This is a genomic window from Marinobacter excellens LAMA 842 (assembly GCF_001574445.1).
GTDB classification, from domain to species: domain Bacteria; phylum Pseudomonadota; class Gammaproteobacteria; order Pseudomonadales; family Oleiphilaceae; genus Marinobacter; species Marinobacter shengliensis.
Window position 1 is genome coordinate 1 of sequence record NZ_LOCO01000003.1, and the last position, 57,671, is coordinate 57,671.

Consider the following 57,671-nt stretch of genomic DNA (forward strand, 5'->3'; position numbering starts at 1 on the left):
AAATTGCCACGACTATTGAAATCGTTTTTTGGCCATCCGGATTTGGCTTATATCTCCGGGTAATGTTCGCTTACTTTATTTCGAATTAGTAGGTACAAACATGTCGACTTTATTGCCAGGCCATTTGTATCAAGCCTTTCAGGTAGTTCGGGTATCGGCCGTCATGTAAACGACTTGAGCTTGTGTCAGACTAAAGTTTCATGTCAGCCGTGCCGGGGAGAGTTCACCGTGAAACACCTTTTTCTCATCCGCCATGCCAAATCCAGCTGGGATAACGACAACCTCAGCGACAAGGACCGCCCGCTTAACCCACGAGGCGAGCAGCAGCTGGCACCGCTGGGGCGGGCACTGCTGCGTTACGGGGCCATGGCAGGAGAGATTCACGCAAGCCCTGCCCTGCGCGCCCAACAAACGTTGAAAGGCATCCTGCCTTCCTCGATTTCTGAAGCGCAGATTTACACCAACCCGGAACTCTATACCTTTGATTACCGGCGTCTATTACAGTGGCTGCAGAACTGCGACGATCAGTCGCAAACCCTGGCCATTGTCGGGCACAACCCGGCGCTGATGGAGCTGGCAGCCACCCTGGTGCCGCACGCACCGTTTGAACTCCCCACGGCCAGCTTTATCCACATACGGTTGCCAATCAAACACTGGCGCAAACTCGGCAACCGGGAGGGGCGGCTTGAAACCTTTCTGACCCCGGTGGATTTCAGTTTCGAGGCGTTCAATCGCAAGAATCAGAAACGGCATAAGAGCGCCGGCAAAGCGACGATCAAAGACACTCCGTCAGTGCTTTTGGGGCAGGCCGAGAGTCTTAACCAGTTACACAGGGGTGTGATGCTCGGCCTGGATGATGAATTTCTCCACCAGTATCGCATTGCCCTTCGTCGTAGCCGCGCCGTGGCCGAATCCCTGGCCGAGGTGACCGGAAACAAATCACTGAAGAGCCACATTTCCCACCTGAAACGACACGCCCAGGCCACGAGTAACCTGCGGGACCTGCACGTATTCAGCCAGGATCTGCCGCAGCTATGCAGTAACCAGCCAGAACTCCTGCGGGCACTGGAGCAATGGGTCTGCGCGCGGGTGGATAAGGAACAGAAAAAGCTGGCGAAACGGCTTGCAAGCAAGCGCTACCGGCAGAGTCTGCACAGCTGGGAAAACGAGCTGCAGTCACGGCAGTTCCGCAAACTCATCGACAAGCTCAGCACCGGGGATATTCAAAACAGCGTTGAACACAGGCTGCGAATGTTCAATCGGAAAACCGCAGAACTGCTGCACGACGCGCCAGACGAGGACATCCACAATCTGCGCAAGCTCCTGAAGCGCATCCGCTACCTGATGGAACTGGACATCGACAGCTGGAAATCCGCCCTCAAAACCCTTCGAAAGCGCCAGGATCTCTATGGCCGGTTCCAGGATCTGCATGTCCAGATTGAGCTGGTCAGCCGGTTTGCTTCAAACCACCCGGACGATCCAAACGGCGCGCTTCAGGCCCTGCTGGACTACCTGGCCGTCGAAAAGGACGACACCCGCAGACTGATTCTGTCCATCGGCGGGCTGAAGGCCGGTTGATGTCGAGCTGATGTCAAAGCACCCTTCTCAAATTCTGACCATACGAGCTTCCAAAAGCAGGTTCGGCCCCAATTTGGCCACTCTCACGCTATCCGGATTCAAACCGAGATCTTCCAGGGTATCCTGGATATCGCCCATGGCATCTTCCGAGGGTGCCGCCAGCAGCAACTCCTGCACCGACTCCAGAATCATCTTCACCGGCACGGTCATGAAATACACCGAGATCACCAGCATCATCACCGGGTCTGCGTAAACTGCCAGCTCTGACCACTGAGTTCTCTCCAGCATCCAGGCGGCGGCAAAACCGATCATCACGGCGGCACTCAGGGCGCTGTCCATCAGCCACTGTCGCTGCTCGGCCCTGACCAGGCCGGAGTCATTCTGAAAGCTGGACCAGCGCAGGTAAACCCACACCGCCAGGCAGCCCACTACGTTCACAGCACCAAACACCATGGCCATATCGGCAGCCACCGCACGCCCCCCCTGCAGCAGCGAGACCACCGCCGACGCCAGCGAAAACACACACACCAGGGCAATAACCAGGCCTTTCACCGCAATCACCAGCGGCTCCACCGCACCCAAACCAAACGGATAATCTTCGGTTGCCGGCCGACGCACCAGGCGAGCGGCATAGAGAGAAAGAAGGGACAGCGCCAGGCTGATCAGTGAATAGGCGCCATCGAAAAGAATGACCAGGGAATCAACCCAAAGCCCCCAGCCGATACCGACGACAGCAAACAAGCCCGCACCGGCCGCAGATAATGTCAGCGCCATATTTTCCCGCGCCAGAGAAGTAAACATTTTGACCTCCTGAGAATTGCCGGCCATATTATTGGCATCATCACGAAGGCGTGAGTCGCTGAGCGACGGAAAATCCGGCGCAACGAGATAAGCATGAAAACTTCCCAGATTAAAACCTTTCTATCCGTGGTCCGGAACGGCAGCGTTGCCGCGGCCGCCCGCGAGCTGAACCGCAGCCGGACGACGGTCAGCACCGTGCTGGCCTCACTAGAGGACGAGCTGGGGGTTGAATTGTTTGAACGCAGCGGCAACCAGCTGCATTTGACCTCCATCGGCCAGTCCATTCTCACCGATTGCCGGCGCTTCGATCAGGTCGCCGGCCAGATACAGGCCCGCTGCCAGCACCACCTGAGCGGTGCCGAATCGGTACTGCGCATCGCCCGGGACGATGCTATTCCCGAGGACGTGTGGCGAGACATCCTGCGCCGCCTGAAACAGCGGTTTCCGCAAACCAGCCTGTCGATTTATCTTGCCCCTCCTCGAGAACTGCCCTCTCTGGTCCGCAACCAGTCGGTGGATGTCGCCTACGGCCTGATGCCGGAATTGATGAATGAGGGCTACCAATGGTTCCGCGAGCTGGCGGACGTGCGCATGCTGACCGTCGCTGCGCCCGAGCATCCACTTAGCCAACTGAAACGGGTAACCCAGGATGATCTGATCAGCCAAACCGAAATCACCATTGCCTACATGCAGGATTCAGTGTTGGTGGCAGACTCACCGGAAACCGCCAACTACCTGGCGTTTACCCAGTACGAACTGATACGGGATGCAGTGATGGACGGCGCCGGCTGGGCGGACCTGCCGTTACCGTTAATTGCTGAGGCACTGCGGAAAGAACAACTGAAAACCATCCACCACCGCAGCGCGCGCTGGTGGAAGGTGTTCAGTGCCCTGGAGTCAGAACAAGCCCAGGGCGGCGCCGTGGTAGGCTGGCTGGCCAACGAACTGGAAGCCTATCTGGAGACGATGGCCTGAAGGCCTGATAGGTCAGAGTCTACTCCACCGACATGCCTGATTGGTATTGGTCACCTCTTCATGCAACAGGCTTTGTACTTTCTCCCGCTGCAACACGGGCAAGGCTCGTTGCGGCCGGGCTTGAGGCTACCCTCGCTCGTTTCTCCGGCCACGTAGTACCAGCAACCGTCTACCCGCGCAAAGTCTGAAACCTCCTCCAGATAGCCCCAACCGGTTCCAGCCCAGTAGACCGCACGGAAATGAACGCGCCCACGGGAGCCCTGCTCACTGGCATCCAGAATCTGTAACGATGCCCAGTCCGGAGAGTGTTCCAGCTCCAGCTCCCCGGGCCGGGTATCCGGATGCCAGGTGGCCAGCAGGTAGTCCGGATTGCGCAGCACGAACGCCGCATAGCGTGAGCGCATCAGCGCCTCAGGGGTGGGCGCCGGCTGCCCGAAATGCCAGGGTTGGCAGCATTCACGGTAGGCCTTGCCGCTGCAGCAGGGACAAGGGTCTGATGATGCAGTGACAGTCATGGTGGAAGGCTCTGAAAAGTTCGTTTGGGCGGCAGTCTATCAAGACAAGCCCGCGCTGTCCCCGTGGCTGTCAATCTGCCCACAGGCGCGCCCGAAACCCGCTGCGCCGCCACAGCAAAGCCAGCCAGAGCGCGTGCAGGTTGATCAGCAGCGCCAGCACCCACTCAAAGGCATCGTCTTTCTGGCTGTACCAGTCCGGTACCACCGCCGTCAGAATCACCGAGAGAATGCCTACTGCCAGCGTCAGCTGACAAAGACGTAACAAGCGCAGGCCGGAGGTGTACCACCTCGGATGATTCATCAGGCAGGCGCTGACCAGCAACTGGCACAGATAGGTGAATGAAAAATACAGAACAACGCCAATACGGCGAGTCAGGTTAAAACCGTCTCCCGCATGGCCCAGCGCCAGGGTATAAAAGGCGAGGGCAGCACAGGCAATCAAACCGAGCCATGGAATCCAGGCAACGCGCCGAGCCTGAACACCAAGCTGGCGCAACCAGAGACCGTTCAGCCACCAGAACAAAATCCCCAGCAGTGCTGCCGGCAGCATGGTCCCCTTAAAAATGAAATAAGCGGTACCGTGGCGACCGGTTCGGCTGATGCTGGTGCAGCTGTCCCAATACGGCACACACCACGACACATACCCTTCTATTACCGACACGGCAAAGGTCAGGTGGATCGTCAGCAAGGGAATCAGTGCCGCTGCAAACGCCAACCACCATAGTGGCAAAGATCGATGCCCCATACCGTTGCTCCTGAAACGTTTTATCTCTGACGAACACCATCCGAGGTCGTCAGGTAATCGTAGGTACAAGCCGAAGAATAGGACAGATTCCGGGTGCAGGCGACGGCCAAAAACGCCATACTCGGCAACACATTGGCTAAAAATCAAACGAAGACAAAAGTACCAATGAGATCCGGGATACCATCCATCAACCTACCCGCCCAACCGGAAAAACCGGTTCCGGACACCAGTACGTCCGCCGAGGGCCTGCAGGCCGTGCTCGACAATCTCGATGCCCTGGTTTATGTGTCTGACTTCGAGACCCACGAATTACTTTACATGAACGCCTACGGCCGCCGCATCTGGGGCAGCATAGACGGCCGCAAATGCTGGCAGGCGCTGCAAGACAGCGACGGCCCTTGCTCTTTCTGCACGAATGACCTGCTTGTCGCCGATGACGGCACCGCCAACGCACCTCATGTCTGGGAGTTCCAGAACCAGCTCGACCAACGCTGGTACCAGTGCCGGGACCAGGCTATTCAGTGGACCGATGGTCGGCTGGCGAGGCTGGAGATTGCAACCGACATAACTGAACGAAAGAACATGGAGCTGGCGTTACACGAAGCCCATGAGCGGGCTCGTGCCGCTGCTTTCGAGGATGAACTGACCAGGCTCAGGAATCGCCGGGCGTTCTTTGAGTTTGGCAATCAGCTACTCAGCCGCGCCCTGCGACAACAGTCCCCGATGGCACTGATCATGATGGACCTCGACCATTTCAAGCAAGTCAACGACACCCATGGTCACGAGGCGGGCGATGAGGTGCTTCGCAAGGTATCTTCAACGCTTGGGGAGAACATCCGCGACTATGACATCCTTGCCAGGATGGGCGGCGAAGAATTCGCACTCCTGCTCCCGGAAACCACGGAGCAGGAAGCTCTGGATACCGCTCACCGACTTCTGAGTGCGCTGACCAGCCTCACAGTAGGTTATCGGGGCTGCGCAATCCAGATCAGCGCCAGTTTCGGGATCACCAGTCTGGGGCGGCAAGACCAGCGCCTGGAAGACCTGCTACACAGAGCAGACCGGGCACTCTATCGCTCGAAAGAGCTTGGACGTTGTCAGGTCAACCTCGATGCACCGCTATAAGCCCTGATTGCCAACGTACCGGGCCCTATATTCCTCGATAAGCGCTGGCAATCTTCTGTTCACCGTCAGGTGCGAGAGCCGTTCCATAAAAGCTTCCCTGAAGGATTCTGAATTGCACGGTGAGCCTTTCGGAAACACAAAGAACAGCCCCTCCCTCGAAATCGGTGGGTCCAGTGCAATAAAATCGCCGGCAAGCCCGAGCTTCTGGAGTTTCACCTGCCCCTGAAGTTGCTCGTACAACACATAGTCAACTCGGCCCGCCCTCGCCATGAGGAATGACTGCTCTATCGTGCGCACCCCCTCGATCATCAGGTTTGCTTTTGCGTATTGATCGAAACGCTGACCAAAACTGTTGTTGATCAGGGTGCTGCCCCGCTTCATCAACAAGTCCGGCCAATGGCGATACTCAAAAGACCGGTCTTTTAGCACCCAGACGCTGGTGGATAAGTGAGTCATCGCAGGCAACACATAATCCATATAACCAATGCGCTCCGATGTCATAAAGGCGCCGGCCACGAGATCAAGATCACCCAGCTTTGCAAGATGCTGCACCCTGGCCCAGGAACCCTTGTCCCGAACCTCAACTTTAACTCCGAGCGGCTCTGTCAGCTCCCGCAAAAATGCTGGTATAGCGCCAACCAGCTCCCCGGGCGACCGGTCTGAACGCCAAAGCAGAGGTGGGTACTGAGGGTTACCACTGGCCAAGAGTGTGGTGCATACGAACCTTTCAGGCTCTCCGGCCGCGACCCCGTGATGGCTTACCGACACCATCATCAAGCAGGCAAGCACGAGCCTTGTCATGGCCCCACCAATCGTCACTTTGATTGACACACAGTCTCCTGATGCGAGAAAGCAGCCGCTGCAAACTGGTTGATAAAATGAACTAATTTGAGTGTATCACCGATCCTGCCGACCGGCAGGCTGAAAACTTGATATCTCTCAAACCCCGGTCAACTTCCTCAAACCCGTTTCGCCAATTCATGTCAGCCCTTCACAATTCATATGTTATAACATAACATTGTCAGCCCGGATTCGGCTTCTCTCGCCAGACCAAGAGGTTCCAGCGATGACACAACACCCTCATAACCTCGAACACTCCTTAAGTGTCCACGGGAAAAACGTACAGTGCCTTGCGGAAATACTCCGTGACAACGTTAACCTGGCCGTCTGGCAGAGACCCCGGAACAACCACTGGGCCGCATTCGTAAATGAATTCTGTAACCGCGCGGGGAACCTTGAGCGTTTCGTCAGCCTCGAACGTGGGCAAAGTGCGGCCACTGCATTGCCCGGGTGGGCTCTTGATATCGAAGGTTCCAACCACTGGATTGCCGATGTCGACGAGCTGGCAGAGATGTATCAGTGCCTGTTTGAGCCTGAAGCGATAGGTCTTCGCATACATGTTCTGGCTGACACTATGTGCCCCAGATTTCATGTGGATCGGGTACCGGTGCGGCTGCTTTGCACTTACCGCGGGCCGGGAACCGAGTGGCTACCAGACCCCCTCGTTACCCGCCCTGCTGGTGAAGGCCCTCTGCCAGAGCAAAGTGTTCCCTCAGATCGAATTCAAACCATACCCACTGCCGCCGTCGCCCTTCTGAAGGGCGAGGCATGGGAGGGCAATGAGGGCCGGGGACTGGTGCATCGTTCACCGCAGCCGAATGGAACGCCCCGCCTGGTCGTTGGGCTGGACTGGCTTTCTTCTTGACCATAAACGTAATGTTATAACATTTATATAGTGAGGATCATCTATGCAGTTTAACCGTCTTCAAGCCAGCATACTCTCCACATTGCTGGTGCCATTTGCGTCGGCCCAGGCCAATGAAATGAACCCAGACATCAGCGTGGTTCTGGATGGTTATTACAAACAGAACGCCACCGCGCTGTCCCACCGGGACGAAGGCTTTGGGCTCGGGCACACCGAGCTGTCTTTGTCTGCCCCAATTGATGATCTGTTCGCAGGCCGCCTGACCGCCGTCCTGGAAGAACATCACGGCGAAACCGAAGTGGCACTGGAAGAAGCCTACCTGCAGACCACCGGCATGCCCTGGAACCTGAGCATTCGGGGCGGCCGCTTCCTGTCCCAAGTTGGCTACCTGAACAGTCGCCACATGCATGAAGACAACTTTGTCGAGCGCCCCGCAGCCTATCGGGCTCTTCTGGGAAGCCACTACTTCGACGACGGCCTGCGGGTCAACCTGCTGATGCCCACACCGTTTTTCTGGCAGATCGGGGCGGAAGCTTTCAACGGCAATCGCCTGACGGAAGGTGACGAAGACATTGGTGTGTACACCGTCAACACTCGTTTCGGTGGCGACATCGGCGTGTCACAAAGCTGGCAGGCCGGGCTGTCCTATCTGAACAACCGCCAGGTTCATGGTGACCATGACGGCGATCATGACCATGATCATGACCACGGTGATCACGACCACAGCCATGCCGCCCCCTACACCGGCGAGAACCTCTATATCGCCGACCTGGTCTGGAAATGGTCGCCTGATGGCAACACCCGCCAGCAACAGCTGACGCTCAGCGGCGAATACCTGTACGCGGACGAACTGAACGAACATGCCCGCTCCTCAGATTACCACCAGGGCTGGTATACCTCCGCTGTCTACCGCTTTACCCCCCAGTGGTCTGTCGGTGCCCGCTATGGCCGGGTGGATCTCAAGGAAGCCCACGGTGACCACTTCCACGATCAGCAACTGAAAGAAACCGACGTGATGTTGGCCTGGTCCCGGTCCCACTTCTCGACTCTGCGTCTGCAGTACACGCACCAGAGTGCTCACGGTTTCGATGACGCGGACAACACCGTCACCCTGCAGTACGTGATGACCTTCGGAGCTCATGGTGCCCATGATTTCTAAGCCCAACCGCCTGGCATGGGTGTTTGGCTGGCTGCTGGCGTTTGCCAGCGTGCCGGCCAGCGCCAGTCTGAATGTGTTCGCCTGCGAACCAGAGTGGGCCAGCCTGGTCTCGGCGTTGCTGCCGGATGCAACCATCACCACGGCGACCACCGCCTGGCAAGACCCGCACTACATTGAGGCCAGACCCAGCCTGATTGCCGCCATGCGTAAAGCCGACCTGGCCGTGTGCACGGGTGCGTCGCTGGAAGCCGGCTGGCTGCCTTCGCTGATCTCAAGGGCGGCCAATCGCAAGATCCAGCCCGGCAGCGAGGGGCTGTTCTTTGCCGCCGACCATGCTCCTCTGCATCAGAGTCATGAGCACGTTGACCGCAGCATGGGGGACGTCCATCCAGAGGGCGACCCGCACCTGCATCTGTCTCCGGACGCCATCCCCCTGGTTGCCGATGCCCTCGCCGAACGACTGGCTGCCCTGGTCCCCGATCAGCAAGCGCAGATTCAAATGAGGTACATTCGGTGGCGGGGAGAGTGGAACCAGCAACGCCAGTCCTGGCGTTCTGCCGCCCGGCAACTGGCCGGGACCGGTGTGGTTACCCAGCACTCCACCTTCGATTATCTGCTGCGTTGGCTGGGCATCGAGGTCATTGCCGACCTGGAGCCAAAACCCGGCTTACCACCCGGCAGCGCGCACCTGCGGAACGTACTGGCCACCCCGGACCTGGCTCGTGCCAGCGTGATTATCGTCGCCTCCTATCAGGATGATCGTCCGGCCCGGTGGTTATCCTCACAATCCGGCGTACCGGCGATAGTGCTACCTGGCACCGTCACCGGCCAACCGGGTGAAGAGACTCTGGAGCAGGTTATCAACCTGATCGTCGACACACTGTTGAATCATCAGGAGCCAACGAATGTGGAATGAGTGGGGCTGGATGTGGCCGGCACTCACCGCCAGCGCGCTGACTGCAATCGCCCTGGTGCCTCTGGGCAACCGGGTACTTGAGCGGGGTATGGTATTTGCGGATCTGGCGATCGCCCAGTGGGCGGCGCTCGGCATTTTGCTGGTCGGCACTTTGTTCCCCGCCGGTGGCCCTGCCCTGAGCCTTTCCGGGAGCCTGACCCTGGCCCTGCTGGCCGTTGCCATGGTCAGCCTGGTGTTGCGGTATCTGACCCGGCATCGTGAAGCCATGATTGGCCTGCTCTACGCACTGGGCGCGTGCCTGGCCACCTTGCTGGTAAGCCAGGACCCCCACGGCGCACAGCGGCTTGCCCATACCCTGAACGGAGATCTGCTCTGGACCACACCCACGGTGCTGGCCCCGATGGTGCTGCTGGCACTGGCCGTGCTTGTCTGGCAATACGTCCTGCCGCAGAGTTACAGGGGCTGGCTGTTCCTGCCAATGTTCGCTATCGCCATCACACTGACGGTCGACCTGGCCGGCATCTATGTGGTGTTCACCTCATTGATTGCCGCCCCACTGCTACTGATACACCTGCGTGGCACCAGCATTGTCTTCGCCATACTGACGTGCCTGGCGGGCCACAGTCTGGGGCTTCTGATCTCGGCCTGGCAGGATCTGCCAGCCGGGCCAACCGTGGTTATCGCTGCCATGGCCACCTGTGCCAGTGCGGCGGTGCTGGCGCGCAAACCCATCAACCGGGACGCTTGGTAACCGCCATCGTCAGCCTGGAAATGCAGGTCAGCTTGCCTTGCTCGTTCTCCAGGCGGATTTCCCAGACTTGAGTGGTGCTGCCAATGTGCTGGGCGCGGGCGGTGCCGTATACCCAACCTCCGGTCACAGGCCGGATGTGGTTGGCGTTAATGTCCAGACCAACCGCCACCGTGCCCTTGTCCTTCAGGCAGCAATTGGCGGCCATGCTGCCCAGCGTTTCTGCCAGCAACACGGAAGATCCACCGTGCAGGATGCCGAACGGTTGCACGGTGCGCTGGTCCACCGGCATGCGGCCTTTCACGTAGTCGTCACCAATTTCGAGGTATTCAATACCCATGTGGCTGACGGCGGTGTTTTTACTTGCCTCAGCCATGTGTTCCAGGTTCGGGTTTACTGTCCAGATCGCCATATGCGGAATTCTCCAGATTGAACTTTGGTCTGTTATAACTGTCAGCAATGAGTCTATACAGGTAGGATGCTCATAACCATGCCTTTATAGAGCATTTTGGTAACCTAACCAATCAGACTAAAAGAGAGGGACCTGAGATGAAAAAAACCGGTGTGATTGCCGCCGCCATACTTGCCACATCGTTTGCCATGCCCGCAGCGGCTCAACTGAGTGTGGAAGACCAGATCGAAGCACGCCAGGCTGGCTACCAGTTCATGGCCTGGAACATGGGTAAGATCAAAGCCCAGGCGGTTGATGGCGATGTGGAATTCAATGCAGACCAGATGAAAGCGGCAGCCAATGCCATTGCCGCCATTGCCAACTCCGGCATGGGCGCTCTCTACAGCCCGGATTCCGCCATGGACAAGGCAGAGAATACTCGCCTGAAGCCTGAGTTTTTCCAGCAAACGGACAAAGTCCGGGAAGTCGGCACCAACTTTGTTCGTGAAGCCAACAAACTGCAGGAAGTGGCTGCCACTGGTGACCGTGGTGCATTGGCACGCCAGTTCAGTGCTGTCGGGCAAACCTGCAAGGCCTGCCACGACAACTTCCGCGCCGACTAATCAGCGCAGTTAACCTACCAGCCCAGATCCTGGGGTGCAGGTGCGGGTGCCGGCGGTGGTGATACAAGCTCACCGCTGGCCGCCCACACCACCGCCAGTGCAAGCACCAGAGACACCACGAATGCCATCGCACCCCCGCCTTTAGCATCTTCGGCGCGCCCTTGTGAGACCACTTTCCTGCCGGTGATCATCGGTTTCACCAGATTGTCTTTCTTGACGTGGGTGTAGAACATCACCGCTGCCACATGCAGGGCCACCAGGCCGTACAGATACCATTCGGTTTGCCGGTGCCAGCCACTCAAGGTGCCGCTTAGATCTGACGACACCAGCGGGTACAGAGGGCCGTATAAGGCAATTTCGTCATTGGCGAACAACCCAGTCACGGCCTGAAAACCGAACAGGCCGATCAGGGCCAGAACCGATAAAGCACCCAGCGGGTTGTGGCCCACGCCCTGCCACCGGCCTTTGAGATAGGCCATGATAGCGCCGGGGCCGCGTACAAAACGGGTAAACCTGGCGTAACTGGAACCCAGAAAGCCCCAGGCGATACGAAACGCCAGCAAGCCCACAACCAGCAAGCCAAATCGCTCATGCCACGCCATCCAGCTGCCACCGAGCTTGGTGGTCACGATGGCGCCAATCACCGCCAACACCAACAACCAGTGAAACAGCCTGACCGGTAGATCCCATAATCGAATAGTGGTCATCTTCATTCCCTTGCGTCACTCACGGATTGGCGACATAGACCATCATAAGCTTACTAAGTTCCTTGCAACCATCAGTAGACCCTGACCAACTCCTGCTTCTGCCACCCCAGCCGCCCGGTTTCGACAACCTGACGCCGAATGCCCGGTACTGGCCGCACCATGAACAGGTCGCCATTACGGCCAACCATGGCCCTGGGCACGCCTGCGCCTTTCGCAAGGTCGGCATGTACGTCCATGTGTTCAGCCTCGCCATGAACTGGAATGGCAATGCGGGGCTGAACCCAGCGATACATCGCCTTGAGTTCATCCTGTGCCGGGTGGCCTGAGGCATGAATGGGTGCACCGGCGTCTTCGGCGGTAATGACAATCACCCCCAGTTTGCGCAGCTGGCTGATCAGCGCCTCGATGGCTTCTTCATTGCCGGGTATTGCACGGGCACTGAAAATCACCGTGTCACCGGCTTCCAGCTCAAAATCCGGGTGGCTGCCCTGGGCAAGGCGCCGCAACGCGGTTCGAGGTTCTCCCTGGCTACCGGTGGCCACACCCAGCACCTCATGGCGCGGCAGGTAACCCAGGTGTGCGGGGCTGATCAGTTTGTCTGAGCCCGGCCAAAGCCCCGTAGCCTTGGCCGCACCACTCATGTTTACCAACGAGCGGCCCAGCAATCCCATGTAGCGGCCTGTTTCCCGGGCAATACTGGCCAGCGTGTGCAGGCGCGCAATATTGCTGCCAAAGCAGGTGACAATCACCCGCCCCTCGGCCACCGCAATCAGGTCCCGCAGGCCTTCGTGCAGCGCCGCCTCGGACACCGAGTGGCCCTGCACGGTGGCGTTGGTGGAATCACAGACCATGGCGGCCACACCTTCTTCCGCCAGATCGGTAAACGTGGATGTGGTGTAACCGTGACCAACCAACGGATTATCATCCAGCTTCCAGTCACCGCTGTGGAAAATGTTGCCAATCCGGGTGCGGATCATCAGGGCATTGGGGTCGGGAATCGAGTGGGTGAGTGCCAGCCACTGCACATTAAACGGGCCGATCTGCCGGCGCTCTCCGGTGTCCACCTCGATGATCGGTACCCGATGCAACAGATCAAACTCCGCCAGCTTTCGGCGCAGGATTTCAGCGGTAAATCGGCTGGTGTAGACGGGGCACTGCAGCAGTGGCCAGAGATAGGGCACGGCGCCGATGTGATCTTCGTGGGCATGGGTAATGATCAACCCCGCCAGTTTGTCCCGCCGGTCGGCGATAAACGCCGGGTCTGCCATCTGCACCGGTGGCTCACCACGATGGTGCACGGTGCCATCGGCCGCGATACGGCCCCGCTTGGGGAAGGTCACCCCACAGTCCACCATCAACCACTGGCCATCGTGACCATAGAGATTGAGGTTCATACCAATTTCACCCGTGCCACCGAGGGGCAAAAACCATAAATCGTTGTGGTCAGGGGTCATTGAGCGGGCTGTTCCAGGTACTTCAACACAAAATTCTCCTTAATGCCCTCACGCTCAATCAGCTTCAGGGCAGCACGAATGTCGTCGGCGTACTTCAGGGCCGGCGATTTATCCGACACCGCAATCCAGGAACGTTCGCCCGGCACAAAAAACGGAGATACCTGCGCCGGGAGTTGCAATCGCCGGATGGTGTACAGGCCCACAAGTTCCGGAGCGATCACCACATCCACCCGGCCTTTTTCCATCATCAGCATCAGGTTCTCGTAGTGCGGTGCCGATTTTTTGATCAGATCCCTGTCGCGATCAAACCGGCTGAAGTAGGTGGCGCCATCCAGGACGCCAACCGTTCGTCCGTATAGATCGCTGTAGCGGGTGATCCTGTGCTCGGCGTCCAGATAGAAGAAAAGACGCCGCTCCGGCGGGAAAGCGGGGGCAACGAAGGTCATGTAGTCCTCGCGACCGTCGGTTCTCAGCGGCCCCAGCATCACGTCCACTTCCCCTTTTTGCAGCATCAGCAGAACACGCCGGAACGGCGCTTCCCGGTACTGCACCTGCCAGCCAAGGCGATCGGCAATTTCCTCGAAAATCTCGAGATAAAGGCCACCTTTATGACCGGCTTCCAGTATTCGGTAGGGCGGAGAATGGTTCACCCCGACGGTCACCGTGAGTGGTTCGACGGTTTCCGTGCCCTGTTGCGCCTGTGCTGACAAGGAGAACGCCAGCAGTAAAGATGCCAGCCACAGCGGTGTGTTTCTCACGTCCATTTCGGCCTCAATCCATGGTCAAATGAGTGTAAAACGATGACAGTATAGTAGGCCGCAGCATCCATAACCTACCTGTAACCGTAATCCCTGTTGAAATATCGCCATCCCGTCACAAGGTCTCGGGGTAAGGCACATCAAACTCGTTTCTGAACTCCGACACAAGGATCGACCACTATGAAGATACTGATGGTACTGACTTCCCATGACCAAATGGGCGATACCGGCCACAAGACAGGCTTCTGGCTGGAAGAGTTCACGTCACCGTTTTACGTCTTCAAGGACGCAGGCGCCGACATTACCCTCGCGTCCCCTAAAGGCGGTCAGCCGCCGGTAGACCCCAACAGTGAAGCCGAAGACGCCCTCACTGAATCCACCCGCCGCTTCATGGACGACACTCACGCCCGTGAAATGCTCGCCAGCACGAAAAAACTGGCGGATGTGGACATGAACCAGTTCGATGCCATTTTCTACCCCGGTGGCCACGGCCCGCTGTGGGATCTGGCAGAGGATCAAAAGTCCATCGCCCTGATCAAGACGGCCTACGAGCAGGACAAGGTGATTGGCGCTGTTTGCCACGCCCCGGCGGTTTTCAAGAACGTGTTCGTCAAGCCGGATCAGAACATCGTAGGCGGCCGGGAAGTCACCGGTTTCAGTAATACCGAAGAAGACGCCGTTCAGCTCACCAACATCGTGCCGTTTCTGCTGGAAGACATGCTCAAGCAGAACAACGCACGTTACAGCCGCGGCGATGACTGGGCACCGCACATTGTGGTAGACGGCAATTTGATCACCGGGCAGAACCCGGCGTCTTCCGAGGGCACCGCCAAGGCCGTAGTCCAGGCCTTACGGGCCAGCTGACTGGCTAAGTCTATGACTGTAAAAAAGGGGAGGCCGGCGGCCTCCCCTTTGACATTCTGACCTGAGTACCCCCCTGATCAGAAGTGAATCACCGTACGAATGCTCTTGCCTTCGTGCATCAGATCAAACGCCTTGTTGATGTCTTCCAGCGGCATTTCATGGGTGATGAACACATCCAGCGGAATCTCACCGGTTTTGGCTTTTTCGACATAAGACGGCAGCTCGGTACGGCCTTTTACGCCACCAAACGCTGAGCCTTTCCAGACCCGACCGGTCACCAGCTGGAACGGGCGGGTGCTGATTTCTTCGCCGGCACCGGCCACGCCTATGATGATGGATTCACCCCAGCCCTTGTGGCAGCATTCCAGGGCTGCACGCATCACCTTGACGTTACCGATGCATTCAAAGGAATAGTCCACGCCGCCGTCGGTCATCTCGACAATGACTTCCTGAATCGGCTTGTCGTAGTCGTTGGGGTTGACCACGTCGGTGGCACCCAACTGCCTGGCGATATCAAACTTGCCCGGGTTGATGTCGATGGCGATGATTCGGCTGGCCTTGGCCATGGTGGCGCCGATGATCGCTGCCAGGCCAATACCCCCCAGGCCGAAGATGGCCACAGTGGCACCCTCTTCCACCTTTGCGGTGTTCATCACCGCACCGATACCGGTGGTGACGCCACAACCCAGCAGGCACACCTTTTCCAACGGTGCTTCTTTGGGAATCTTGGCCAGGGAAATTTCCGGTAGCACGGTGTATTCGGAGAAGGTAGAGCAGCCCATGTAGTGGTACAGCGGCTGGCCCTTGTACGAGAAACGGGAAGTACCATCCGGCATCACGCCTTTGCCCTGGGTCGCCCGCACCGCACCGCACAGGTTGGTCTTGCCAGAGGTACAGAACTTACACTCGCCACACTCAGCGGTGTACAGAGGGATGACATGGTCACCTACCTTCAGGTCTTTCACGCCCGGGCCAACCGCTTCCACAATGCCCCCACCTTCATGGCCCAGAATCGTCGGGAACAGGCCCTCCGGGTCGGCACCAGACAGAGTGTAGGCATCGGTATGGCACACACCGGTGGCGACAATCTTCACCAGCACTTCGCCCTCTTGAGGCGGCGCCACATCCACTTCCACAATTTCCAGTGGCTTGTTAGCCTCAAACGCTACAGCCGCGCGGGATTTAATCACTTTCAATCTCCTGGTATCCGGTTGAGTCGAATTGCCTGCCAGCATTAACCTTGGACTTTAGCACGTCAGTGCCCTCAGGGCCTGAAACAGATGCCAATCCTCCGGGCAATTACTGACGTATGAACAGGGGAATATCCTGAGGGTGTAATACTTTGAAAACGCTTTACTGGTTTACCCGCGACCTGCGAATGCACGACAACGCTGCACTATTGGCGGCAGCCCGCTCTGACATGTTGCTGTGCGTGTACGTGGTGGATCCCCGGTGGTTTGCCAACGGGCCATTCCAGTGCCGGGCGATGGGTGAGCATCGATGGCGGTTTCTGTGGCAAAGCCTGACCGACCTGGAGCGCAGCCTGCGGGCCCTGGGGCAGCGCCTGCACATTGCCTTCGGAGAACCGGAGCAGGCACTCCCCGGGCTGGTTCACCAGCATTCCGTTGATCGCGTTATTCGCTCACGCCAGCCCGGCACCATCGAAGCGCAACAGTGGCAGACGCTTCAACAGAAGCTGCCAAACACTCTGTTTCAGGAGTTCGAAACACTGAGCCTGTATACGGAAGGCTCGCTGCCTATGCCTGTCAGCGAGCTGCCCGGAACCTTTTCCCAGTTCCGCAAGCAGATCGAGAAGCAGGGCGACCGGGGCCCCGATCTTCTGCGTATTCGCACGCTGACCGCCCTGCCACCGCCGCCCGGGTTCCCGGAAGACAACCGGGGCGAATGCCCGCCCATCCCGGAGCCCTCACCGGCGCTGACGTTTACGGGCGGAGAGACTGCAGGGCTCGCGCGCCTGCAAGAGTATTGTTTTGGCAACCACGGCATTGCCACCTACAAGGAAACCCGCAACGCCCTGGATGACTGGGAATCGTCCTCCAAGTTTTCCCCCTGGCTGGCCAATGGCAGCCTGTCGGCGCGGGAGGTGGCTGCCACCATCGAAGATTACGAACGCCAGCACACCCGTAACGATTCCACCTACTGGCTCTGGTTCGAACTGCTCTGGCGCGAATACTTCTACTGGTACGCGCTCAAACACGGCAGCCACCTGTTCCGCCGGGATGGTGTGCAACGCAAGCATCGGCAGGTGACCTTCTATGGCCATCGTTTTAAGGCCTGGTGTGAAGGAAACACCCAGTATCCCATCGTCAACGCCGCCATGAACCAACTGCGCGAAACCGGCTACATGAGCAACCGGGCCAGGCAATTGGTCGCCAGTTGCTTCGTGCATGAACTGGAGCTGGACTGGCGCTACGGCGCAGCCTGGTTTGAGCAGCAGTTGGTGGATTACGATGTCGCCAGCAACTACGGCAACTGGCAGTACCTGGCCGGCGTGGGCGCAGACCCGCGAGGCTTGCGGCAATTCAATCTGGACAAGCAGGCGCAACAATACGATCCTGATGGAGCCTTCGTTGAGCGATGGCAGGGCAGGTCTTCACAACCGGTGGGCCTGCATACCGTGGACGCAGCAGACTGGCCCATTCTATGAGCACATCAGCGGACAGCCCGGCCAAGGTTCTGGCACGAATCATCGACACCAGCCAACCCCAAACCCTGCTTTCTTGCGGAAGCACCGCCAACGACGTTGCAGCAGTCTGGAAGCAGCAGGCAGGGTGCCAGTTACTGACTCTGGACACCAAAGACCCAAACGCCCACCTGCCACCGGCCCAGACACCGGATCTGGCCCTGATCACCGACACCCTTGAGCACCTTCCCTATGAAGAAGGCGCCCTGTTACTGGGCCAGCTGAGGAACTACGGCGCCCACCAGATTGCCGTCGTTATGCCCCAGTCCTCCGATTGGGGCTTTACCGATTTCATCGCTTTGGGTTTCCAGCGCCACGCAGAGCTGGAAACCGAGAACGGCGCACTCACGCTTTACACCTACAATCTGGATACTTACAACCATAAACGGGCCTGGAACAATCCCGATAACTGGGCCAATCCGCACATGTGGGGAAAATCGTGGTGGTAAAGAAAACAACCTCAAAAACACTGACACCCAGCTCCATCCGTATCGGCACCCGCTATCGGGCCAGCCGTTTGAAAGGCCCTTATGACGCCCTGGTGATCGGCTCTGGTATTGGCGGCCTGACCACCGCCGCCTGCCTGTCCAAGGCCGGCTACAAGGTGCTGGTTCTGGAACAGCATTACACCGCTGGCGGCTACACCCACAGCTATGCCCGCAACGGCTATGAATGGGACGTGGGTGTGCACTACATTGGTGACATGGGCGCCCGCCATACTCTTGGCCGCCGGCTGTTCGATTACATCACCGATGGCAAGCTCGAATGGGCGCCCATGGACGAGAACTACGACCGTTTCTTCCTGGGCGACAAGGTCGTCAACCTTCGGGCCGGCAAGGCGGGCCTGCGGCATTCCCTGTTGGCCTCGTTCCCGAACGAAAGCGAAGCCATCGATCGCTACCTGGCCCTGCTCGGAAAAGTTGCCGACGGCATGCAGTGGTACACCCTGTCCAAACTGTCCCCGGCCCTGGCCGGCCCGCTGGTTTCCCGGGGCCTGAAAACCGTCCTCCCGGACTGCTTTAACCGGACCACCTACGAGGTATTAAGCGACCTGACCGACAACCAGGAGCTGATTGGCGCCATCACCGGCCAGTGGGGCGATTGCGGCGTGACGCCCAAACATTCCAGCTTTATGGTGCACGCGCTGATTGCCAAGCATTACCTGTATGGTGGCTTCTACCCGGTGGGCGGCGCCTCGGAAATTGCCAAAACCATCATCCCGGTGATTCAGGCCGGCGGTGGCGATGTGCTCACCTACGCCGACGTGAAGGAAATCCTGATCGAGAAGGGCAAGGCCGTTGGCGTGCGTATGGCCGACGGCCACGACATCCGCGCCCCACTGGTGATCAGCAATGCGGGGGTGATCAATACCTTCGAACGGCTGTTACCGGCATCCGAGGCGGAGCGGATTGGCTATGCCCGCAACCGGGAGCACATCAAACCTTCCATGCCACACATTGGCCTCTATATTGGCCTGAAGGGTACCCCCGACGAGCTGGGCCTGCCCCGCACCAATTTCTGGATCTACCCCAGTGCTGATCACGATGGCAATGTGGAGGCGTTTCTGGAAGCCCCGGAAAGCACCCCATTCCCGGTTGTCTACATCTCCTTCCCTGCGGCCAAAGACCCGGATTACCAGAATCGCTGGCCGGGCACGTCCACCATCGAGATTGTGGCGCCCACCACCTGGGAGATGTTCGAGCCCTGGCAGGGCTCCACCTGGGGCAAACGAGGTGATGATTACGAGACAGTGAAAGCCCGGATCACCGACCAGTTGCTGGAGGTGATGTATGAGAAGCTGCCCCAGCTCCGGGGCAAGGTGGACTATGTGGAAACCTCCACACCGCTGTCGACTGCCTGGTTCTGCCGTTACGAGCAAGGCGAACTCTATGGCCTGGACCACACACCGGAACGCTTTGAACAACGCTGGCTGCGGCCGAAAACCGACATCCCCGGCCTGTACCTGACCGGGCAGGACATACTCACCTGCGGTGTGGTGGGCGCGATGATTGGCGGGCTGGTGACCACCCTGGCGATCCGAGGTCTGAAAGGCGCAGGCCTGGCCAAACGGATCTTTGTGGGCTGAGGTGCTGCGATGAGCTCCACACTGACACCTGAAGACGTGTCTCGGGTTATCGAAATGGCCTGGGAAGACCGCACACCCTTTGAGGCCATCGAAGCCTGCTTTGGGCTGCCGGAGAAAGAAGTCATCAGGCTAATGCGTCGGGAGCTGAAAGCAGGCAGCTTCCGGCTTTGGCGCAAGCGTGTCAGCGGGCGTAACACAAAGCATGCCCGGTTGAGGCCGGAGGGTGTTTTGCGGGCTTACTGCCCGACCCAGTACAAACACAGATGACGACATGGACGACTTTCGTTACCGTTACAGTCATCGGATAACCATTGAGCACAGCTATGGCATTGTTCTCTGAAAGAGCAGCAGCAACGCAACTGAAACAGGAAGCAGATAAGGTCGCCAAGGAAGACCTGAAGCCGCTGCTGGAACGGCAGAAAGCCATTGAGGAAAAGGTTCGGGGCAGTGGCCGGCTGCAACGGTTCGCCACCGACGTGCGGCTGATGTTTTCCCTGATACGGGATTACTGGCGGGGCGATTACCGGGCCATTCCCTGGAAAAGCATTGCCGCCATCGCCGGCGCGCTGTTGTATGTGCTGAACCCCATCGATCTGATTCCGGACATCATTTTCGGCATCGGCTTTCTGGACGACGCCGGCGTAGTGGCACTGTGCCTGAAACTGGTGGAATCAGACCTGCATCGCTACGCCGCCTGGAAAGAACACCGGGAATCCGACGATGTCACCACGGTGACAATTGATTAAGGAATAATCAAAGGGTATTCTCTCGCCCCCTGACTTCAACCCCCAGCAGTTAACGGAGTAACCGTGGATTTTGCCACCCTGATCGGCCTGGTCGGCGCCATCATGCTTATCGCATCGGCGGTGATACTGGGCGTGTCTCCCGAGGTATTTTTAAACCCGGCGTCACTACTGATTGTAGTGGGCGGCAGCCTGCTGGTGGTTCTAGCCAAATTCAGCTTTTTCCAGTTTCTTGATGCCTTCAAGGTGGCTGCCCGGGCGTTCAAGTTCAAGCTACCGGAAACCCAGGCCAGCATAGACGAGCTGGTTGAAGTCGCCCAGATTGCCCGCAAACAGGGTGTTCTGGGGCTTGAGGGCCGGGACGTCAGCTCGCCGTTTCTGGCCCAGGGCATTCAGATGCTGGTGGATGGCCAGGACGCCAACACCATCAAGCAACTGCTTAACAAAGAGCGGTTGATGACCCTGGACCACAACCGTTCCGGGGCCAAGGTGTTCAACGCCCTGGCTGATGTGGCGCCGGCCATGGGTATGATCGGTACCTTGATCGGCCTGGTGCAGATGCTGTCGAACATGGAAGACCCGAAATCCATCGGCCCGGCCATGGCGGTGGCGCTCCTCACCACGCTTTACGGCGCCATGATCGCCACCATGATTGCCACGCCCATCGCCGACAAACTGTCGCTGCGAATGACCGAAGAAGCCCGTATGCAGTCCCTCTACATTGATGCGCTGGTGGCCATACAGGAAGGCACCAACCCCCGAATCATTGAACAGATGCTGTCTTCTTACCTGCCCCCGAAAGAACGCGCAAAGAACGGTGAAGCGGAGACGGCAAGCGACTGACCATGGACGAGTTACCGGAAGAGGAAAAGCGCGCGATACCGGCCTGGGTGGTCACCTTTGCCGACCTGATGTCGTTGCTGATGTGCTTCTTCGTGTTACTGCTGTCGTTCTCCGAAATCGACGCCCAGAAGTTCAAGCAGATTGCCGGTGAACTGTCCAAAGCCTTCGGTGTTCAGCGCGAAATTCCGGCCCTCGAAATCCCCATGGGCACCAGCCCGATCTTCGACAAGTTCTCACCGGCACCGCCGGAGCCGACCGTGGTCAATGAAATACGCCAGACCACCACCGATCAGCAGCCGCAACTGCAGACACTTAACGACCCCACCGAGCAGGCGGTGCAGGACGCCATTCAGGAACAGATGGATGCCAACCTGGCAGAGATCCTGGAAGTGCTGGAGCCGGCGATTATGGACGGGCGCATTAATGTCTCGGAAGACCAGCGCCGAATTGTAATCCGGGTCGAAGAGAAGGGCTCGTTCCCGTCCGGGTCTGCTCAGCTGACCTGGGAATTCGAGGGCTTGCTGCTTGACATGGCAGAGGTACTGGCCGACATGCCCGGCGATCTGGCGGTGGAAGGCCACACCGACAACATCCCGATCCGCACGGAAAGATTCTTCAGCAACTGGGACCTGTCAGCGGCCCGGGCAGCCGCCGTGGCGAATGTGCTGCTGGCGCGGGATCAGGTGTCGCCCGAGCGCCTGCGAGTAACCGGCCTGGCCGATACCCGCCCCCGGGTCGCAAACACCACCGCAGACAACCGGGCCAAGAACCGGCGCGTGGAAATCATCATTGATCTGTCCGGCCCCCTGGAAGAACAGGAAATCCGGCTGCGGGAGCTGATTGAAGCCGAGCAGCAAAGCCAGGAAGCAATTATTGATCTGCGGTCTGAGCAGGCTTCACCATCCGGCGACCTGGTCTGGTAAAGCGCTACGGCTCGGAGTAGCCCGTAAGCTCCATATACCCTGCCCCTGTGTGACTGCCAGTCACCGTTACCGGGCTTTCCCAGTAGGGATACAAACCATCGTTGGTGTAGTTACCTGGTGGAGCCGACAGCGTCAGATCAATATCATGGTCCGGCACCGCCAAGCGCCACCGGGTGGGCACAGGCTCCGCGCCGGTGCCCGGTTCCAACTGCAACTGGCCCGGAGCCAGGGCAATCGGCTCACCACCCGCCGGTATCCAGGTGCCAGAGCGGAAATGATCTTGCTGCTCCCGAAGCTGGAATGCCATCAGTTTGTCGCCGGAGTCCAGGTGCAGGGCAAACCAGTCCCAGCCCTGCTGGCCCGCTTTCAGAAACTGGCTACTCCACTCCCGGTCGAACCAGGCCTTGCCCCTTACCGGCAGCGTTTCACGCCCTAACCTCACCTGTCCGGTCACCTCGATGTCCACCAGGCTGAAATACATGGACCCTTCACCGCTGGCCGACTTGGCACTAAACCCGTCAACCCCGTGGGCCACCGGCGCCCCCCGCACGGTCAGTTCAAGGTCAAACGCCCAGTAGTTCTCCGTATCGGGCTGCCCATGACTGACCTGTACCTGCCACTGGTTCGGGGACTCGCCCGTGCTCAGTTGCCAGTGGTCGAGCCAGACCTGGAAGGGCTCCGCGGTGGCACCCGCCTGGCCCAGATCACCCCGGGCCAGGCGTTCACCGAACCAATGCTGCTCCCGGTAGCTGACGGCGGCATGGGCCATCCAGGCCGCCTGCAATGGCCAGGCCGAGGGCTCCGGTGACGGGGATTCATAATCCCGGGGCTCGATGGCCTGGCGGAACTGGGTCCATTGCAAGCCCAGCGGTTCGCCAGCGTCCGTTTCCAAATTCGCGGTGAGGTACCACCATTCGATGCGATGGGCCGTATGAGGGCCGAAGTCCCGGGGGAATACCAGTTCCGTGCCCGGTCCCGGCTGCTCGAATCCGCCGTCGGTGCCGGCCGTTCCGCCCAGGCCGGCAAAACCCGCGTCTGTGCCCGGCTCGCTGCAGCCTGCAAGCAGCCCGTAGACAAGCATCATGGTCAGCCAACGAAGCCTCATCGCTCTTCTCCCGTCACGCTACCGGCCACCGATGGGCGAACCGCAGGGCGCCCCAACTGCCGGCGCATCAGCAAGGCAATACAGCCGCCGATGAGCAACGCCAGGGCCAGCAATTCCAACCAGAAAACCGGATAGACAGCCATCGGCAGTGACCAGCCGAAGGCCAGGGGGTTGATGCGCTGCACCAGCACCCAGGTCAGGCCAACACCCAGCGGTAAAGCCAGCGCCGCTGCACTCAGGGTCACTGCCAGCGCCAACAGCAGGAGTTTCCGGAAGATTTCTGCTTTAGTCATACCCCAGACTTCCAGCAGCCGGAAGTACCACAGGCGGGTGGACAGAAATACCCAGCCCATCAGTAACAGGGCAACCGCCGCCAGGGCCAGGGTCAGCACCGTCATGGCACGGGTCAGCATAAAGGTCTGCTCGAACACCCGGTTGGCCAGGTCCTGAATGGCACGATTGTCCCGGATGGTCAATGCCGGCTCGGCCCAGAGTGCCCGCAACGCGTCAGTGATGGTTTCAATAGGGACACTGGCCGGGGAGATCGAGAAGCTCTCGAAGGTCACCTCAAAGTCCGCCGGTAGAATTTGCCCTGCAATCAGCACTTCCCCCGCAGGCCGGCCGTAATCCGGGTAGATACCCAGCACCGGCAAGTTAAGGGCCTGCTCCGCCAGCACCAGCTCCAGCTCTTCGCCCACGGACAAGTCCAGGCGGTAGGCGAGCTGCTCGTTAACCATCACACCGGCACCAGACGCCAGTGTCTGCCAGGGCTGTGATGTCTGCTCAAGCAGGCCCCAGCCGGTCATCAATGGGCCAACCGGTGCCACGGCAAAGATATCCACATCCTGCCAGGCTTGCCCATGCCGGAAGCGGCCCAAGCCACGCTGGACATGGTGCCAAAGCCCTTCGTATGCGCTTGGGAGATGCTCCGTCAGCCAGTTGGCAGCCAGTGCGCTGTCCGCGCCCTCGGGCACCTGCACGTAGACATCCGCCGACAATCGCTGGCTCAGCCAGCGATCAAAGGTATCTTCAAAGGTAATCACCAAAGCCTGCACGGCCAACACCATGGCCAGGGAGAACTGTAACGCCACCAGGGGCAACGCCAGGCGCCGGCACAACACGCCAAACTCGGCCCACCACCAGCGCCAACCCGGTTGCGCGCTGGCACGCACACCTGCACCAGAGATCAAGGACAGACCCCGGGGCATTAACCACCCGATACCGGCTAACACCAGTGCCAGTGCCACAAACAGCAGCCACAAGGCATTAGCCAGCCACACACCAGCCAGGCCAACCGACACCAACAATGTGGCCGCTGCGGGCCGCAGGCGGCTGCCCGGCGTGACGCGGGCAACCATCGGCATCAGCCAATCCACCATGGCCACGGCGAGCAGCAGCACGGTCATCACCAATGCGGGCACCCGCCAGTGATTGCCGCCGGTCGCTAACTGACGGCTATCAAACAGTCCTTCCATGACATTGGTGAAGCCACCTTCCAGTACCGATGCCAGCGCCTGGCCCAGCCAGATACCGGGAATCAGGGTGAGAGCGGCAAGACACAGAAGCTCCAATAGCAGATGCCCGCGCACCCGCCGGCCAGACACCCCAAAGCGGGCCAGGAGCGCGAAACTGTCCCGGCGCTGGGACAACGACAACAGATAGACACTGCGCAGGAGCAACCCGGTAATCAGCAACACCAGCACACTCAAGGCATCCAGGTTCAGCAGGAAACTGTCGCCCAGCTGACCGGTATCCGGTGACAAAGCGAAAGGGGCCACGCGATAGGCCGAGGGCAAAGGACCCTCGCCCGCGGCCAGGATCAGGAACAGCTGCTGTTCGGCGGCCGTTAGAGAAGCTGCGTCGGCGATATCCAGAAACGGCTGGCCGACCAGTGGCTGGCCATCGAAGCTGGCGACATCAGCCTGGCCCTGAAAACACAGGGCTGCCAAAGGGTCGACGCCAATCACCCGGCGGGACTGCCCCTCCGGCAAGACTTCCAGCCAAGGCATCACGCACAGGCCCTGGCGGCGAAGCAAGACAAAATCCTCCACCGTGAGCGCTGCGCCATCAACTCGCTGCACTTGTTCACGCACCTCCACCAGCCGTTCACTCTGGCCGAGGCTGTCGCGGGCCTGGCTGGTGAGGTGGTGAATACCGGTCCACAAGGCGGTGGCCAGCAGCATCAGAAGGGCCAGCGCGGCGCCCTGCCAGGGGTGCCGGCGATAGTGGCTGAATAGGGCGGTAAACACCGTCATGGGCGCTCAGCCCCCGGACCGATGGCCAAGGTCCAGCGTCTGCTGGCAGCGGGCAGCCAGCTCCGGGTCGTGGGTAGCGAGAATCAGGCTGCAACCGGTATCGCCCTGGAGCCTGAACAGCTCATCAGCCACCTCGTTGGCCGTGTTGCGATCCAGGCTGCCGGTGGGTTCGTCTGCCAGAATCAGATCCGGCGCCATGGCGAAGACCATGGCCAGCGCGGCCCGCTGGCGCTGGCCGCCAGACACCTGGTCCGGAAACCGGTGGCCGAGCTCCCCGATATCAAGCACCTCCAGCCAATGTTGGCAACGGGTTTCCGGCTGGCCGGCCAGCGAAGCGCGAAAGCGCACGTTATCCAGCAGCGACAAGGTGGGCATCAGGTTGGCTTCCTGAAACACCACACCGATTCGCTCGCGGCGCAGGCGTGGCCAGTCTGCGGTCCGGCCGCACTCGCCAAACAATGTCACGGTGCCGGCATCCACTTGCTCTAGCCCACACAGAATATTCAGCAAGGTGGACTTGCCAGAGCCGGAACGCCCCATCAGGGCCAACGAACTGCCGGCAGGCAGATCAAAGCCCAGGTCAGACAACACGGCAACGGCCGAATCGCCCTGGCCGAAGGTTTTACGTAAACCGCTGACGTTTACTGCACTGTGCACCTTAACGTTCTCCCCGTTGGCCAATTCGCCCCCCAACGTTCAACCCTGCAGGGGTTCCGGCGTTTCGCCATGGCGCTGCGCACGCCATTCCCGGAACTGCTCCAGCCACGACAACAGTGCCGGTATCACCAGCAACACCAGGAAAGTGGACAGGCCCAGGCCAAAGGCGATGGACGTCGCCATGGGAATCAGGAACTGCGCCTGCAGGGAGGTTTCAAACAACAGCGGCAGCAAGCCACCAATGGTGGTGAGGGAGGTCAACAGTACCGCTCGAACCCGCTGCACGGCCGCCTCATTGAGGGCATCGGTAATACCCAGTCCTTTCTGGCGCTGCTGGTTATAGAACGACACCAGAATAATCGCGTTGTTGACCACAATACCGGACAAGCCAAACAGCCCGAACAACGACAGAATGGTGAGCTGCAACCCCATCAGCCAATGCCCCAACAAGGCACCCACCAGGGCAAAGGGAATGATCGCCATTACGATCAGCGGCAGACTCCAGGAGGCAAACACCCAGGCCAGCACCACGTACATCAGCGCCAACCCGATCATTAACCCGGTTTTCATGTCATCCATGGTCTCCCGCTGATCGGCAGACCGCCCCTCAAAGCTGTAACGCACACCGTACCGACTGGCGATATCCGGCAGGGCGCCGGCCTGCAGGCTTTCCAGTACCTGATCGGTGGTGGCCACCCGGGTATTCAGGGCCGAGGTCACCTCCACCGCCAGTTTGCCGTCGGCATGGCGCAGGGCCTGGAAACCCTGGCGGTGGTCCAGGTTCATTACCTGGGTCAACGGCACGAATCGGCCATCCGGAATACGCACCGTCATTTGCTCGAGGGTGGAATACCGCTCCCGTTGATCGCGGGGTAGCTGCACCCGCACTTCGATCTCGTCACGGCCGTCCTGATAGATCTGGGCAATCCGGCCATCAAAGGCTGCCCGCAGCTGACGCCCGAGATCCACGGTGGTCAGGCCCAGGGCTTCACCATAGGGGCTAACCTGATAGATCAACTGCTCCCGGCCCCAGGGCATGTCGTCTTCCACATCCAGCACGCCCGGCAGGGTACTGAGAGCCTGGGCCACTTCGTCGGCCGCGCGTTTGAGGTTATCGGCGCTGTCGCCGGTCAGGCGAATGTTCACATCCCGCCCCGGCGGTCCGGACTGGCGCTCACTGATGTTGAGCGAATCCAGCCCTGCGGGTAACGGAAGGCGCTTGCGCCATTGCTCAATGAACTCCGGGTTGCGGACGTCGCGCCGATCCGACGGCACCAGTTCCACCAGCATCGAGCCCAACTCATCGTCGTTGCGGGAACTGCCCTCGGCTCCCTGGGTGGCACCGTAGGTGGTGACCGCATGAAGAATCAGGTTGCCACCCAGCGCCTGCTCTGTTTCATTCAGCGTGCGCTGCATCTCGCGCATGAAATCCGCCACCTCGCGTTTATCGGTACCGGCGACAAAACTGGCGTTGGCATAGAACACCGAGGGCTCCGGTGTCGGGAAAAAATTGAAGCCCAGACGACCGCCAGCCAGCAGACCGACGGTGAGGATTGCCAGGGCCAGAGCGCTGGCCACCGTCACGCCGCGATGCTTCAGGCTGTAGCGAGAAAATCGCCGGAACGGGCCATCGCGAAAAGCATCAAACCGCCGCTCAAAGCCATTGCGAAGCCGAGTGACCGGGTTTGGCTGACGCTTTGCAGGCGCCGGCTGGCCCGCCTTTTCAGTTTTACGCTTGAAGGCGTGGCGCAAGTGCGCCGGCAGCACAATGAAGCACTCCACCAGCGAGGCAATCAGGACACAGATCATCACCAAGGGGATGTCGCCCAGGATGTTGCCAATCACGCCCCCCACCACCAGCAACGGCATAAACGCCGCTACCGTGGTCAGAGACGATGCCAGCACCGGCCAAACCATGCGCTTGGCGGCACCCTCGGAGGCATAAATGGATTCCTCGCCCATCCGCGCATGGGCATCGGCATCCTCACCCACCACGATGGCGTCATCCACAATCACCCCCAGCGCCATGATCAGGGCAAACAGGGAAATCATGTTGATGGAGCCACCAATCAGCCAGAGCACCGCCAGCGCGGCCAGAAAGGCGGTGGGAATTCCGATCGCCACCCACATGGCCACGCGCCCCGGCAGGAACAGGTACAGCAACCCCACCACCAGCACCAGACCACCCAGGCCGTTGTTGACCAACAGGGAGATACGATCCTGCAACAGCTGCCAGGTTTCGTCATACACTTCCATTTTGATGGAATCCGGCAGCACCGGCCGGGTGTCTTCCAGCCAAATTTCCAGCACCTTGGCGGCGGCCAGAGAGTTGCCGTTTTCCGAGCGCTGCAGCTGTAGTTCCACCGCAGGCACGCCATGGTTCTCCATCACCGTCTGGTTGTCACGGGCTTCCTGGCGGATGATAGCGATATCGCCCAGCTGCATCCGCACCCGGTCACCACTGAGCACCGGAACGGTTTCAAAGGCCTGCGGGCTGCGCCGTTGCTCGATGGAGCGAAGTTCCCGGGTAGCGTCCTGCTGCGCCATCATACCCGCTGGCAAATCCCGTGACAGGGAGGCTACCCGGTCGGCAATCTGTTCAAGCGAGAGACCGAGGGTTTCCAGCCGTTCCGCCGGCACATCGATACTGATCTGCTGCTCCGGTAAACCACGGATAGCGATGCGGTCAATGCCCCGGTCCAACAGCTCGTCTTCAAACCGGTAAACCAGATTGCGCAGTTCACTGCGGTCCACGTCGCCATAGATCAACAGGCGGGCTACCGGCTCATAACGTTCGATGCGGGCTACCTGCGGTTCTTCAGCGTCAGCCGGCAGGTTATTGAACTCGTCCACCTGCTGGCGCACGTCGTCCACCGCCTGAATCGGATCGGTGCCCTCATGGAATTCCAGGGTGATGGAAGAGATGCCCTGAGCGGAGGTAGACGTCATTTTCTTCAGGCCATCGACACTTCGGAGCCGTTGCTCCAGAGGGTCCGTGATCCCCCGTTCGACGTCCTCGGCAGACGCACCGCTCCAGACCACCCGCACACTGACCACATCCAACGCAAAGGTAGGAAAGAACTGGATGTTCATCCGGCTCAGGGCCAGCACACCACCAAGAATCATCACCAGCATAACCAGATTGCCGGCTACCCGGTGGTGGACGAAGAAACCGATAATGCCTTTCCTGCGCCTCACTCTGACGACTCCCCGTTGTCACCGGCCACTTCAACTTTCAGGCCGGTCATGGCATTGGGGAGGTGGGTAATGATCAGGCGGGCGCCTGGCGTAAGCTGCTCGCCGGCGATCAGCAAACGACGCTCGCCGTTACTGGCTATCGCCTCGCCGATGCGCTCCACCTGCACCCGCTGCATGCGCTGATCGTCGGTCATCAGATAGATGCTATCGGCGCCGTACAGGGCACTGAATGGCACTTCCACCGCCTGTTCCCGGGCGGGTCGCTCAAGGGTCAGCGGCAGCAGCGCACCCGGCCTCAAGCCCGCCGGCGCCCCGTCGAGCGTCAACACCGCTTCGGTGCCTGCGGGGTCAGCAATCCCGGCAAAGCGGGTTAACGTGAACCGATGCTCCCGGTTGCGGCTGTAGGCGTTGAGGGTGTCACCCCGCTCCAGCGCCCCGATCAATTCCCGCTGGAAGACTTCCGGCACCCTGGCGCGCACTTCGAGCCCGGCCAGCGGATAAATCGACAACAGCGACTGATTGCGGGATACCTGATCACCCACAGCCACCTGCACGTTGGTAACCACACCATCAAAGGGCGCGACGACGCGGGCCCTGTCACCGTCCCGTTCTGTGGCCGTCAGGTTAGCGGTGGCTTGCAGTAATCTGGCCTGCAAGCTTTGCAACCGGGCCGGGTGTTCATCGATGGCCCGCTCCCGGGTACTGACGGTCAGTTCCGCCCGGGCCAGGGCGTCGGTTGCCGCTTCCAGGTTCTCCCGGGAAGCCAGGTTCCGACCCACCAGGGCTTCAATCCGTTCAAACTGACGGCGGGCGTTGTCGGCGATGGCCTGTTCACTTTCTAAAGCCCGCTGGTCGTTCCGATGGCGAACCTGCTCCGAGCGGATCTGGGCCTGCAAATCCTGAACCTGAGCCCGCGCCTGGGCAAGAGCCGGCTCAATGTCTGCTTCGTCCAGGGCCAACAAAAGGTCACCACGGTTCACCCGGGCACCCTCCGCTGCCGGGCGCTCGGCAATGCGGCCAGCCATGGTGGCAGCCACCGTTTGCTGGTCAGGCGCCACCACTTCACCGTACAACGGCAACACAGGCACTCCGGTGGCAGGAGCCACGACCTGAACCTCTACCCGCCAGCTACGTTCGGTGGCGGCCACTTGGGCAGGCTCGGGGCGCGTTGCCTTGAGCACAATGAAGCCCGCAATACCCGCGGCCAGAATCAGGAGAGGAACAAAACGTTTGTACATGGGTAGTGTCTACGCTCAGGATGGTTGAGTCGCGCTTTCGCGCAAAGTTACTATACAACCCGTTACCGTATTCGGATTGTTAACAGGGTGCGACAAATATTCACAGCCACAACCGACAGTCAGCCAACATCAGAAAATCCATCCGGTACCATTCAACGGATGATCATTCGTTTTTCCCGGGCTCCTCGGGCTTCAACCCGGGTTCAGAGCCAGCCCGCTCATCACCAAGGTGATCGTTTTCTGCCAGCAGGCGCAGCAAGCGCTCTCTGGTCATGGCCTCGTGCAACTCGATCTGCCGCTGCTCGTTTCGCAGTGATTTCAACAGGGCAACAGCCATAAAAATCATCAACACCATGAACGGGAAGGCAGCCAGTATTGAAATGGTCTGGAGCGCTTCCAGTCCGCCACTGAGCAACAGTACCCCGGCCACCGACACCTGCACTATGCCCCAGGTCAAGCGGGACCAGCGTTTCGGGTTCAGAACCCCTTTACTGGTAAACATACCCAGCACAAAGGTAGCCGAGTTGGCGGAAGTAATAACGAACAGCACGATCAGCACCAGCATCAGGCCGCCAATAATGGTAGTGCCCGGCAGGTAGTTCAGGGTGGCGAACAGGGCCGAGCTCATCTCCGCCAGCACGGCGTCACCCAGGGCGGCCCCCTCAAACAGTTCGAAATACAACGCGGAGCCGCCAAAGGTGGAGAACCAGACAATACTGAGCAACACCGGCATGCCAATCACCCCGAACACGAACTCCCGGATGGTTCGGCCCCGGGAGATCCGGGCAATAAAACTACCGACAAAGGGTGCCCAGGACAGCCCCCAGGCCCAGTAGAAGATGGTCCATCGCTCCACCCAGTCATCGCCGGTGTAGGGCGTCATCACCAGGCTCATGCCGACCATGTTGGCGAAATAGTCACCAATGGCATTGGTCATGGCGGCGGTAATGAAGTCTGTTGGGCCCATAAAGAACACGAACACCAGCAACCCTGCCGCCAGCAGCATGTTGGCATCACTCACATAGCGAATCCCGCTCTCCAGTGGCGCCAGGGAACACAGCAGGAACACAACCGCAACGCCGGCCAGAATGAACAGTTGTTGGGTGACGCCGAACGCGGTACCGGCCACCGCCCCCAAACCACTGTTGATCTGGATGACGCCCAGGCCTAGGGTGGTCGCCACCCCGAACACGGTGGAGACAACGGCGAGGATATTGATGGAATGTCCGATACCCGAGTCCACCCGGTTACCCAGAGTGGAGCGGAAGGCTTCACTGATCAAACCGGGGCGTTGCAGGCGGAAGCGCACATAGGCAATGGCCAGACCCACCAGGGCAAAGTTGGCCCACTGGTGAAAGCCCCAGTGAAACAAGGAATACCGCATCGCCATGCTCGCGGCCTGTGGGCCACGGGGCTCAGCCGAGTCAAACGGGGGCGCCACAAAATGGCTCATGGGCTCGGCCACGGCCCAGAACACCAGGCCAACACCCATACCGGCGGAAAAGATCATGCCCAGCCAGGTCAGATAGGAAAACTCCGGTGCCTCACCATCGGCACCCAGGCGAATCTTGCCGTAATTACCGGCAGCAACGGCAATGCAGAACACCAGAAATCCAGAAGTGGCAAACAGATACAGCCAGCCAAAATGCAGGGTGGTGAAATCCAGTGCCTCATTGGCATAGCGTAACAACTCGGCGGGCATCAGGCCCCCGGCCACCACAAACAAAACCAGCAGCACGAAAGAACAGTAGAACACCCAGCCGGGTCGATGACTCATAACAAACCTGATAATCCGATGACTTTAAAAACGAAAGCGCTTTCATTCTAGCCACATTCGTCCAGCCATTCCGAATCCCGGACCACCTCCTCAAAAAAAGGCCCCGGGCAGACTGGCTGTCTGCCCGGGGCACAAGATCACCCGCCGGCTATGAGAAGCGGGCAACCGCCATAATCGATGTCACCAACGCGCGGTCAGCGCGGCGCGTACGGTACGACCAGGTTCATTAACCCTGAACACACCGCTGTCTGCCAGGTTGTCCTTGCTGACATGATACGCCCAGGTGTTATCAAACAGATTATCCAGTGCCCAAGTGAAGCTCAGGTTCGCCATCAATGGATGGGTGCCAGAGAGATTAATAACGCCATAGCCCGGAGAGGTGCTTGGGTCCAGGCCGGACTCCAGATCTACCCGGTCCTGCCGGCGCGCCAGTTGCCATTCCGCTTCGATGGTATGGCCCTGATGCTGCCACCCGAGGGTCTGGATAAACTGAACTGGCGGAATGCGAGGCAACGCCTTGTCGGCATCCCGGTTCTCACCGCGAACGGAGGCGAGTTTGCTGCTGGTACTCCAGGTGCCGTTGCTCCAGCCAACCAGACCTTCCACACCCAGTAACCGGGCATCTATGTTGGCGTACCGGGTATCCACCGTGCCATCGGGATTGCGGGTATCAAATCGATAAACATAATCTTCCACCTGGTCTACCCAGACCGCCGGGCGCCAGCTCCAGTTGCCATCACGGCCAGACAGGCTCACTTCCAGCTTGTTGTGCTTTTCGGTTTCCAGATCCGGATTACCAATCCAGGAGCCTCGCATCGTTCTCTGGGCAACGTAGCGCTCGTTCACGCTGGGGGAACGAACACTGTGGGAAGCGGTGGCTTCCAGAGTGTTGGCCGGAGACAAACGCCACTCGCCGGTGATAAAGCCGCTGACATTGTTATCGTCGGCCTTGGTGTCCGTGACTCCATAGGCGCTCATATACAGCATCGCCGGGGTCATGGTCATGGGCGCCCCGGGCATCATCCGGAAGCTGTCTCCGGCGCGGGTGGCATCCATTTCAACCCGGTCATAGCGGATACCGGCACCCAGGCGGGTATTGACCCGAATCCGGTGAAATGCCTCCACGAAGACACCAACACGGTCCCGCTCCACACCCGGCCACATCAACGACGCCGGGTTGTCCAGATTCATGCCGTTGTACATGGTGGCATCCCACTCATTACGTTCCACGTCCAAACCAATGGCGATGTCTTTGGTAAAGTTGATGGTCTGGTCCAGCACCAGACGGGCACCCTGGGTGCGGGTTTGCGAGTCGGTCTGCATTTTCATGGCAGACTCCCGCAGGCTGAAGTTATCCATCACATGGTCCACGTCTGCCTGCCAGGCCATCAGGCTCCAGCCACCCTCGGCCACCGGTGCGCCGATTTCCATCCGATAGAGGTCAGTATCGGTTTTTGGCGCATCCATGCCACGGCCCGGGAACTTCACATCCCGCTCTTCCTGCCGGCTGACCAGGCCTTTGATATAAAAGCCGTTGTCTGCGGTCCAGGCAGCATCCACCCGGCCCTCAGTGTTCTCATAGGAACTGCGAACCTTGTTGCCGTCGCCGTCCTCATAATCGTTGGCTTCGTCATAGCCGGCGGCCATCCGCAGGTAGGAGGCTTTACTGCCAACAGCTACACTGCCATTCATTAACTTGCCATCACCATTGTCTGCACCACCCAGAGTCAGGTGCCCGGTGGTCAGGTTGTCATCCGCGAATTCCGGAGCCGCCGTGGTCGCCACTACCTGCCCCCCGGCAATCGGCCCCCAACGCAGGGTGCGATTACTGGTGCGCACTTCCAGCACCGGTGCCAGCGAGGTACTCAATCGACTGGTGGGCGGGTCCATCCGGCTTGGGCAGGCACCTTCAACCCGCATGCCATCCAGCAGCACGTCTACCCGTTCCTCGTTCTGACCTCGAATCACCGGGTCAAGCCCCCGCCCCCCCATTCGAGACAGAGACACCGACGCGCTGCCCGACAACCGCTGTGCCGGCTCCGACTGCACCGCGGCAGCCGAAAGCCTTGCCGCCTCCGCAGATTGCCCCTCCGTCACCCGTATCAGCAACGAATCTTCTCCTTCCATCTGGGCGTGAACGGCGGGAGTGAGGGTAAAGCCAGCCAACACCAGGCTGATACTGCGAGCCAGACGTTTCTTGAGCATGAAGGGCGTTCCTTTTAACAGCGCATTTCAAACGGCGGGAATGATGATTTTTGGCAATTTTAAAGGGCGAGGGCATTGCTGGCTTGAGACACAATGCCGCACCCCGAAGGAGGTATCCCGGAAGGCAAAGGGTGAATAAATTTTGCGCGACCGACTTGCCAACTAACGCGCCAATGTGGTGCAATCACTGCCCTTTTTTTGGGCATCCGCATTTTTGCGGTTTTCAATACGCGTATTCCGAGGGCCTTGCCATGACAGTTAAACTCGACGAAAAACTCGAACCGATTTTCCAGGACGTGCTGCACCGCAACCCGGGTGAGAGTGAATTCCACCAGGCGGTTCACGAAGTTCTGGAAACCCTCGGGCCGGTTCTGGTGAAGTACCCGGAGTTTGCCGACAAGAAGATCATCCAGCGTATCTGTGAGCCCGAGCGCCAGATCATCTTCCGTGTGCCCTGGCAGGACGACAGCGGCGAGATTCATATCAACCGCGCCTTCCGCGTCGAATTCAACAGCGCCCTGGGGCCCTATAAAGGTGGCATGCGCTTCCACCCGTCCGTGTACCTCGGCATCATCAAGTTCCTGGGCTTTGAACAGATTTTCAAGAACGCCCTGACCGGCCTGCCCATTGGCGGCGGTAAAGGCGGCAGTGACTTTGACCCCAAGGGCAAGTCCGACGACGAAATCATGCGTTTCTGCCAGAGCATGATGACCGAGCTGTACCGCCACCTGGGCGAGTACACCGACGTACCTGCCGGCGATATCGGCGTAGGTGGTCGTGAAATCGGTTACCTGTTCGGCCAGTACAAGCGCATCACCAACCGTTACGAGTCCGGCGTGTTTACCGGCAAGGGCCTGGACTGGGGCGGCAGCCGCGCCCGTACTGAAGCCACCGGTTACGGCACGGTGTTCTTCACCCACGAAATGCTGAAAGCCCGTGGTGACTCGCTGGAAGGCAAAACCGTGGTGGTTTCCGGTTCCGGCAACGTGGCCATTTACGCCATCGAGAAAGCCCACGAGCTGGGCGCCAAGGTCATTGCCTGCTCCGATTCCCAGGGCATGATCGTCCATGAGAAGGGCATCGACCTGCAGACCCTGAAGCGCATCAAGGAAGTGGAGCGTCGCCGGATCAGCGCCTACACTGAATACCACAAAGACGCCAAGTATGTGGAAGACGGCAACATCTGGAGCGTGCCTTGCGATGTGGCGCTGCCCTGCGCAACCCAGAACGAGCTGAACGGCAAAGACGCCAAGATGCTGGTCGAAAACGGCTGTGTTGCCGTGGCCGAAGGCGCCAATATGCCGACCACGCCTGAAGGCATTATCGTGTTTCAGGATGCCAAGATTGCCTATGGCCCTGGCAAGGCCGCCAACGCCGGCGGTGTTGCCACGTCCGCCCTGGAAATGCAGCAGAACGCCAGCCGCGACTCCTGGACCTTCGATTACACCCAGAAGCGCCTTGAGGAGATCATGATCGATATCCACAAGAACTGCTACGAGACCGCCGCCGAGTTCGGTGCCGAGGGCAACTACGTGCTGGGCGCCAATATCAATGGCTTCCTGCGCGTTGCCAAGGCGATGAACGCCATGGGTGTGATCTGATCCGGCCATGATCAGCAACGAACCTCTCCAGCCTGATGACCGGGTTTCCACCGGCCTGAGTGGGCTGGATGAGGTTCTGGATGGCCTTCGAATCGGCGATAACGTGGTCTGGCGGGTTTCCGACCTGGACGACTATCGCCGATTTGTTCTTCCCTTCGTAGACGCCGCTTCTGACGCCGGCCGGCAGATTATCTACCTTCGCTTTGGTGACCATGCCCCGATTATCCGGGACCACCCGTCGGTTCGAACCATCACCATCGACGCCCTCGGTGGCTTTGAAAGCTTTACCAGTCGAGTCTGGCACCTGATCGAACAGCATGGCCGTGGCGCCTTTTATGTCTGCGACAGCCTGAGCGAGCTGCTCAACGCCTGGGCAACCGATGCCATGGTCGGTAATTTCTTCCGGGTGGTGTGCCCGTTTCTGTTTGAACTGGACACCGTGGCCTGGTTTGCCCTGCACCCGGAAAGACACTCCCGGATGACCCTGGACCGGATTCGCCAGACCACCCAGGTGATGATTGATGTGCATCGCCACGGCGATGACGTGCAGATTCATCCGATCAAGGCCTGGCGGCGGCAATCGCCCACCATGTTTCTGCCGCACCGGGAGCATGATGGACAGTTTCAACCCATAACCGACAGCAGTGATGCCACCCGACTGCAAGCCAGCCTGGAGCTTGAACACCTGCACCGCCAGCCCCTGCTGGACTATTGGGACCGATTGTTCCAGGAAGCCAGCAGGGCTTTGTCCGACCAGGACACCGACTGTATCGACGACCTGCAGGAGCAAGTACTGCAGGTAATGATCAGCCGCGATTCCCGGATACTGGAACTGGCACGGCGTTACCTGTCGCTGGAGGACCTGCTGGGCATTCGCAGCCGCCTGGTCGGCAGCGGCTATATCGGCGGCAAGGCCACCGGCATGCTGATTGCCCGCAACATTCTGTTAAAAGACGCCACCGAGCCATGGCAAAGCCAGCTGGAGCCCCACGATTCCAGTTATCTGGGCACCGACGCCTATTACGCTTTCCTGGTCCATAACGGGCTCTGGCCGGCGATCATGCGGCAACGCTCCGGGGAGGGTTACCTGAGTGAGGCGCCCGCGCTCAGAGCCGCGATCCTGGCCGGCAAGTTTCCCCACGAGATACAGGCCGAGCTGGAGCGACTGCTGGACCATTACGGCCAGTACCCTATCCTGGTGCGCTCGTCGAGCCTGCAGGAAGACGGCTTTGGCAATGCTTTTGCCGGTAAATACGACAGCGTGTTCCTGGTCAACCAGGGGGCACCGGAACAACGGCTGTCGGCACTGGAAGACGCAATCCGCCAGGTGTACGCGTCATCCATGAGTGAAGATGCCCTGGTGTACCGCAAACAGCGGGGCCTGGACCAGCGGGAAGAGCCCATGGCGCTGCTGATCCAGCGGGTCAACGGGCGGTTTCATGGTCGCTATTACCTGCCCGATGCCGCCGGGGTAGGGGTGTCGCGCAACACCTTCGCCTGGGACAGCAGCATGGACCCGGAAGCGGGGATGGTCCGGCTGGTGATGGGCCTGGGCACCCGGGCGGTTGACCGCATTGAAGGCGATCACGCCTGCGTGATGGCGCTGGACCATCCCATGCGCCAGCCGTTCCGCAACCAGGACGAAAGCTACCGGTATTCCCAGCACCTGGTGGATTTGCTGGACCTACAGGATGGAAAGCTCGACACCCGGCCCCTGAGCCAGTTGCTGGAAACCACCAACGATCTGCCCATGGATCACCTGGCCGAGGTGGATCGGGCGGCCAGTACCCGGGCCGAGCAGATTGGCTTGCAAGGCCCGGTGTGGCGGCTGACCTTCCGCCCTTTGGTGCAGCGCACTCCGTTTATCAGCCGGCTGTCGCATCTGCTGCAAACCCTGGAAGCGGGCTACCGGCACCCGGTGGATGTGGAATTCACCCTGCACCTGGACCAACAGGGCAACCCCGCCTTCAACCTGGTGCAATGCCGCCCGCTGGCGACCATCGGCGAGACCGGGCCGGTGGCTCTGCCCGGCGACTTGCCTGAGCGTAAGCTACTGTTCAGAACCCAGGGCCACTTCATGGGCGGCAACATCAACCTGGCCATCGAACGGGTGATCCGGGTCGACGCGTCGGTCTACGCCGGGCTGTCCACCAGCCAGCGCTATGACGTTGCCCGCCGTGTCGGCGAAGCTGTCCGCGCATCCGGTGTGCCCACCCTGCTGATCGGCCCGGGCCGCTGGGGCACCAGCAGCCCGGATCTTGGCGTTCCGGTTCGCTTTGCGGACATTGCCGGGGTCGCCGCCCTGGTCGAGGTCTCAGAAAAGGCCGGCGAGATGGTGCCAGACCTGTCCTACGGTTCTCACTTTTTCCAGGACCTGGTAGAAACCGGCATCGCCTACGCGGCGCTGTTTCCCGACATCCAGCATTGCCGATATCACCCTGAACGCCTGCCCGGGGCCCCGACGCCCACCAGCACCGAATCTGCGGTCAACCGTGCGGTTCAGGTGCATGATCTGCAGGCGCAACACCTGCAACTGACCGGTGATGTGGTGCGCCAGCAACTGGTCTGTTATTTCACCGATTGACCCGTCGCAAACAAACGCCGTTTTCACCACCATGGCCGATGGCATGCTGCTAGAATGCCGTCTATGGAATGGCTCACACACTCTCAAACCGGTTTTCGCCAGGCTGCCCGTTATCTTCTGGGTATGCGGCTGGCCATTATTGCCACGCAACTGGTCGCGATCGCTGTTGCCGAAACCACCGTAACACTGGCCCACCGGGCCGAGGCCCTGATCCTCAGCCTGCTTTATGCCGTTCTGGCCACGCTGGCCTGGCTGTGGTTCAGCCGTAGGCCCCCCGAAACGTTCGCACCGGTCAGCCTGACCCTGGCCACAGATCTGTTCCTGATCGGCTGGTGGCTGTATTTCACCGGCGGCTACACCAACCCCCTGGTGTCCTTGCTGCTGCTGCCCATTGCCGTCGCCATCATTCTGGTCCCCAGCCGCCAGAGCATTGTCCTTACCGTCACCGGCGTTGCGGTGTATACAGCGCTGGTGCTCTGGCACACCCCGGTTATGCATGATCACCACTCGGCAGACCTGGCCAGGCTGCATCTGGTGGGCATGTGGGTGACCTTTGCCCTGACCGCCGCCATTCTGCTACTGGTGGTTGGCACCCTATCCCGCAGGCTAAGACTGCAACAGTCCCAGCTTTCGCAATTCCGGGAAAACCGTTTGCGGGATGAACAGATCATCGCCCTCGGTCTGTCTTCGGCCGCCGTTGCCCACCGGCTAGGTACCCCGCTGAATACCATGACCCTGTTACTGGACGAAATCCGTTCCCACACCGAAGGCCAGGCCTCCGTGGCTCTGACGGAAGATCTCGACCTGATGGGTCAGCAGTTGAACCTGTGCAGCCAGCATTTGCAGCAACTAACCAAGGCGGCGATTGAAGCCCGCACAGCGCAACTGGAAATACTGACGGTCAAAGACTGGCTCGCCAGGCTGAGGGAGTCGGCCACGCTGTTATGGCCGTCAGGGCCGATTCAATGGCCAGGCGCCCACCCCGACGTCTCGGTGGCCGTGGATGCCACTCTGGACCAGGCGGTGCTCAACCTGCTGGCAAATGCCCTGACAGCGAGCCCGTCCTGGGTCGCCGTCAGAAGTCAGTTGTCGGAATCCGGTCGGGTGGAGGTGGTTGTCGAGGACCAGGGTGACGGCCTGGAAACGGCTCTGCAGGGCACGCCGGGTGAGGACATTGTCGACTCCCACCATGGTCTTGGGGTTGGGTTGTTCCTTTCCAATGCCACGATCCAGAGGCTTGGCGGCAATCTCCGGGCCAAGGCCAGTGAAACAGGCACCACCATGGTGATCGATTTACCGGTTTCCCAGCCCCTAGGCGGGGAGATACAACCATGACGACTCAGGAACTCTGGCTGCTGGTCGACGATGACCAGGCGTTTCTCCAGGTGCTGGCCCGATCCCTGTCTCGCCAGGGCATCGAAACACTCTGCGCCAGCGATGCTGACAGCGCTCTGGAGGCCATCCGTGCCAGGCCGGTGAACCGGTGTGTTCTGGATCTCAACCTGGCCGGGGAAAGTGGCCTGCAACTGTTGCCGGAACTTCTCGAGCAGAAGCCAGATCTGGACGTACTGGTGCTGACTGGTTACGGCAGTATTGCCACGGCGGTGGAAGCCATGCGCCGCGGCGCCGCCAACTACCTGTGCAAGCCGGTTACCGTGAACCAGTTGATGAATGGCTTTGAACCGCTGGACGCACCACCGGACCTGAGGCCCGAACCGCCGTCTGTGGAAGAAATGGAATGGGAACACATCCAGCGCGTGCTGAACGAACACGATGGCAACATTTCCGCCACCGCCCGGGCCCTGAACATGCACCGGCGGACCCTGCAACGCAAATTGCAAAAACACTCCCGCTGGCGCTGATACGTCCTTGCCGCCTGACACCGCCAAGGAATGTTTCCGAAAATTGACTTCCGTCAACCATACACCGCTTTGGTCCAATGTCTTAACGGGCCAGATAGGCTAGCATCGTGCCCCGTTGTGAGATTGCAATAAACGGACACACCCTCTCACAGGGAGGAGAGAAACACCCAAGCCACCGTTACCCGGAACACCCGACACATGTCGAATGCCCCTGATTCCAACAATACATCACCGGATATTGACCCCAAGCGCCTGGCACTGGTGGCCTCTGCCACCCGCAATCTGGTGCTCATTCTGGATGCTGGTGGTCGCATCGAATGGGTGAATGCCGCTTTCGAACGTCATACCGGCTTTCACCTCGACACCATAGTTGGAAAGAACCCCGGCGAACTCCTCTACGGGCCGGACACCGACACCGAGACCGTCCGCCGTATTCGCCAACACCTGTTCCGTGGCGAAGTGTTCGAGGAAGACGTTCTCAATTATTCGGCGGATGGCACGCCCTACTGGGTACACACCTACTGTATGCCTGTTGGCGAAAGCGAGGGTGTCGAGCCCGGCTTCGTAGTCATTCAGACCAATATATCCGACCGGAAGAATAGTGAACGCGGCCTGCGCATCGCCGCCAGCGTGTTTGATCGGAGCCACGAAGCCATTGTCATTACTGATCACTTCAATCGGATTATCGACGTCAACCCGGCTTTCTCCCGTATCACCGGATACAGTCGCCCGGAAGTACTTGGATTGAATCCTTCCATCCTCAGCTCCGGTCGCCACTCCCGCGAATACTACCAGTCCATGTGGACGTCGATTGAGAAGACCGATCACTGGCGAGGCGAAATCTGGAACCGCCGGAAAAGCGGGGAAGAATATGCAGAGCTGCTGTCGATCAGCCGCGTTCACCTTGAAGAGCCGGGGCGTTTCTACCATGTGGCCGCGTTCTCAGATATCACTGCTCTGAAAAATCATGCTAAGGAACTGGACCGCGCCGCCAACTATGACGAGCTGACCGGGCTGCCCAACCGGCAACTGTTGGAAGAGCGTCTTCGCTCGGCCCGCACCCACGCGGACCGTCAGAAGCGGGTGCTGTCCATCTGCTACCTGGACCTGGATGGCTTTAAAACCATTAACGACCAGCTGGGCCATGACATCGGCGACCAGGCGCTGCGGGCAACCGCCGAGCGCCTGACCCGCGCCCTGCGCAGTGGCGACACCATCGCCCGCATCGGCGGCGATGAGTTCGTGCTGTTGCTGCAGAGCGACAACGCCGAACCGGTGTATTCCCGCATTCTCTCCAGTGTCAGCGAGCCCCTGCAGATCGCCAACCAGACCATCTCCCTTACCGCCAGCCTGGGCGTTACACTCTATCCGGATGACGACACCGATGCAGAGGGCCTGATTCGCCACGCAGACCAGGCCATGTATGCCGCCAAGGAGAAAGGCCGAAACCAGTTCCACATCTTCGACCCGGGCCTGGACGCTCATCGTCGGCAGCGCCGGGACCAACTGATGCAGATTTCCCAGGCGCTGGAGAACGAAGAGTTTGAACTCTATTTCCAGCCCCAGGTTCGGATGGTCGACTACCAGGTGATCGCGTTTGAGGCGCTGATTCGCTGGAATCATCCGGACAAAGGAATGCTTGGCCCCGGTGAGTTCTTGCCAGCTGTCGCCAACAGCCATCTGGAGATTCCGCTGGGCCAGTGGGTACTCAAGGAAGCCATCCATCAGATGAATCTGTGGCATGAGGCGGACGAATCGCTCGCCGTCAGCATCAACATCAGCGCACCTCACCTGATGGACCGCAGTTTTGCCGATTACCTGGAAAGCTACTTGCACAGCCATCCGGATGTGCGCCCCGGGCAAATCACCCTGGAGGTTCTGGAATCCACCGCGCTGGAAGACACCAAGCGCGCGAGCAATGTGTTGGCTCGCTGCCAGTCCCTGGGGTTACAGGTGGCACTGGACGACTTCGGTACCGGTTTCTCGTCATTAACTTACCTGCGCACCCTGCCGGTGGATGTGATCAAGATCGACCAAAGTTTCGTCCGCAACATGCTCACCGATGCCAGTGACCGCGCGATTGTGGAGAGCGTGATTTTCCTTGCGCAACGCTTCGACCACCCGGTTCTTGCTGAAGGCGTGGAAACCATGGAACATGCTCGCGCCTTGAGGGACATGGGGTGCAATCTGATTCAGGGTTATGGCATCGCCCGCCCAATGCAAGCGAAGGCCTTGCTGCCCTGGCTGGCACAGTGGCGCGATCAGGTGAGCCGACATCACAGCCTGGGCAAACATGAACAAACCTCCGTCCAGGGCGGAGGCATCTGACCGGGCGTTACCGGTATCGTCGCTGATCCAGGGTGCTGAGCCGGTCTGGGTGAAACACCATCAGGCCGGTCACAAAAACGCCGTTCACAAAGCCTTCCGGAATCATGAACAGTGGCAGGTAGCGCAGGTATTCGTGCACCAGGGTCTCGAAGGTATAAACGCCGCTGGACCACAGCATCAGACACATCAGAACACCGGCTGCGGCCACCGACAGCCCGGCACCAAAAAAACCGCAAAAGAAAATGTAGGCAAAGAAGTTGCGGAAATCCCTGCGCCGCTCCCACAGCATGATGGCGTGGGTAACCAGAGCCGGCACCATCACCGTCACCAGGCCGTTGGCGGCAAACATCACCAGAGGCTCGCGGCCGGTAATAACGGTGATCACCAGCGCTAACAGACCGCTGATAACGGCCAACGCCCAGCCAAGCATCAGGGTGATCACGGTGATGCCAAAAATGTGGATAGCCAGCCCGGGCGAGATGCCCGCCCGTAACTGCCAGACAAAGCCCAACACCACCGCCGCACCAAACAGCGAGTGCTGGGTGGCGTTATCTTTCCTCAGCGCCTGCCAATCCACTGAGCGCAAAGCTGCCAGCAACACCAGCACAAAAATCGACGCGGTCAGCAACCACTGGCTGGTTGAAAGCAGATTTTCTGTCATTCCCATCAAAGTCACCGGTTACCAAAGCATCGGATGCGCGGGGCAGTGTTTACTGATACCCCCCGGCCGGTCAATGGGATCACTTGACCCCGGTCACTCCAGGGCAGTACGCCCGGTCAGGGACTGCCAGGCCTCATAAGTGCTCAGATAGACGTTACCACCGAGGTGCCGGATAAGCTCGGTACCCTTCAGCCGGTCCATCACCGGGCCTTTCACCTCCGACAGGTGCAACCGCACCCCGGCATCGGTCAGCCGCTCATTGATGGCTTCCAGGCTCTCCAGGGCCGACGCATCCACCAGGTTCACCGCCGGGCAGACCAGCACCAGGTCGGTCAGCTCCGGTTCCCGGGTGACCAGATCCATCACTCGCTCTTCAAGGAAGCGGGCATTGGCAAAGTAGAGGCTTTCATCCACCCGCAAAAAGGTCACTTTCGGGCACAGTTCCACGTCGTGGCGCAGAATGTTCCGGAAGTGTTCAGTGCCCGGCACCCGGCCCACCACGGCACTGTGGGGTCGGCTGGTGCGGTACAGAAACAGACCGATCGACAGGGCAACACCGGCAATGATTCCCGCCTCAACGCTGTGAACCAGAGTCAGCACAATGGTTGCCAGCATGGCGCCGAAATCCGTCCGTGAATACCGGAAGGTGCGGCCCAGCGCTGGCAGGTCGATCAGCGTGGCAACCGCCACGATGATCGTGGCCGCCAACGTGGCCTGGGGCAGCCAGGCGATGGCCGGGGTCAGGAACAACGTGGCCAGGGCAATGCCGACCGCCGTATAAGCACCGGCCGCCGGAGTTTCCGCGCCGGCATCAAAGTTCACCACCGAACGGGAAAAGCCTCCGGTCACCGGCATCCCACCGGAGAGCCCGGAGCCCAGGTTCGCAGTGCCCAGGCCGATCAACTCCTGATCCGGATCGATTCTCTGGCGCCGTTTCGCCGCCAGGGTCTGGCCCACCGACACCGATTCCACAAACCCAACCACACTGATCAGCAGGGCACTGACCGCCAACTGCGACCAGATCGCCATATCCAGTGTGGGCATGGTAAATGAGGGCAATCCTGCCGGAACCTCGCCCACCAGGCGAACGCCTTTTTCGTCCAGATTCAGCCACCAGGCAATCAGCGTGGTCACCACCACCGCCAGAATCGGAGCGGTTTTGGTGATGATATCTGCGCTTCTGTTGGCCAGGCCCAGCCGGACCAGCAATGGCTTCAGAAATTCTCGGGACCACAGCAGGAATGCCAGCGCGCCAACCCCCACCAGCAAGGTAGGTATGTTGGTTTCCGGCAGGGATGCCAGCAAGGAGCCCGCAATTTCCCACAGGTTATGGCCCGAGGCCTGGATTCCAAACACGTGTTTGAGCTGACTCGCCGCAATCACGATACCCGAGGCCGTAATAAAACCGGAGATGACCGGATGGCTGAGGAAATTCGCCAGGAAGCCAAGCCGCAGGATGCCCATCACCGTCAGCATCAGGCCGGACATCACCGCAATCAATACGGCACCGGCAATGTACTCCGGTGTTCCCATGTCCGCCAGCGGCGCCAGGGCCGCCGCCGTCATCAACGAGACCACCGCCACCGGGCCCACCGACAAGGTCCTGCTGGTGCCGAACACCGCATACACCACCAGCGGCAGAATACTGGCGTACAGCCCGACCTGCGCCGGCAACCCCGCCAGCAAAGCGTAAGCCAGCGACTGGGGAATCAGCATGACGGTCACAATCACCGCCGCGACCAGATCACTGGTCGCCTGATCACGGCTGTACTTTGGCGCCCATTGCAGAACAGGCAGGTAATGTTTGAGGTTCATGCCGGGCTCAGAACCGGTTAACCGGAACTTTCAGGTACACCTGGCCGTTATCCTCAGCCGGCGGCATGTGACCGGCGCGCATGTTCACCTGCACCGAAGGCAGGATGAGCCGGGGCATGTCCAGAGTGGCATCACGCTCGGTGCGCATTCTGACAAATTCGTCCTCTGAAATTCCCTCATGCACATGCACGTTGGCCTCGCGCTGTTCCGCGACCGTGGTCATGTGATGGTACTCATCGCGACCAGGCGCCTTGTAATCGTGGCACAGGAAAATCCGGGTCTCGGCCGGCAACGACAGTACCTTCTGGATTGACCGGTACAGGGTACGGGCATCACCACCCGGGAAGTCGCAGCGAGCGGTGCCGTAATCCGGCATAAACAGGGTGTCGCCAACGAAAGCGGCGTCGCCAATCACATAGGTCAGGCAAGCGGGAGTGTGGCCCGGGGTATGCAAAACCCGACCTTCAAGGTTGCCGATGGCGAAGGTATCTCCCTCTTCGAACAGCTGGTCAAACTGGCTGCCGTCACGAGCGAACTCCGTGCCGGCATTGAACGCTTTGCCAAAGATTTCCTGAACATCGACGATTTTCGCGCCAATACCTGTCTTGCCACCCAGTTTCTCGTGCAAGTACGGGGCAGCCGAAAGATGATCGGCGTGCACGTGGGTTTCCAGAATCCACTCTACGGTCAGGTTGTTGGCGCGAACGTACTGAATAATGTCGTCAGCCGAACGCACGTCGGTACGGCCTGCGGCGTAGTCGAAATCCAGCACGGAATCGAGGATGGCGCAAGCCTGGCTGTCAGGGTCACGCACCACGTAACTGAACGTGTTGGTGGGCTCGTCGAAAAAATGCTGAACGATGGGCTGTGTCATGGTATTCACCTCTGAGATCTGCCGATCACTAATCTTATGATCTAAGAATATACCAAATGGATATATGAGGTGAAATGCTGTTTCCTTATATGCGTGATAATCCCGATGCATCGACCAGGCAGTCCCGACCACCCTGCTTGGCCTGGTACAACCGCTGGTCCGCAAGCCCAATCAATGCGTGGGGGCTGACCGGTTCCTCGGTAAGCTCCGCCACACAGACAGAACCAGCACTTACCGTGATCCCGAAAGTCTCACCACCAATCACAAACTTTTCCGCCCTGACGGCGTGCATGATTCGCTCCACCAATGGCTGAACATTCGCATCCGCCAATTCGGTGAAAACTACGAGAAATTCCTCGCCACCGTATCGGGAAACCACATCGGTATTCCGCGTGTTCGCGAGAAGCAGTTCGGCAAATCGCACCAACACCTGGTCCCCGGCCAGGTGGCCCAGGTTATCGTTAATCCGTTTAAAATGATCGATGTCAAACATCGCCAGGCAAAAACGTTCACCATGACGACTGCAGGTAGCCAGCACCTCATCCAGCCTGGGCATTAAGTAGCGACGGTTGTGAAGGCCGGTGAGAGGGTCACGAATCGACTGGTTCAGCAAATCTTCCTCCAGACGATTGCGCTCAAGGGCACCGGACAAAAGCCCGGAGACAATGATCAGAAGGTCTGCCATATCCTGCCGCCAAGATCGATGCGATAACGAATCAACGCCAAAAAAGCCCATGACCTGGCCACGTATCCAGATTGGGACGCAGAACATGGAACTCACGCCCTGCGACTCCAACAGGGCACGCTCGTTGTTGGCCTCGGGCGGCAACCGCTTGACGTCTTCGATAAAAACCACCTGATTCAGATTTTTCATCGCGTTGATTTGCGCTTGCCACCACTGGAATTCCTGAATGGCCACGCTTTGCTGATCCGCCATCAGGGAAGCCACCCCCGGCGCACACCATTCGTGGGTATTGGTCATCGTCAGGTGATCTTGCGAAAACCCATAGACATAGGCTCGATCAATGCCAAAAAAACCACCAATGGAGCGGAGTAACTCGTCGATGCACTCGTCGATCGAACCAAATCCGAGCTGGATAAATTCTCCGGACAACCGGGCAATCAGCTTCTGAAAACCCGCCTGAAACTGGAACTCCGCTTCGCTGTCCCGCAGGATCTGCTCCAGTTCTTTGTAGTGCTGGATGTTGTGGAACTGACCATACCAGATGGTACTGCCATCGGGTTGGCGCTCCGGCACCGAATGGGCCTCAAACCACTGATACTGGCCATCCAGCAACTTCAGACGCGCCCGGTAACACCAGGGCTCCAGAGTCTGCGCCGAGTGCACAATACTGTTGGCCACCCCGGTCGCGTCCTCCGGGTGAATTACCGAGAATACTGCTCTGGCGTCTTCGTTAAGCAGGGCGGGTTCAATGCCGAACAGGTCCTGTACCTGATCACTGACATAGGGGTAACGGTGGGACTGACCATCCGGGCTGAGCCAATAGGTAAACAGGATTCCCGGAACTCCTGATGCCAATTTCCGGAAGAAATGAGCCGGCATTCGGTCTGGCTGGCCTGCCCCATAATTGCTCGCCATGAATGACCTGTCTCCCTAGCATTTGCACTCTTACGTAATGACGAGTGTAGCCCAGCCAGACAGGCGCGGCGACCAGCAATCACAGATTATTCAGGCGAGCCTGCGCCTCTGCCCGGCGCCCCTGGTCAGCCACCGCGCGGCCTGGCCTGTCGGGTGCCGCCAACACTTTTTCAAGATAAATACGGGCACGTTGGGGCTCGCCCTGATCCAGCAGAAAATCCCCGAAGAAGTAATTGGCATCAATACCGTCGGGATTGATGGCCAGCGACTTTTGCAGGTACTTCCGCGCCTTGCCATCATCCCCGAACCCCAGCGGCCAGCCCGGCACCTGATAGTACAGACTGCCGAGCGACGTGTAAGCGGAGCCATCCAACGCCTCCGGGTCGATGTCGAGGGCCGCTTCCAGTGAGGCCCGGGCTTGCTTTACCAGCCCGAGGGCGCCGAGGCCGCCTTTGGCACCGGCGTAGGTGCTGAGCACAATACCCTGCCAGATCAGCGGTTCGGCACGGCCCGGGTAGCGGCCAACAAAGGCTTCGGCCTCAGCGGCCAGCTTCTCGAATGCTTTCTCTTTGTCCCTGTCCTGAACCTGATATTGAATTTCAGCCCAGCGCTGCTGGATTTGCGCCAGCTCAATTTCAACATCCTGCGCCCACAGTGGCATAGCCGCCACAGAGACCAGCACCAGAATCATCCACTTCATCACACCACTCCTGAATCCAGAAAGCGCCGGATTACCGGCAGTTGTTTCAACATGGCTTTATCCACAATCTTCGGCAGGATGCCGTTGAGTACCACAAACAGTTTTTCCGGCCAGCCTAGAAAACGCCGGCGCTCATCTTTTTCCATGGCTTGAAGAATCTGGGCTGCGACGGCTTCCGGTGCGTCCATGGCATTGCCCAGGGCACGGTTCAGCTCGTTCACCGGCGCCGGGTTCATGGCTGTGGCGGTGGCTCTGGGCGCCACATACACCACCTGTACCGGGGTATCCGCCAGCTCCCGGCGCAGGGCTTCGCTGAAGCCGCGCAGGCCGAACTTGCTGGCGCAATAGGCGGTGTAGCCGGGAAATCCGATACTGCCAAAGGTGGAGCCGACAAACACCAGCGCGCCCATCCCTGCTTTGCGGAAACGAGGCGCAAAATGCCGGGCCACCAGCATGGCGGAACGCAGGTTGACCATAAGCTGGGCATCCAGGTCACTGACCGCCATGGTATCCAGCGCCGCAAACCGGTTCTGGCCGGCGCAATGAATCACCCCATCAATATCGGGATACACCTTGCTCAACTGTTGCAGCTGTTGATCCAGCTTCGGGCTGGCCAGCTCCAGGTGCACCGGAGAAACGCCCGCACGCTTTTCCAGCCGCTCCGGATGCCGGGTAGCGACGATCACCCGGGCACCGCATTCCACCAGCGGCCCGATCAGGGCCTGGCCAATGCCGCCGGTGCCGCCCAGCAGCAAAAAGGTACGGTCATGCAGCCTCATGGCGCTGCTCCTTGCCACGTGCCGGCAGCGGAATGCTGTGCAGCATATCGCCGTACAGGCGGTACACCATGCGTGCAGCCTCAATAATGGCCTGTTGGTCGTCCGGGTCGGTGATGTCGTTCATCAGGTTGCGGAAGAACTCGAAGTGTTCCTGGTCCAGGGCGCCGTGGGAGTATAGGTAGCTAAACGCCTGGTCCGGCAGGCCCAGCTGCTTCTGGACGGCTTCACCCAGCGGCGTGGCCAGCTCAATGGAAGTGCCTTCCAGTACCTGAACCATGCCAAAAAACGCCGCCGGGTTACCCCGCTGGATGCGGTCATACAGGTAGGCCACCATCAACTCGATGGAGGTATCGGGCTGGCCATCGCGAATGGTTTCCTTGTCTTCACCGCAGGCTTCAAGATCGTTGAGGATCCACTCATGGTGGCCGTATTCTTCCTCGATGTATTCCACCAGCGCCTTACGCACGAACTCCAGCCGCTCGGGCAGCCGGCCACCGCAGGCCATCATCAGCGGTACCGTGTGTTTGACGTGGTGGTAGGCCTGTGTCAGGAACCAGGTGTATCCGTCAAGATCAAAGCGACCCTCACGGATAGCCTGAATCACCGGGGCTCCAGTGACATGGGCCCGGGCCTGTTCGGTTTCGGATTGCAGTCGGTCAAAAAATGCCATGTTGGAGTCTCCTGGCGTTGAAAACTGGGTAGTTACGGGTTGTGAAGAGGCGCTTGATGGCGCCGAGAGGTTCATGAACAGGGGGAAGCCTTCCGCCAAAAGCATGGGCAGGTCGGCCTGAATCTGGTGCCGCACCGGGCGGCCGTTGGCGGTGATATGCCCTTCGGCCTGAGTGAGCGGTTGCCGGCGCAGGTATACCGCCTGCAGGCGGGCATAGTCGGGCAATCCGGCATTGAGCTGCGCCAGGGCCTGACGCACAGCCTCGGGGCTACGACCATCCCGGATGACCAACAGGGCCAGGGGCTGGGGCTCTCCGTCACCGAACACCACGGCCTGGGTAGCGCCCACGGCCTGTATCAGCTCGCTTTCCAGCCATTCCGGGCTGATGTTACGGCCGAAACTGGTAATGATCAGGTTCTTGGCCCGGCCGTTAACGCCCAGGAATCCGCCCGGGCCTGTGGCTCCAAGATCGCCGGTGTCCAACCAGCCATCATGCTCCGGCTCATCTCCCAGGTAACCCAGGTGGGTATTGCCCTGCACCAGAATCCGCTGGTCGCTATCCACACGAACCTGCACGTGATTCAGCGGCAGGCCTACGGTGCCCTCGCACTCGCAACCCGGCGCATTCAGCGCCACCACCGAGCCACACTCAGACAAGCCATAGCCTTCGTACAGCGGCAAACCAGCCGCCCGGCCCCGAGCCAGCAAATCCGTCGATACCCGGCCGCCACCAACAGCCAGGAAGCGGAAACCGCCAGCCAACAATTGGCCCTGCTCAGCGGCATTGACCAGCGCCATCGCAAGCTCTGGCACCAGAATCACTGAATGCGGCTGAAACCGGTTAAGGGCGAGGGCAAGCTGGCCCACGTCCAACCCGCTGCTGCCGGTCATGCCCAGGGTTTTCAGCGGCATAACCGTCACTGTGGCGCCTATCAGCAAGGGCAGGTAAACCCCGGCAATGTTTTCCAGCAGGGTGGCCAGCGGCAGGATGCACAGGTGCTTCTGCAGATCCACACCCTCGAGCCGTTGCTGCAGGGCACACGCGGTAGCGACCATTTGCCCGGCAGACAGGCATACGCCCTTCGGCGTGCCGGTGCTGCCGGAGGTGAAGGTGATCTTTGCGGTTTGCTCCGGCATCCAGGCGGCTCCCGGAAAAACCGACAAACGGCGCAGCCAGACTCCCTGTCCAATGGTCTCCGCGTGTTCTGCCTCAGCGCTGAATAGCAGGGCATCCAGCCCGGCCCGCTGGATCAGGTGCTCAGTCTGGCTGCTGGAAAAAAACACCGGCACCGGCACACACACCACCCCTGCCATCAGGCAGGCGAGATCGGCCACCACCCAGGCCGGCGTGTTGTCGCCACACAGCCCGATGCGTTTGACGCCCAGATTCCGCAGCTGTTCAGACACAGCCTGAGCCGCGAGCCACATCTGCTGGTAGGTTAATTCGTCATCCGGCCCGCGCAGGGCGATGTGATCCGGATACTGCTGTACGCGCCGGTACAACAGCTCAGGCAAGGCGACCATAGGCACCTCCCAAATCCGTCTGATGCTCGACCTCAGCCGCTGCAACCGGCTGCACCAGTTTCAAAAGTCCGGCTTCACGAAGCGCCGACATGCCATCGGCCACGCGAATGGTCATCACTACCGGGTGGTGGTCGTAGTAGCGGCCCCAGCCCGCACCGCCATCCGGCAGCCTTGAAGGGTCGGCATCTGCCAGCACCTGGGTAGCAATACCCAGGCGATGAAAGCTGTTGCGCAGCTGGTCGGTGCCGGTGCACACCACCCAGTCATAGCCCGCCGCATCCAGCCACACCGAAAGAGAAGCAAACAGATAACGGCTGACGCCGGCTTCCACCCCGGCCAGGTGGGCAATTTCGGCAATGCGGCGGCGTTCGGTGCCGAGTTCGGGCATCAGCGTTTGTACTGGCACCGACAGGTAATCCTCCAGGAACAGTGTGTCGTCGCCGGCATTACGTACACCCACCGCCGCCATCAGGCTGCCCTGAGCCGTGGTCAGCGCAAGCAGGGAGGGAATTCGCAAATTCGGCTCGGCTCCGTAGGCCTGCAGAAAACGGCGACGGATAAACGCCGCCACCGTTGCTGCCATGGCACTGTGCGGTGTGATTTCGCTGAACCAGCGGCCGGCACAACGCAGCACGGGCAAAACTTCCGGGGAGTCTGGCGGGCAGCAGGTGGACATCGTCAGCGGGTCAGTCATCGGGGTTCTCCAACAGCCGGGCAAGGCCCATGGGTTACAACTGTCAGAGTATTGTCAGAGCCTTAAACCTCCCTTAAGACGACACGCAAGAATTCTTAAGCTCGGCTTAAGGTTTCTGTGGCAAACTCGTTTTCAGATATCAGAACGGGGCTCGTGAATGCGCATACTGTTGGTGGAAGATGACCACTCCCTTGCCCGCACCATGCTCAATATGCTGCGGGAAGACCAGAACACGGTGGACTGGCTGGATGATGGCCAGCAGGCCCTGAATGCCCTGCTGCAGGAACACTTTGACTTGGCCATTCTGGACCTGACCCTGCCGCGGATGGACGGCCTGGACATTGTCCGGAACATCCGCCAGCAGGGTAACCAAACCCCGGTCATCATCCTCACTGCACGGGCAGATCTGAACGAAAAGCTCCAGGGACTCGACGCCGGGGCCGATGACTACCTGACCAAACCCTTCGCCATGGCCGAACTGAAAGCCCGGATTCGAGCGGTGACCCGCCGTGGTGCCGCAACCAGCCCCTCCACGGGGCTGACGGTAGGGCGCCTGACCCTGAATCCGGAGAACGGCCATTTGATCGTTGACGGCGAATCCATCACCTTGCCCCGCAGCGAGTTCCAGATTCTGCATTACCTGATGCGCAACCCGGACCAGGTGGCTACCCGGCGCCGGCTGGAGGAACAGCTTTACGGCTGGGAGGCGGGGGCGGAGAGCAATGCCCTGGAGGTGCATATCCATCATCTGCGCCGACGGATTGGCAAGGCAGCCATCCGAACCGTACGGGGTGTAGGCTACCTACTCGACAGCCAGGCCGCCGCGGAGCCCGCATGTCTCTGACCCGTACCTTGACTCTGCTGGTTACATCCGCCGTGCTGCTGATCGCCCTGATCGCCGCCGGCTGGAGCTATGTTGAGAGTAACCACGAGTTGGAAGAACTGTTCGACGCGGAGCTGGCCCAAAGCACCCGGATCGTGCAGGGGCTGATCCGGCACCTGGCCGACAGCCAATCACTGGAACAGCTTTCTGACACCCTTGAAGAAACCCTGCAGCTTCCCGGGCTTGGCCTGACCGAAGCAGAGCTTGAGTCAGACCGGGATGAGATCCTGCCGGATGGAGCCGGCCACAAGTACGAGAAAAAACTGGCTTTTGAGGTTTGGACTCCCGGAGGCTCCCCGTTGCTGGACACCTTGAATGCCGACGATTCTTTAGGCCTTACACCCGGCTATACCTGGGCCGAATCTACCGGTTATCGGTGGCGCACCTTTACCCTGCAGGACCCGGACACCGGATTCTGGATACGCGCCGCGCAACGTGAGGATATCCGCGAAGAACTGAGCCAGGAGTTGGCGCTGGGCAATATCCTGCCTCTATTGCTGGCCCTGCCATTGCTGGCATTAGCGGTAATAGCCGCCATACAGATCAGTTTCCGCCCCCTGCGCCGGCTGGAAAAGCCCGTTCGCAACATGGCCCCGGAACGCATCCACCCCCTGGACGACCGGCAGGCTCCCAAGGAAGTTGCCGGGCTGGTTCAGGCCGTCAACGGTTTGCTGAAACGGCTAAACCAGGCACTGGAGCGTGAGCGCCGGTTCTCCGCCGACGCCGCCCACGAGCTACGCACACCGCTGACCGTGCTTCGGCTGAACCTGGAAAAAGCCTGCGAGCAAAACCCCGAACAATTCAGCGAACTGATCGGTGCCGTGGACAGGATGGTTCACCTGGTAGAACAGATGTTGCTACTGAGCCGGGTAGACGCGGGCACCGACTCAATGCCGGACATTCACAACCTGCCAGAATTGCTGGAACAGAGCATCGCGGATATTGCCCCGCTGGCCCTGAAAAAGCACATCGAGCCGGAACTGGATGATAAAACCAGCGGCAATGGCCTGGTTCGATGCCACAGCACGTTGATCAACACCCTGATGCGTACCGTGCTGGCTAATGCCATCCAGTACAGCCCAGCACATACCGTGATTTCCATCCAGCTGGTGCCGGCGGGCGAAGGTTATGCCATTTCGGTATGCGACCAGGGACCAGGCATACCCTCAAAGGAGCGGGAGCGCGCTCTGAGCAGGTTTGTAAGACTGGATCAACGCGCAGGTGGCGGAGCGGGCTTGGGCCTGGCGATTGCCCGACGTATTGCTGAACTCCATGGCGGCCAGTTGACGCTGTTAGATAGAGCAGATGGACACCCCGGACTCTGTGTACACGTTTGGCTGCCTGCCTCAAGCGACCTCATTCACACGCCGTCCTGACTCTGTCACTTTCTCCCGACCAGCAAACGTCCGTACAAGGCAGCACTTCATGGCGCTCTAAAGTACAATGGCGCTTTGGCTCAAACATGGAGGCGCCCTTTGCCCCTTAGGTCACGCGTTGCCCATGAATGGCAAGCCTTCTGGCTGGCTATCGGCTTCCTTACACGCATCCCCATGCTCGTGCGGATTGACTACTCCCAGCGCCTCATGAATCAGAGCAGCACCTATTTTCCCCTAGTGGGCCTTCTGCTCGGATTGGTCTATTGCGCCGCCTTCTTTCTGTTTTCACTGATCGCCAGCCCAGTGGTCGCCATTATCCTGGTGGTTATTCTGCACCTGTTTATCACCGGAGCTTTTCACGAGGACGGTCTGGCGGACAGTGTTGACGCTCTCGGCGGGGGTTATACCTTAGAAAAACGGCTGGCGATCATGAAGGACAGCCGCATTGGTACCTATGGCACGGTGGCGCTGGTGATGGCCTTGCTGCTAAAAGTGGCCCTGCTGGCCGATGCCCAATTGATCTGGCTCGCGTTGCTGGTGTCACCTGCGGTTTCCCGCCTGACACCCCTGGTGTTGATGGCTTGCCTGCCCTATGTCACCGATCCTGACAAAAGCAAATCCAAACCGGTGGCGGACGGTTTCTCCCGCAGCCGGTTGTTGGCGGCGGCCGGCTTTGTAATGTTGCTTACAGCGGGGTTATCACTCTGGCAGCCGTTGCTTATTCCCGCGACCGTCACTGCCGTACTTCTGGCTGCCCTGCTCTGGGGAGGCTATCTGCGCAGGCAGCTTGGCGGCTATACAGGCGATACCCTGGGCGCGGCCGTCGTCTTAAGTGAACTGGTGCTATTGCTGTTTCTGTAGTCTCAGGCGGTCATTGATTCTGGGCAATGCTCAGTTATCCACCGTGAATGACACTATCCGGGAAAGCTGACTGATGGGCATCCCGGTTTCTTCATGCCAGCGATTAAATGCCTCCTGGGCCTGGGTGAGCCCTTTCTTGCTGGCAGGAGACGCATCCAGAATGCCTGCACGGGTCAGTGCGGTCACCACATCGTGAGACAGGATAAAGCCATCCCACCCCACCCGGCGCAGGAAATACTGGGCGGAATTACCCCCCAGACGCTCGCCATTGCGTTTCAGGTACAGCAGCAGCCCCACCTGATCGGTTGACGGCCACTGCGCCAGAAACCGGCCAAAGCTACCATGATCTTTCGCCACATCCATGATCATCCGGGCATTCTCCGGAACCGTGCGGATCTTCTGCATGTTACGAACAATCCGCTCGTCTGTTGCCAGCCGCTCCAGGACTTCCGGCGGGACCTGCTGCCAGTAGGCGGGCACAAACCCTTCGAACGCCGCCTCAAAATCCGGCCATTTATTCTCGATCACCCGCCAGACAAACCCGGCCTTGAAAATGCACCGGGTGATCTCGGAAAGGTAACGGTCGTCGCTGATCTTGGCCAGGCGCTGCTTCTCGGTGACCGGTGGCAGCATGGATTTCAGGGCCTGTTCGCCGCCTTTGCGGGCCAGTGCCTGCTGGTAGAGCTCGGAAAATTTCATTTCACCTCCTGACCAGAAGCCCCAAATCGAGTCTGATCGTACCCAATTCAGGACCTGTGAGGAAAACGATCATGTTCTTTTTCGGTGCCCTTCACTTGCCGGCGAGGTAACTTGCCAGACGCTGATGCTCAAGAGGCTGACCCCAGCCATTACCATGCACCAGCTCTTCCAGCGGCAGCCGTGAACGCCAGCCTTTGGCCTGCAGCTCCGGCTGCTCCAGAAACTCGCTGACATACCCCAGGCACAGATACGCAAGAGGGTATACGTGATCTGGCAGCTGCAGGATGTCAGACAGTATTCCCTGATCCAGAATACTGACCCAGCCCACACCAATACCCTCTGCTCGCGCCGCCAGCCACAGGTTTTGTACCGACAGGCAGGTGCTGAACAGATCCATTTCCATGATGGAGTTACGGCCGAGCACATGGGGCCCGCCGCGGGTCCGGTCACAGGTAATGCATAGATTAATCGGACTCTCCAGAATGCCCTGGAGTTTGAGTGTCCGGTAGGTTTGCTGTCGCTCGCCGGTGTAATTTTCCGAGGCTTTTCCGTTTTCCTCGTTGAAGCTGGCCAGCACCTGCCCGCGCACCGCCAGGCTGTCGACAACGATGAAATCCCAGGGCTGCATGAAGCCCACTGACGGCGCATGGTGGGCTGCCCTCAGAATACGGGCCAGCACCTCATCCGGAATGGCATCCGGCAAAAACTGCGAGCGCACATCCCGACGCTCGAAGATGGCCCGGTAGAGCCCCTCACGTTGGGCATCCGTGAATGGGTCGTTCTGGTTGCTCATAACTGCAACAGGCTCCTTAACCGGTCCGTGTCCAGGCACTGTTCCACCTGATCTGCCAGGCGGTCGAGCTGCTGCAGACGGTGACTCTGATAGTCCACTGACCGCGCATTCTGTGTATTTAGACCGGCCCAGCACAGAATGGCATCGCAGGCGGCAGGCTCATCAAAGAGACCGTGCACATAGGTGCCCGCCATCTGACCGTCGGCGCTGACCGCACCATCCGGTCGACCATCAAGCTCCGCAAAAGGCCTGGCCAGCGCTGAGCCCTCGGTGACTCCGTTGTGCATTTCATAGCCGGTCATTGTCGCCGTAACACCACTTTCAGTAACCTCGGGGGATAGTCGACCGGTCACTTGTCTGAGCTGCTTACCCGACACCATGCGGGTGACCATCTCGAACAGTGCCAGGCCCTCGGTATTGCCAACTTCGCCTTCCAGCCCGTCCGGGTCTTCCACCCGAAGTCCCAGCATCTGGAATCCGCCACAGATACCCAGCAGCTTGCCACCATAGCGCAGGTGTTTCTGGATGGCCTCGGGCCAGCCCTGCTGTTTCAGCCACTGCAGGTCGTG

General features: G+C 59.6%; 51 protein-coding genes (1 of these 51 running past the window's edge). 24 read left to right on the forward strand and 27 right to left on the reverse strand.

What is annotated here, in order from left to right; genetic code table 11:
• The first annotated feature begins 228 nt into the window (after positions 1 to 228).
• Positions 229 to 1,578, forward strand: coding sequence for a CHAD domain-containing protein (locus J122_RS03610; protein WP_061331179.1), 1,350 nt, complete (start codon positions 229 to 231; stop codon positions 1,576 to 1,578).
• Between the two features lie 27 nt (positions 1,579 to 1,605).
• Here J122_RS03610 and J122_RS03615 read toward each other — a convergent pair whose 3' ends face one another.
• Positions 1,606 to 2,379 carry a cation diffusion facilitator family transporter gene (locus tag J122_RS03615; RefSeq protein WP_082780505.1) on the reverse strand — a complete coding sequence of 258 codons (774 nt, stop codon included), beginning with the start codon at positions 2,377 to 2,379 and terminating at the stop codon, positions 1,606 to 1,608.
• A gap of 93 nt (positions 2,380 to 2,472) precedes the next feature.
• On the opposite strand from J122_RS03615, the gene J122_RS03620 reads away from it, so the two are divergent.
• On the forward strand, positions 2,473 to 3,354 hold the full coding sequence (locus J122_RS03620; protein WP_061331180.1) for a LysR family transcriptional regulator: 882 nt from the start codon (positions 2,473 to 2,475) through the stop codon (positions 3,352 to 3,354).
• 50 nt (positions 3,355 to 3,404) lie between these two features.
• On the opposite strand, the gene J122_RS03625 is transcribed toward J122_RS03620, so the two are convergent.
• Positions 3,405 to 3,869 carry a YchJ family protein gene (locus tag J122_RS03625; RefSeq protein ID WP_156471718.1) on the reverse strand — a complete coding sequence of 155 codons (465 nt, stop codon included), beginning with the start codon at positions 3,867 to 3,869 and terminating at the stop codon, positions 3,405 to 3,407.
• Between the two features lie 70 nt (positions 3,870 to 3,939).
• Positions 3,940 to 4,614: a hypothetical protein gene (locus J122_RS03630; RefSeq protein ID WP_061331182.1), complete on the reverse strand. Its 675-nt coding sequence runs from the start codon at positions 4,612 to 4,614 to the stop codon at positions 3,940 to 3,942.
• 165 nt (positions 4,615 to 4,779) lie between these two features.
• On the opposite strand from J122_RS03630, the gene J122_RS03635 reads away from it, so the two are divergent.
• Positions 4,780 to 5,739 (forward strand): GGDEF domain-containing protein, encoded by a 960-nt coding sequence (locus J122_RS03635; RefSeq protein WP_061331183.1) that lies wholly within the window; start codon positions 4,780 to 4,782, stop codon positions 5,737 to 5,739.
• Here J122_RS03635 and J122_RS03640 read toward each other — a convergent pair.
• Positions 5,734 to 6,570: a substrate-binding periplasmic protein gene (locus tag J122_RS03640; protein WP_227510082.1), complete on the reverse strand. Its 837-nt coding sequence runs from the start codon at positions 6,568 to 6,570 to the stop codon at positions 5,734 to 5,736. The two genes, J122_RS03635 and J122_RS03640, sit on opposite strands and share 6 nt — an antisense overlap.
• 235 nt (positions 6,571 to 6,805) lie before the next feature.
• Here J122_RS03640 and J122_RS20095 point away from each other — a divergent pair, with 235 nt between their 5' ends.
• Genes J122_RS20095 through J122_RS03660 form a run of 4 tightly spaced genes read left to right on the forward strand, consistent with a single transcriptional unit; the run spans position 6,806 to position 10,270 of the window.
• Positions 6,806 to 7,444 carry a DUF1826 domain-containing protein gene (locus J122_RS20095; RefSeq protein WP_082780506.1) on the forward strand — a complete coding sequence of 213 codons (639 nt, stop codon included), beginning with the start codon at positions 6,806 to 6,808 and terminating at the stop codon, positions 7,442 to 7,444.
• Between the two features lie 43 nt (positions 7,445 to 7,487).
• Entirely contained in the window at positions 7,488 to 8,603 is a 1,116-nt protein-coding gene (locus J122_RS03650) for a hypothetical protein (RefSeq protein ID WP_061331185.1), read from the forward strand.
• Positions 8,593 to 9,519, forward strand: a complete 927-nt coding sequence (locus J122_RS03655; RefSeq protein WP_061331423.1) for a metal ABC transporter solute-binding protein, Zn/Mn family — start codon at positions 8,593 to 8,595, stop codon at positions 9,517 to 9,519. The genes J122_RS03650 and J122_RS03655 overlap by 11 nt, the downstream gene beginning before the upstream one ends.
• On the forward strand, positions 9,509 to 10,270 hold the full coding sequence (locus J122_RS03660; protein WP_061331186.1) for a hypothetical protein: 762 nt from the start codon (positions 9,509 to 9,511) through the stop codon (positions 10,268 to 10,270). The genes J122_RS03655 and J122_RS03660 overlap by 11 nt, the downstream gene beginning before the upstream one ends.
• On the opposite strand, the gene J122_RS03665 is transcribed toward J122_RS03660, so the two are convergent.
• Positions 10,251 to 10,679, reverse strand: coding sequence for a hotdog fold thioesterase (locus tag J122_RS03665; RefSeq protein ID WP_061331187.1), 429 nt, complete (start codon positions 10,677 to 10,679; stop codon positions 10,251 to 10,253). The genes J122_RS03660 and J122_RS03665 overlap by 20 nt on opposite strands.
• A gap of 137 nt (positions 10,680 to 10,816) precedes the next feature.
• Here J122_RS03665 and J122_RS03670 point away from each other — a divergent pair, with 137 nt between their 5' ends.
• Positions 10,817 to 11,281: a c-type cytochrome gene (locus J122_RS03670; protein WP_061331188.1), complete on the forward strand. Its 465-nt coding sequence runs from the start codon at positions 10,817 to 10,819 to the stop codon at positions 11,279 to 11,281.
• 14 nt (positions 11,282 to 11,295) lie between these two features.
• Here the strand turns inward: J122_RS03670 and J122_RS03675 are convergent, their stop codons facing one another.
• The 3 genes from J122_RS03675 to J122_RS03685 all read right to left on the reverse strand — a co-directional run bounded on the left by J122_RS03675 (position 11,296) and on the right by J122_RS03685 (position 14,206).
• On the reverse strand, positions 11,296 to 11,988 hold the full coding sequence (locus J122_RS03675) for a cytochrome b/b6 domain-containing protein (RefSeq protein WP_061331189.1): 693 nt from the start codon (positions 11,986 to 11,988) through the stop codon (positions 11,296 to 11,298).
• A gap of 71 nt (positions 11,989 to 12,059) precedes the next feature.
• The gene (locus tag J122_RS03680) at positions 12,060 to 13,442 is read right to left on the reverse strand and encodes a ribonuclease J (RefSeq protein WP_061331190.1); all 1,383 of its coding nucleotides are present in this window, start codon (positions 13,440 to 13,442) and stop codon (positions 12,060 to 12,062) included.
• Positions 13,439 to 14,206 (reverse strand): substrate-binding periplasmic protein, encoded by a 768-nt coding sequence (locus J122_RS03685; RefSeq protein WP_061331191.1) that lies wholly within the window; start codon positions 14,204 to 14,206, stop codon positions 13,439 to 13,441. The genes J122_RS03680 and J122_RS03685 overlap by 4 nt, the downstream gene beginning before the upstream one ends.
• Before the next feature lie 174 nt (positions 14,207 to 14,380).
• On the opposite strand from J122_RS03685, the gene J122_RS03690 reads away from it, so the two are divergent.
• Positions 14,381 to 15,064, forward strand: a complete 684-nt coding sequence (locus tag J122_RS03690; RefSeq protein WP_061331192.1) for a type 1 glutamine amidotransferase domain-containing protein — start codon at positions 14,381 to 14,383, stop codon at positions 15,062 to 15,064.
• Positions 15,065 to 15,141: 77 nt separating this feature from the next.
• Here the strand turns inward: J122_RS03690 and J122_RS03695 are convergent, their stop codons facing one another.
• Positions 15,142 to 16,254 (reverse strand): S-(hydroxymethyl)glutathione dehydrogenase/class III alcohol dehydrogenase, encoded by a 1,113-nt coding sequence (locus J122_RS03695; protein ID WP_061331193.1) that lies wholly within the window; start codon positions 16,252 to 16,254, stop codon positions 15,142 to 15,144.
• Between the two features lie 152 nt (positions 16,255 to 16,406).
• On the opposite strand from J122_RS03695, the gene J122_RS03700 reads away from it, so the two are divergent.
• The 7 genes from J122_RS03700 to J122_RS03730 all read left to right on the forward strand — a co-directional run bounded on the left by J122_RS03700 (position 16,407) and on the right by J122_RS03730 (position 22,363).
• Complete coding sequence (locus J122_RS03700) at positions 16,407 to 17,732, forward strand: DASH family cryptochrome (protein ID WP_061331194.1); 1,326 nt, start codon at positions 16,407 to 16,409, stop codon at positions 17,730 to 17,732.
• Positions 17,729 to 18,217 carry a DUF6231 family protein gene (locus tag J122_RS03705; protein WP_061331195.1) on the forward strand — a complete coding sequence of 163 codons (489 nt, stop codon included), beginning with the start codon at positions 17,729 to 17,731 and terminating at the stop codon, positions 18,215 to 18,217. Before J122_RS03700 ends, J122_RS03705 begins: the two co-directional genes overlap by 4 nt.
• Complete coding sequence (locus J122_RS03710) at positions 18,211 to 19,854, forward strand: phytoene desaturase family protein (protein ID WP_227510083.1); 1,644 nt, start codon at positions 18,211 to 18,213, stop codon at positions 19,852 to 19,854. Before J122_RS03705 ends, J122_RS03710 begins: the two co-directional genes overlap by 7 nt.
• A gap of 9 nt (positions 19,855 to 19,863) precedes the next feature.
• The gene (locus J122_RS03715; RefSeq protein WP_061331197.1) at positions 19,864 to 20,121 is read left to right on the forward strand and encodes a TIGR03643 family protein; all 258 of its coding nucleotides are present in this window, start codon (positions 19,864 to 19,866) and stop codon (positions 20,119 to 20,121) included.
• Between the two features lie 56 nt (positions 20,122 to 20,177).
• Entirely contained in the window at positions 20,178 to 20,600 is a 423-nt protein-coding gene (locus tag J122_RS03720) for a YkvA family protein (RefSeq protein ID WP_061331198.1), read from the forward strand.
• A gap of 63 nt (positions 20,601 to 20,663) precedes the next feature.
• Positions 20,664 to 21,440 carry a flagellar motor protein PomA gene (gene pomA / locus J122_RS03725; RefSeq protein ID WP_061331199.1) on the forward strand — a complete coding sequence of 259 codons (777 nt, stop codon included), beginning with the start codon at positions 20,664 to 20,666 and terminating at the stop codon, positions 21,438 to 21,440.
• Between the two features lie 2 nt (positions 21,441 to 21,442).
• Positions 21,443 to 22,363, forward strand: a complete 921-nt coding sequence (locus J122_RS03730; protein WP_061331200.1) for a flagellar motor protein MotB — start codon at positions 21,443 to 21,445, stop codon at positions 22,361 to 22,363.
• 4 nt (positions 22,364 to 22,367) lie between these two features.
• On the opposite strand, the gene J122_RS03735 is transcribed toward J122_RS03730, so the two are convergent.
• The 7 genes from J122_RS03735 to J122_RS03765 all read right to left on the reverse strand — a co-directional run bounded on the left by J122_RS03735 (position 22,368) and on the right by J122_RS03765 (position 34,798).
• Positions 22,368 to 23,468: a lipocalin-like domain-containing protein gene (locus J122_RS03735; RefSeq protein ID WP_061331201.1), complete on the reverse strand. Its 1,101-nt coding sequence runs from the start codon at positions 23,466 to 23,468 to the stop codon at positions 22,368 to 22,370.
• Positions 23,465 to 25,723, reverse strand: coding sequence for an FtsX-like permease family protein (locus J122_RS03740; protein ID WP_061331202.1), 2,259 nt, complete (start codon positions 25,721 to 25,723; stop codon positions 23,465 to 23,467). Before J122_RS03740 ends, J122_RS03735 begins: the two co-directional genes overlap by 4 nt.
• 6 nt (positions 25,724 to 25,729) lie before the next feature.
• Positions 25,730 to 26,380, reverse strand: a complete 651-nt coding sequence (locus J122_RS03745; protein WP_061331424.1) for an ABC transporter ATP-binding protein — start codon at positions 26,378 to 26,380, stop codon at positions 25,730 to 25,732.
• Between the two features lie 39 nt (positions 26,381 to 26,419).
• Positions 26,420 to 29,578, reverse strand: a complete 3,159-nt coding sequence (locus J122_RS03750) for an efflux RND transporter permease subunit (RefSeq protein ID WP_061331203.1) — start codon at positions 29,576 to 29,578, stop codon at positions 26,420 to 26,422.
• Positions 29,575 to 30,816 (reverse strand): efflux RND transporter periplasmic adaptor subunit, encoded by a 1,242-nt coding sequence (locus J122_RS03755; RefSeq protein ID WP_061331204.1) that lies wholly within the window; start codon positions 30,814 to 30,816, stop codon positions 29,575 to 29,577. Before J122_RS03755 ends, J122_RS03750 begins: the two co-directional genes overlap by 4 nt.
• A 163-nt stretch (positions 30,817 to 30,979) precedes the next feature.
• Positions 30,980 to 32,593: a BCCT family transporter gene (locus J122_RS03760; protein WP_082780507.1), complete on the reverse strand. Its 1,614-nt coding sequence runs from the start codon at positions 32,591 to 32,593 to the stop codon at positions 30,980 to 30,982.
• 180 nt (positions 32,594 to 32,773) lie between these two features.
• Positions 32,774 to 34,798, reverse strand: a complete 2,025-nt coding sequence (locus J122_RS03765; RefSeq protein ID WP_156471719.1) for a TonB-dependent receptor domain-containing protein — start codon at positions 34,796 to 34,798, stop codon at positions 32,774 to 32,776.
• A gap of 251 nt (positions 34,799 to 35,049) precedes the next feature.
• Between J122_RS03765 and gdhA the strand changes: the two genes are divergently transcribed.
• From gdhA to J122_RS03790, 5 genes are all read left to right on the forward strand, one after another.
• Complete coding sequence (gdhA, locus tag J122_RS03770; protein WP_061331205.1) at positions 35,050 to 36,399, forward strand: NADP-specific glutamate dehydrogenase; 1,350 nt, start codon at positions 35,050 to 35,052, stop codon at positions 36,397 to 36,399.
• Between the two features lie 7 nt (positions 36,400 to 36,406).
• Positions 36,407 to 38,983, forward strand: a complete 2,577-nt coding sequence (locus J122_RS03775; protein ID WP_082780508.1) for a PEP/pyruvate-binding domain-containing protein — start codon at positions 36,407 to 36,409, stop codon at positions 38,981 to 38,983.
• Positions 38,984 to 39,046: 63 nt separating this feature from the next.
• Positions 39,047 to 40,318: a sensor histidine kinase gene (locus J122_RS03780; RefSeq protein ID WP_061331206.1), complete on the forward strand. Its 1,272-nt coding sequence runs from the start codon at positions 39,047 to 39,049 to the stop codon at positions 40,316 to 40,318.
• Positions 40,315 to 40,845 (forward strand): response regulator transcription factor, encoded by a 531-nt coding sequence (locus J122_RS03785; RefSeq protein WP_061331207.1) that lies wholly within the window; start codon positions 40,315 to 40,317, stop codon positions 40,843 to 40,845. The genes J122_RS03780 and J122_RS03785 overlap by 4 nt, the downstream gene beginning before the upstream one ends.
• A 198-nt stretch (positions 40,846 to 41,043) precedes the next feature.
• A complete protein-coding gene (locus tag J122_RS03790; protein WP_061331208.1) occupies positions 41,044 to 43,173 on the forward strand; it encodes a putative bifunctional diguanylate cyclase/phosphodiesterase in 2,130 nt (709 codons plus the stop codon).
• Positions 43,174 to 43,180: 7 nt separating this feature from the next.
• Here J122_RS03790 and J122_RS03795 read toward each other — a convergent pair whose 3' ends face one another.
• From J122_RS03795 to J122_RS03830, 8 genes are all read right to left on the reverse strand, one after another.
• A complete protein-coding gene (locus J122_RS03795; RefSeq protein ID WP_061331209.1) occupies positions 43,181 to 43,840 on the reverse strand; it encodes an energy-coupling factor ABC transporter permease in 660 nt (219 codons plus the stop codon).
• Between the two features lie 87 nt (positions 43,841 to 43,927).
• Positions 43,928 to 45,649 carry a SulP family inorganic anion transporter gene (locus tag J122_RS03800; protein ID WP_061331210.1) on the reverse strand — a complete coding sequence of 574 codons (1,722 nt, stop codon included), beginning with the start codon at positions 45,647 to 45,649 and terminating at the stop codon, positions 43,928 to 43,930.
• Positions 45,650 to 45,656: 7 nt separating this feature from the next.
• On the reverse strand, positions 45,657 to 46,523 hold the full coding sequence (locus J122_RS03805; protein ID WP_061331211.1) for an MBL fold metallo-hydrolase: 867 nt from the start codon (positions 46,521 to 46,523) through the stop codon (positions 45,657 to 45,659).
• Between the two features lie 85 nt (positions 46,524 to 46,608).
• The gene (locus tag J122_RS03810; RefSeq protein ID WP_061331212.1) at positions 46,609 to 48,123 is read right to left on the reverse strand and encodes a diguanylate cyclase; all 1,515 of its coding nucleotides are present in this window, start codon (positions 48,121 to 48,123) and stop codon (positions 46,609 to 46,611) included.
• A 79-nt stretch (positions 48,124 to 48,202) separates the two neighbouring features.
• A complete protein-coding gene (locus J122_RS03815; protein WP_061331213.1) occupies positions 48,203 to 48,823 on the reverse strand; it encodes a tetratricopeptide repeat protein in 621 nt (206 codons plus the stop codon).
• A complete protein-coding gene (locus tag J122_RS03820; RefSeq protein ID WP_061331214.1) occupies positions 48,823 to 49,602 on the reverse strand; it encodes an SDR family oxidoreductase in 780 nt (259 codons plus the stop codon). The genes J122_RS03815 and J122_RS03820 overlap by 1 nt, the downstream gene beginning before the upstream one ends.
• Positions 49,589 to 51,796: an AMP-binding protein gene (locus J122_RS03825; protein WP_061331215.1), complete on the reverse strand. Its 2,208-nt coding sequence runs from the start codon at positions 51,794 to 51,796 to the stop codon at positions 49,589 to 49,591. The genes J122_RS03820 and J122_RS03825 overlap by 14 nt, the downstream gene beginning before the upstream one ends.
• Entirely contained in the window at positions 51,780 to 52,490 is a 711-nt protein-coding gene (locus J122_RS03830; RefSeq protein WP_197463806.1) for a thermostable hemolysin, read from the reverse strand. The genes J122_RS03825 and J122_RS03830 overlap by 17 nt, the downstream gene beginning before the upstream one ends.
• Positions 52,491 to 52,647: 157 nt before the next feature.
• On the opposite strand from J122_RS03830, the gene J122_RS03835 reads away from it, so the two are divergent.
• From J122_RS03835 to cobS, 3 genes are all read left to right on the forward strand, one after another.
• Positions 52,648 to 53,334 carry a response regulator transcription factor gene (locus J122_RS03835; RefSeq protein WP_061331216.1) on the forward strand — a complete coding sequence of 229 codons (687 nt, stop codon included), beginning with the start codon at positions 52,648 to 52,650 and terminating at the stop codon, positions 53,332 to 53,334.
• A complete protein-coding gene (locus J122_RS03840; protein ID WP_061331217.1) occupies positions 53,325 to 54,749 on the forward strand; it encodes an ATP-binding protein in 1,425 nt (474 codons plus the stop codon). Before J122_RS03835 ends, J122_RS03840 begins: the two co-directional genes overlap by 10 nt.
• A 99-nt stretch (positions 54,750 to 54,848) precedes the next feature.
• Positions 54,849 to 55,610 (forward strand): adenosylcobinamide-GDP ribazoletransferase, encoded by a 762-nt coding sequence (gene cobS / locus J122_RS03845; RefSeq protein ID WP_082780509.1) that lies wholly within the window; start codon positions 54,849 to 54,851, stop codon positions 55,608 to 55,610.
• 30 nt (positions 55,611 to 55,640) lie between these two features.
• On the opposite strand, the gene J122_RS03850 is transcribed toward cobS, so the two are convergent.
• The 3 genes from J122_RS03850 to J122_RS03860 all read right to left on the reverse strand — a co-directional run.
• A complete protein-coding gene (locus J122_RS03850; protein WP_061331219.1) occupies positions 55,641 to 56,309 on the reverse strand; it encodes a DNA-3-methyladenine glycosylase I in 669 nt (222 codons plus the stop codon).
• A gap of 91 nt (positions 56,310 to 56,400) precedes the next feature.
• A complete protein-coding gene (bluB, locus tag J122_RS03855) occupies positions 56,401 to 57,102 on the reverse strand; it encodes a 5,6-dimethylbenzimidazole synthase (protein ID WP_061331220.1) in 702 nt (233 codons plus the stop codon).
• Positions 57,099 to 57,671 carry the end of a cobyric acid synthase gene (locus J122_RS03860; RefSeq protein ID WP_061331221.1) on the reverse strand. It continues 897 nt past the right edge of the window, so only the last 573 of its 1,470 coding nucleotides appear in the window; the start codon falls outside the window, past its right edge — the gene reads right to left on this strand; the stop codon is at positions 57,099 to 57,101. The genes bluB and J122_RS03860 overlap by 4 nt, the downstream gene beginning before the upstream one ends.

Bases quoted from the DNA above. Each gene is read 5' to 3' on its own strand.
- J122_RS03820 (WP_061331214.1), bottom strand. From the start codon at position 49,602: ATGAGGCTGCATGACCGTACCTTTTTGCTGCTGGGCGGCACCGGCGGC.
- gdhA (WP_061331205.1), top strand. From the start codon at position 35,050: ATGACAGTTAAACTCGACGAAAAACTCGAACCGATTTTCCAGGACGTG.
- J122_RS03815 (WP_061331213.1), bottom strand. From the start codon at position 48,823: ATGAAGTGGATGATTCTGGTGCTGGTCTCTGTGGCGGCTATGCCACTG.
- J122_RS03665 (WP_061331187.1), bottom strand. From the start codon at position 10,679: ATGGCGATCTGGACAGTAAACCCGAACCTGGAACACATGGCTGAGGCA.
- J122_RS03810 (WP_061331212.1), bottom strand. From the start codon at position 48,123: ATGGCGAGCAATTATGGGGCAGGCCAGCCAGACCGAATGCCGGCTCAT.
- J122_RS03840 (WP_061331217.1), top strand. From the start codon at position 53,325: ATGTCTCTGACCCGTACCTTGACTCTGCTGGTTACATCCGCCGTGCTG.
- J122_RS03765 (WP_156471719.1), bottom strand. From the start codon at position 34,798: ATGCTCAAGAAACGTCTGGCTCGCAGTATCAGCCTGGTGTTGGCTGGC.
- J122_RS03660 (WP_061331186.1), top strand. From the start codon at position 9,509: ATGTGGAATGAGTGGGGCTGGATGTGGCCGGCACTCACCGCCAGCGCG.
- J122_RS03760 (WP_082780507.1), bottom strand. From the start codon at position 32,593: ATGAGTCATCGACCCGGCTGGGTGTTCTACTGTTCTTTCGTGCTGCTG.
- J122_RS03735 (WP_061331201.1), bottom strand. From the start codon at position 23,468: ATGAGGCTTCGTTGGCTGACCATGATGCTTGTCTACGGGCTGCTTGCA.
- J122_RS03715 (WP_061331197.1), top strand. From the start codon at position 19,864: ATGAGCTCCACACTGACACCTGAAGACGTGTCTCGGGTTATCGAAATG.
- J122_RS03635 (WP_061331183.1), top strand. From the start codon at position 4,780: ATGAGATCCGGGATACCATCCATCAACCTACCCGCCCAACCGGAAAAA.
- J122_RS03690 (WP_061331192.1), top strand. From the start codon at position 14,381: ATGAAGATACTGATGGTACTGACTTCCCATGACCAAATGGGCGATACC.
- J122_RS03675 (WP_061331189.1), bottom strand. From the start codon at position 11,988: ATGACCACTATTCGATTATGGGATCTACCGGTCAGGCTGTTTCACTGG.
- J122_RS03790 (WP_061331208.1), top strand. From the start codon at position 41,044: ATGTCGAATGCCCCTGATTCCAACAATACATCACCGGATATTGACCCC.
- J122_RS03785 (WP_061331207.1), top strand. From the start codon at position 40,315: ATGACGACTCAGGAACTCTGGCTGCTGGTCGACGATGACCAGGCGTTT.
- J122_RS03680 (WP_061331190.1), bottom strand. From the start codon at position 13,442: ATGACCCCTGACCACAACGATTTATGGTTTTTGCCCCTCGGTGGCACG.
- J122_RS03800 (WP_061331210.1), bottom strand. From the start codon at position 45,649: ATGAACCTCAAACATTACCTGCCTGTTCTGCAATGGGCGCCAAAGTAC.
- J122_RS03825 (WP_061331215.1), bottom strand. From the start codon at position 51,796: ATGGTCGCCTTGCCTGAGCTGTTGTACCGGCGCGTACAGCAGTATCCG.
- J122_RS03775 (WP_082780508.1), top strand. From the start codon at position 36,407: ATGATCAGCAACGAACCTCTCCAGCCTGATGACCGGGTTTCCACCGGC.
- J122_RS03755 (WP_061331204.1), bottom strand. From the start codon at position 30,816: ATGTACAAACGTTTTGTTCCTCTCCTGATTCTGGCCGCGGGTATTGCG.
- bluB (WP_061331220.1), bottom strand. From the start codon at position 57,102: ATGAGCAACCAGAACGACCCATTCACGGATGCCCAACGTGAGGGGCTC.
- J122_RS03705 (WP_061331195.1), top strand. From the start codon at position 17,729: ATGAGCACATCAGCGGACAGCCCGGCCAAGGTTCTGGCACGAATCATC.
- J122_RS03630 (WP_061331182.1), bottom strand. From the start codon at position 4,614: ATGGGGCATCGATCTTTGCCACTATGGTGGTTGGCGTTTGCAGCGGCA.
- J122_RS03685 (WP_061331191.1), bottom strand. From the start codon at position 14,206: ATGGACGTGAGAAACACACCGCTGTGGCTGGCATCTTTACTGCTGGCG.
- J122_RS03835 (WP_061331216.1), top strand. From the start codon at position 52,648: ATGCGCATACTGTTGGTGGAAGATGACCACTCCCTTGCCCGCACCATG.
- J122_RS03830 (WP_197463806.1), bottom strand. From the start codon at position 52,490: ATGACTGACCCGCTGACGATGTCCACCTGCTGCCCGCCAGACTCCCCG.
- J122_RS03625 (WP_156471718.1), bottom strand. From the start codon at position 3,869: ATGACTGTCACTGCATCATCAGACCCTTGTCCCTGCTGCAGCGGCAAG.
- J122_RS03620 (WP_061331180.1), top strand. From the start codon at position 2,473: ATGAAAACTTCCCAGATTAAAACCTTTCTATCCGTGGTCCGGAACGGC.
- J122_RS03650 (WP_061331185.1), top strand. From the start codon at position 7,488: ATGCAGTTTAACCGTCTTCAAGCCAGCATACTCTCCACATTGCTGGTG.
- J122_RS03795 (WP_061331209.1), bottom strand. From the start codon at position 43,840: ATGGGAATGACAGAAAATCTGCTTTCAACCAGCCAGTGGTTGCTGACC.
- J122_RS03730 (WP_061331200.1), top strand. From the start codon at position 21,443: ATGGACGAGTTACCGGAAGAGGAAAAGCGCGCGATACCGGCCTGGGTG.
- J122_RS03670 (WP_061331188.1), top strand. From the start codon at position 10,817: ATGAAAAAAACCGGTGTGATTGCCGCCGCCATACTTGCCACATCGTTT.
- J122_RS03615 (WP_082780505.1), bottom strand. From the start codon at position 2,379: ATGTTTACTTCTCTGGCGCGGGAAAATATGGCGCTGACATTATCTGCG.
- J122_RS03720 (WP_061331198.1), top strand. From the start codon at position 20,178: ATGGCATTGTTCTCTGAAAGAGCAGCAGCAACGCAACTGAAACAGGAA.
- J122_RS03740 (WP_061331202.1), bottom strand. From the start codon at position 25,723: ATGACGGTGTTTACCGCCCTATTCAGCCACTATCGCCGGCACCCCTGG.
- J122_RS03805 (WP_061331211.1), bottom strand. From the start codon at position 46,523: ATGACACAGCCCATCGTTCAGCATTTTTTCGACGAGCCCACCAACACG.
- J122_RS03655 (WP_061331423.1), top strand. From the start codon at position 8,593: ATGATTTCTAAGCCCAACCGCCTGGCATGGGTGTTTGGCTGGCTGCTG.
- J122_RS03850 (WP_061331219.1), bottom strand. From the start codon at position 56,309: ATGAAATTTTCCGAGCTCTACCAGCAGGCACTGGCCCGCAAAGGCGGC.
- J122_RS03780 (WP_061331206.1), top strand. From the start codon at position 39,047: ATGGAATGGCTCACACACTCTCAAACCGGTTTTCGCCAGGCTGCCCGT.
- J122_RS20095 (WP_082780506.1), top strand. From the start codon at position 6,806: ATGACACAACACCCTCATAACCTCGAACACTCCTTAAGTGTCCACGGG.